Raw genomic sequence first — 57,671 nt, forward strand, 5'->3', positions numbered from 1 at the left:
GATCCACCAGGCCTTACCCGGCATATTTTCTACGGGGCGCAACACATCGTCAGTAATCTGACCGTAGGTGATGTTTTCACCCGTAATTAACGGTTCCCTTATTATTGATTCACTATGAGATGACATATATTTTGTTATCTGTATATAAAAAATTTAAGCCTCTAATTCTGATAAATTTCTAACCTTAACCTGGTAACCAATACCCGGTTGCACGTTTAACTCTTCAAGCACGTAGTAAGTTCTTTCGCTCTTTAATGCTTTTGAAACTTCAGAGTTAGGGTCATTTGCGTTACCGAAAACGATAGCGTTTGCAGAACAGGTTTGCTGACAGGCAACCTTGATCTCGCCATCTTTAAGCGGACGTTTTTCGATTTTGGCTTTTAACTTACCAGCCTGGATACGTTGAACGCACATCGAGCATTTTTCCATTACCCCACGGAAACGTGTAGTAACATCAGGGTTTAATACTAATTGTGTGTGCTCGTTGTTCAGGTAGTTATCAAAACGCGAGTCGTTCCAGTAGTTAAACCAGTTAAAGCGGCGTACTTTATAAGGGCAGTTATTTGCGCAATAACGTGTACCTATACAACGGTTGTAAGCCATTTGGTTTAAACCTTCTGATGAGTGAACGGTTGCTAATACCGGGCAAACTGTTTCGCAAGGTGCGTGATCGCAGTGCTGGCAAAGCATTGGCTGGTGAACAACCGATACATTATCAAAATTGGTAAGTTTGGCAATATCTTTTTCTTTGGTTATCGCTTCTTCGCTGTCGCCATGATCGTTAAAGCTGTAATAACGGTCAATACGGATCCAGTGCATTTCACGACGACGTTTTACCTCGTCTTTACCTACAACCGGGATGTTATTTTCGGCGCTACAAGCTACAACGCAAGCGCCGCAACCGGTACATGCATTAAGGTCGATAGCCATAACCCAGTTATAAACAGGGCGGTCATGATCATCCCAAAGCGATGTTTTGTTGTAATCTTTATGTTCGCCCTCGTTACCGCTACCGGCAGCTGGGTTCTTTTTGTATGCTGTAAATGAAGCTTCGCGGATAACGCTCCTGCCCTCGTATGAGTGGTGAGTTTGTGTTTGCGCAAGCGGCGATATAATACCTGTTTTTTTGAAATCGGTAATAACCGCAGTAGTTTGGAAGGTACCGTTACGATAGCTGTAGAAAGGGAAAGCGTTTTTACCAACGTTGTTACCTACAAGGCCTGCGCTAACGCGGCCGTAACCAACAGCAATTGATATAGTGCCCTGTGCCTGGCCTGGTTGTGCCAATACCGGAACTTCAACCGAGTAGCCGTTAGCTTCTACTTTAATTACATCACCTTCTTCGAAACCCAATTTCTGGATATCAGTCATCGACATGGCCGCGAAGTTATCCCAGGTAACTTTAGATACCGGGTCTGGCAACTCCTGTAACCATGGGTTATTGGCGCGTTTACCATCGCCCATCGCTACCGATTGATAAACCTGTAATTCAAATTTATCGCCCGATACCAGGCTGTTGCTATGATCAACAATAGTTTGTGCTACTGCATTTAAATCGTGGCTGAAAGTGTAGGCTCCGGCAGTTGCAGGGGCAGCTTTTATTAAACCTGCCTGCAATAAGCTCTCCCATCCTTTTTGGCCAGATAAACCACCCTTAGCTAATAAACCTTTATCCCAGGTGTTACGTACATAAGTGTAGTAATCTTTAACCGGATTTTCGGCCCAAACCAATAAGCTATGCTCGGCCTGGCGGGTATTGTAAACCGGGTTGATGGTTGGCTGTATTACGGTATAATAACCTTCAACAGCGTTTGCATCACCCCATGACTCTAAATAATGGTGGTTTGGCGCTACTACTTTTGATAGTAAAGCGGTTTCGTCGCCATGATCAGAGAATGATATAGTTAAACGTGCTTTTTTAAGCGCTTCTGTAAATTCTTTTGCTTTAAAATAATCGTATGCAGGGTTGGCATTCAGGAATAAAACCGCGCCAATTGAGCCGGCGGCTAATTCGGTTACAAAGCCAACAAAATCCTGATCGTTACCGGCGTATTGTTTTGATGGGTTATCCAAATCAATAGTGTTGCCGTAGCTGCCTAATAAGGAGTTGATGGCATTTACTAAAGTTTGTGTAGCAACATCATTTGAACCTGCAACTACCAGCGCTTTGCCTTTTGCAGCTAACAATTCTTTAGCAACTAAAGTGATAGCGGTATCGGCTGCCTTATTGCTTAATTTTTTTGCACCTGCCAGGCTTGTACCGGCAATGGCATTATATAAGCTTAATAAAGCGATACCTTCTTCAGATGGTTTAATAGGGAAACGGTTATCGGCATTGGTACCGGTTAAGCTCATTCCAGCTTCAAACTGAATATGACGAGACATTTTCTTTGCCTCAAGCGATTTGCTGTTACGGTTTGATACGTACTGGCGGGTAAACTCCTCAGGCGAGATCCATGAACCAAGGAAATCGGCGCCGAAGCTTACAATCACTTCTGCTTTATCAAAATTGTAATGTGGCAATACCGCTTTACCAAAGCTGTTTTGATTAGCCTGGATAATACCGGTGTATGATACCGCATCATAATTGATGTGTTTTGTAGTTGGGTATTTTGCAACAAAATCGGCAATAACACCTAAGGTAGATGGGCTGTGTACAGTTGATGTAACTATGCGGATGCCTTTACCTGATGCTGCAACAGCGGCAAGCTCACGTAATACATACGCGTCAACTTCGGGCCATGCTGCATCTGCGCCATTAATTTTAGGATCCTGGGTGCGGTTTGCATCGTACAGATCAAGCACCGAAGCCTGGCCCTGCGCGCTTAAACCACCTTTTGCAAAAATATCGTTAGGGTTACCTTCTACTTTAATAGGGCGGCCTTCACGGGTTTTTACCAAAATAGCCTGCCCTTCATATGATGAAGAGTAGTAGTTAGCCACACCAGGTGTAACTTCCTCAGGTTTTATAAGGTAAGGGATTGATTTGTGTACAGGCACTTTTTGACAAGCAGCCAGCGTAACAGCACCAACACCAAAGCCAAGCGCCTTTAAAAAGTCGCGGCGTGGGGTTTTAGCCGATAAACCAGATCCGCTCAGCACATCCTCAATAGGGATAGGCTCTGCAAACTCGTTTTTATTTTTCTCAACAAATTCTGGGGTTTTGTTTAGTTCTTCTAAACCTTTCCAGTATTTTTTATTGCTGTCCATTTAAGCTATATAAACTGTAATGCTAAATTCTTATTTATTAATAGTGGCACTTACCGCACTCGATACCACCTAAAACAGCGGCAGTAACTTTTTCGCCTTTTTTAATCTTATCATGTGCTGCAAGTATGCTGTCGTAATAAGCGTTGCCTTTGGCGTTAACCTCGGTGCGTTTGTGGCACTGGATACACCATTTCATGGTAAGCGGCGAGTATTGGTATACCTCTTTCATGGTTTCAACAGGACCGTGGCAAGCCTGGCATTTAATACCGGCAACCTTTACGTGTTGCGAGTGGTTAAAGTAAGCCAGATCGGGCAGGTTATGAACACGTATCCATTGGATTGGCTTGGCTGCTGTGCTATCGTATTTATCAGTTTTAGGATCGTAACCCAAAGCATCGTAGATTTTGTGAATCTCTGCCGATTCGGTTTTAACAACCTTGTGGCAGTTCATACACACATTTAGTGATGGGATAGAAGCATTTTTTGATTTGTAAGCACCGCCGTGGCAATACTGGCAATCAATTTTCATTTGACCGGCATGCAGCTCATGCGAGTATTTGATAGGCTGTACCGGCTGGTAACCTGTATGCACGTTGGTGTTCCACAAGGTAACCCAACCCCAGCTGCCCATGGCAATGGTACCGCAAACCAGTATAAAGAATACCAGTTTTTTGTTTTTAAGGATCTTTTTAAGCAGTACGTTTTTATCAGCTTCGGCAACAACCGCTTCATCTTCAACTACAATGTTTGGGTTGCTGGCTAACACGCGCTCTAATGAACCAGCAGCCTTGTTCAAAACAAGTATTAAAATGAAAGCAATAATAACAATGCCGACTAAACCCCAAACAACCAGTTCGCTCGGGCCTTTTGCCTCAACTGGACCGCCTACCGGACCTTTTGCTTTTTCGTCCTGAATTCTTTTCCAATCGGCACGGATGTAAGTAATTACATTACTTACGTCGGCATCTGAAAGATTGGTAAAAGTGGTCATTGCCTTACCATCAAACTCCTTAACAATTTTAAGAGCCTTAGGGTTACCGGCAGCAATTAAGGCCTGGTTATTCTGAATCCAACTGATAAGGTACTTATCATCGGTTTCAGAGGCAAGCTGCGGACCAAGTGCAGGGCCGGTCATTCGCTCTGCTATCTTGTGACAGGCCGTACAATTGGCTTTAAAAATGGTCTCGCCCTTAGCAGCGTCTGTTTGCGCGTAAGCAGCAGAAAAACCCCAGAAAGCAAACCCAACAATCAGTAAAACCGACCTTGAGAATTGTTTAAAAATCAATGAGAAACTTCTCATAAAGTGTATTTATGCTAAATAATTTTTATATTAATGTTTTATTCTGCTGTAAAGATGTGTAACCCATCTGCTTTTTACAGCCACAAAAGTAAAATTTATTACAGTATCGCTGACACATAAATGACAGTAACCTATAATTTATAATCGTTCTAAATAAACACAAAAATGTCATTTAAATACTCTTTAAAGCATATTAATGCCATTTTGAAAATTTATTAACGGTTTTACCATCAATATCGATTATAAACTTTTTATTGTTTTAATATCCAGGCAAATATAAGCGGGGCTACAATGGTGGCATCGCTCTCAACAATAAACTTAGGTGTATGAATGTCCAGCTTGCCCCAGGTTATCTTCTCATTCGGAACAGCACCCGAGTAAGAACCGTATGATGTTGTTGAATCAGATATCTGGCAAAAGTAACTCCAGAAAGGCACATCATGCATCTCCATATCCTGGTAAAGCATAGGCACCACACATATCGGAAAATCGCCTGCAATACCCCCACCTATCTGGAAAAAGCCTATGCCCTTGCCCGATGAGTTTTTGGTATACCAATCGGCAAGCCAGGCCATATATTCGATACCGCTTTTCATGGTTGAAGCTTTAAGCTCGCCTTTAATAATGTATGATGCAAATATGTTGCCCATAGTGCTATCTTCCCATCCTGGTACCACAATAGGCAGGTTTTTTTCGGCAGCGGCCAGCATCCATGAGTTTTTAGGATCTATCTCATAATACTGCTCCAGTTCGCCGCTTAGCAATATTTTATACATGTACTCATGCGGAAAATAACGTTCGCCGCTGTTATCAGCATCCTTCCATATTTTATGGATGTGTTTTTGCAGCCTGCGGAAAGCTTCCTCTTCGGGAATACAGGTATCGGTAACGCGGTTGTAGTGGTTTTCCAGCAGATCCCATTCTTCCTGCGGGCTTAAATCACGGTAGTTGGGCACCCTTTTGTAGTGCGAGTGCGCTACAAGGTTCATGATGTCTTCTTCAAGATTAGCCCCGGTACAGGAGATAATGGCAATTTTATCCTGGCGGATCATCTCGGCCAATGAAATTCCCAGTTCGGCGGTGCTCATTGCGCCGGCAAGGGTAACCATCATTTTACCGCCTTCATCAAGGTGGGTTTCATACCCCTTAGCGGCATCCATTAATGCTGCGGAGTTAAAATGCAGGTAGTTGCGTTCAATAAACTGCGAAATTGGTCCTCGTGTGATGCTCATAGTGTATCAATAAAAATTCAGGTGCAAAAGTAGGAATTTTGACGGATTATGATTTTTAAATGAAATTTTATTGCTGTTAAACATTGTTTATCATTTTAATAGGGAATAACAAAGGAAATTAACACCCGTATTACAATATCAATAAAAAAGGAAATTGAGATTGAGGGATAAAGAGTATTGCCGCAATAGGAAACCATCTTATGAGTACCCCGAAAAATCCTGAACAATTAGTATCAAACAGGCCTCAAAATGCAGGTAGTGCACAATTTCTCCCGCCGCATGAGTACAATCCCCTCCCGGTTAGTTCGACGGTCGGTTTAAATTAACGGATCTACTCATAGGGTAGCTTAATAACATTAAAAAGTTTTGCTATTCCGTTACTCCATTTCCTGCCTGAACCTGTTTAAAAGGTTTTTAACATCCATTTTAGCGTCAAGGTCCTCGGCGTCGGTTTTGTCGTCTTCGTCGGCATCGGTGTTAAATTCTTCGGGGTTATATTTAAAGATAGTCCAGTTACCATTTTGGTATTCAAGTGACGAAAGGCTTTCAACCCAATCGCCCGAGTTAAGGTATAATACAGAACCTGTTTTGTCGGTATTTTCAATCTCCCTGATCTCGGCGTGATGGATATGGCCGCAAATTACGTATTGGTAATTTTTATCAACAGCCAGGTCTGCAGCAGTTTGTTCAAACTGGTTAATGAATTTTACAGCTTCCTTAAACCTGGCTTTAACTTTTTGTGAAAAACTCATTTTTTGGCGACCCAAAGCGGTCAAAAACCAGTTAGTCATGCTGTTGATGAGTATAAGGGTATCGTAGCCTACCGCCCCCAGTTTGGCCAGCCATTTGGAGTGCTGCATGGTAACATCAAAAACATCTCCATGAAAAATCCAGGCCTTTTTGCCATCAATATTTAACACTACTTTATTGAGCAGTTTGAAGGAACCCAGGTCAAAATCGGCAAACTTGCGCAGCATCTCATCGTGGTTGCCGGTTAGGTAATATACCGGAATGCCCTCGGTAACAAATTTTAATATGCGCCTAATCACTTTCATATGCGCCTCAGGCCAGTATGATTTACTGAACTGCCAGATATCAATAATATCGCCGTTAAGGATAAGTATCTTAGGCTTAATGCTTTTTAAATATTTAAGCAATTCTTTTGAATGACATCCATAAGTACCAAGATGCACATCGGATATTACTACAATATCTACTTCACGTTTTGCCATTAAAATTAGGGGGTTAATTGCACAGGCGGCAGGTTTTGCCGGTTATTGAATTTTAAATAAATACTAAACAAACGATTATTCGTCGTCTTCGTCCTCATTAACAGTTAATTCATAAGGGCTGATATAGAAGATGCCTACCAACAGCAGCAAAGCTATAACAACCAAATAAGTGTATTCAAAATTCATCACAATGATTTTTACAAATATCCGAAACCTAACATTATCACACTGTTAAGACTCTGTTAAATGTAAAAGGTTTCAAGCCTGCGATAATTTATTTTTGATGCGTTCCAACTGTTTTAAATGATGCTCCAGGTGTATCCGGATAAACCTAAACCACTGCCTGGCGTTAAGCATACCCAGCCGCGGATGTTTATAACGGCTTGCAGCAGATGATGCATCAATAAGCGGCGCGGTAGCATCTACCCGCTTGCGGCATTTGATAATCAGGTTTTTGGCATCTTCCTTACTGATTTTACCGGCAACCATTTTATCTGCAACAGTATCCGGAATTTTAACTTTTACCGGCGGAAACACGCCCAGTAATAGCAACAGCCTGCCTGCCCAGGTCACACCATCTTTAGTTGGCGGGCAGCTGCCATGCGTACACCGCTCCAAAGCGATTGAAGAACCTAAAGTAGCCTGTAATATATGGCTGTAAACTTCGGCATATGACCATCCCCCGCCGGGCGGCGTTTCGGTAAACTGCTCATCAGGAATGGTATCCAGCATTTCGCGGTAGTTATCAAGGGCGGCGTTAATGTAGCGGCGTTCTTTTACGGTGCTCATGATGTTAAAGGTAGTGCTTTTAAATGATGTACCATAACAAACCCGGGCTATCTCATTTTTCAGTTATACGCAGGTATGCTTATATTTGGCTTGTCGCGTTTTAATCAAATCATCCAACCTAAGCATGAAATACATTTGCCTTTTCCTATGTTTTTTAATAACCCAGCAAATCCTGGCACAATCAAAATTGCCTGTTATAAAAGCTACATCTAAAAGTGTATCTATTAATGATGGTGGCTATTTCGATAAAAATGTATGGTCGCTTTCGCCAACAGCCAGGCCCGATATTTTTACTGCCGACAGAACCCGAAAAACAAAATGGGTTACATTTTATACCGATATTGATTCCATCAGGGTAAAAGTAAAACCGGGTACAAGGTTCAATTTTATCATCCTGCTAAATGGTACGGATTCCTGCTACACTCAAATTGCCAGCGCCATCCCACCCGGTGATAAAATAAAGAATACGGCAGTTACCCACGATACCATTCCGTTTACCCTAACCGGCTTTAATGCCATTAAGATAGTTGCCGTTATTAATAATACCGATACATTGAACCTGCACTTTGATATCAGCTCATTTGATTTTCATTTAACCAGGGATGCCATTTTGCACAAAACAAAATTATTATCAAACCAGCCCGATGCCATAGCCGGTAAAACCAGGCCCAATTACAACAAGCTTAACAAGGTTTTTAAGCTGCAAATGGGTAGCCTGGTGGTAAACAACCCCGAGGTGCTTACCACCAACATAACGGCACATGAAATGGATGGCCGTATTGGCTGGAACGTATTTGAAGGCAAACAGGCAGAGGTGGATTATGATCATAACCTGCTGATTATCCATTCTGAATTACCCCGCTATTTAAAAGGTTATATTAAATCAAAAATGATGTTCGCACGTTCGTTTCCGTACATTAAAGGCACCTTTGTAATAAACGGTAAAAAACATGCGGGTAATTTCAGTATGGATATAGGATCTGAACAAGCCATTATTTTAGATAGTACCTGGGCCGCGCGAGAAAAATTTGCCGCCAATTTAAAACTCGTCCGCACCGTTGTACTCCACGATCCGCGGGGAGCAGAATATCAAACAAAGACTGTATTATCGCCGGCCTTTAAATTGAACGGCTTTAACCTTACAAATATCCCTACCCTGATATTAGGCTCTAAAAATCCGCTTGGTTTTGAGATAAACTATTTGGGCAATGATTTGTTAAAACGTTTTAATATGATCCTTGATTTCAAAAACGATTACCTGTACCTAAAGCCAAATAAGTTAGCCAATATGAAGTACAGGGATAACTCCTGACGCCGTAAAATAATCATATGTCAATTTACTCAAAAGAACTTATGTATGGCCCAATGGCTGTTTTTACAATTAAATTGGATAATATTGTATTTATAGAAGTATTAGCACTTTAATATTGATGAAAAAAGCTTTAATAACGGGCATTACTGGTCAGGATGGCGCATACTTAGCTGAGTTTTTACTCAAGAAAGGTTACGAAGTACATGGCGTAAAAAGAAGATCGTCGTTATTGAATACGGACAGGATTGATCATTTATACACCGATCCGCATGAGGCTGATGTAAAGTTTAAACTTCATTACGGCGACCTTACCGATTCTACCAACCTGATCAGGCTGGTTCAGGAGGTACAACCCGATGAAATTTATAACCTGGCCGCCCAAAGCCATGTTAAGGTAAGCTTTGATACCCCCGAATATACCGCCAATGCTGATGGTATAGGTACACTTCGCATTTTAGAAGCGGTAAGGCTGCTTGATCTTACCAAAAAAACCAAAATATACCAGGCATCCACATCCGAGCTTTATGGGCTGGTGCAGGCCGTGCCGCAAAGCGAAACCACACCTTTTTATCCAAGATCGCCATATGCGGTGGCAAAAATGTATGCCTACTGGATAATAGTGAACTATCGCGAAGCTTATGGCATGTATGCCTGCAATGGTATTTTATTTAACCATGAAAGCCCTATACGGGGCGAAACATTTGTTACCCGCAAAATTACGCGGGCAGCTTCAAAAATTGCATTAGGCTTGCAGGATTGCCTGTATGTAGGCAATCTATCGGCCCAACGCGATTGGGGGCATGCCAAGGATTATATTGAGGCCATGTGGCTAATGCTGCAACAGGAGAAACCCGAAGATTTTGTAATAGCTACCGGTGTAACTACCACCGTACGCGATTTTATAAAAATGGCTTTTAACGAGTTAGGCGTCGAAGTTGAATTTAGCGGCCGGGACGAGCACGAACGCGGCGTGATTATTGATATTGATGAACAGCGGGCTTTTGAACTTGGTTTAAACCTCGATTTTTTACGGTTCGGGCAAACGGTTGTTAAGGTTGACCCCAGGTATTTTAGGCCTACAGAGGTTGACCTGTTAGTTGGCGATGCCACAAAGGCATTCGAAAAATTAGGCTGGAAACCTAAATATGATTTAAAGGCCCTGGTTACCGATATGATGCATTCTGACTTGCATTTGGTAAAAAAAGACGAGTATTTAAAAAAGGGTGGCTTCGCAACCCTAAATTATTTTGAATAACAAAAAATTGATTGATCAATTCTACATATGAAGAAAATATTTACCGCTATCATATTATTTGTTTTAACAGGCGGAATTGTAAAAGCCCAGTCTGATTATCAACCTTATTCGTACCAGTTTTACCAAAAACTTAACGAAGATGTGTACTCTACCAAAACCCGGGTGCATAGTTCTTTAAAACCTTTTTTGGACGATTCATTGCTGAAACATCACTATGATTCGCTGATGAACAGCGCCGGTGGTTTTAAAGGCCGCTTTTTTAGTGAGCATCAAATAGACGTTAAAAGCAATAAGGCCACATTTTATGCCGACCTGCTGCCCGATTTTAATCTGAGCCGCGACTTTTCGGGTAAAAAAAATACAAGTTTTGGCTCATTGGGCTTGCAGATTGGCGGTACTGTGGGGAGCCAGTTATCGTATAACATAACCGGTTACGAAAACCGGGCGCAGCTACCAGAATATCTTGCTACTTACACTAACCAGATAGGCATAGTACGCGGTCAGGCATATGGCAGCCTTTACGGCAGCGAGTATCGGTGGTCGTACATTACGGCATTGGTATCTTACACTCCAAATAAATATTTAAATGTAAGCGCCGGGCGCGATAAAACATTTATTGGTGATGGTTACCGGTCGGTACTTTTATCTGATTACGCATCGCCCTATCCGTTTTTTAAAGTAACGGCCACACTGGGCGATGTAAGGTACATGGCCATGTGGACTTATATGGACGATCCTTTATCGGCGCGGGTTGACAACAACGATCGTAAGAAATTTGCCGTATTCCACTATTTAGACTGGAACGTAAGCGACCGCCTGGCTTTAGGATTTTTTGATTCGGTTATATGGGGTGCCAAGGACGATGAAGGCCACCAACGTGGGTTTGATTTTACCTATATCAATCCGCTGATATTCCTGAGGCCTGTTGAGGCATCCAACGGATCGCCGGATAATGCCTTATTGGGTTTTACCGGCAGGTATAAAATTACCGACGGTATAACGGCTTATGGCCAGTTTGCATTGGATGAATTTGAAAGTAAAAACTTTTTCTCCAGTAACGGCAGCTCCCGTAACAAATATGCCTGGCAAATTGGTTTCAGGGGAGCAAACCTTTTTGCCGTTAAAGGCCTTAACTATTTAATTGAAACCAATAACGTTAAGCCATATACCTATTCGGAACGCAGCTCGGTACAAAACTATGCCGATAATGGCGAGCCGTTGGCACATCCCTGGGGAGCGAACCTGCGCGAGGTTGTGGGCTTGCTGAATTACTCGTACAAACGGTTTGACTTTAGCGGAGAGCTTGATTACGGGCATTATGGATTAGATATAAACGGCATGAATTACGGTAAGGATCTTTTTCAGTTATACGTCGACCCATCAAGGCAATATGGTAACTATACCGGCCAGGGCCTAACCACCAACATGGTTTTCCTGGAGGGGAAAATAGCTTATTTACTGAACCCCAAATATAACCTGCGTATCGAACTTGGCGGCCTTTACCGCACTGAAAAAAATGATCAGTTTCATGACAAAGCTGCTATGCTTAGTTTTGGTATCCGTAGTTCGTTCAGGAGCATGTATAATGATATTGCAAGTTATAAGGCGCATTAATGAGTTGGTTACGCAAGTCATGATTCCAAAAAAAACTACCTGCCGGAGAAAGACTTACGAAGTTTTAAAAACTTCGCAAGTCTGAATTTTTTCAACTTGCTGCGGGTATTTTCTTGTCTGGCGAAAACAATCAGCCTCCTACAAATGCCTCGATTGATACCCCCTCACCCAAAAACTAACCACCGCCAAAAATACGTTCAACCCCAAAATAACAGCCATATAAATGATGTGGCTATCGTGCGGTATGGCACCCAGGTAGTCAACAACGGGTATAGCCTGGGTAAGGGCGTAAGTGAGCAAAAAGAAAATGATCTCGAACAGTTTTTTACCCTTACTTATAATTCCTATGCAAACAGCTAATAAAACAATGCAAACAGCCCCGCTGATGATATTGAAGATGGCGTAGCCATTGCCGGCAATTACATAACGCAATATCAACGGAAATGCTAAAACGATACCTAATATCACCCCTGCCAGTATTTGGGCTGGCAGCATACGCTGTAACGGTTTGTAGGATGCGTAGGCAAAATAATGCAAGCGGTAAGTTTCTTCTTTGGTAGCCAGTTCAGACCATCGCGTTACCTGCAAAAACCAAAGTACAGGCAATATATACATGTGCGAAATACCTATCGGCGCAAACAGCATGCTTAGAGATACACCGGCAATAATGAGCCATAGCCATTTAGATCCTTTGCGCACCAGTAACAGTAATTCGGTTTTAACGAACGGTAATATGCTATAGTCGGTAACCAACGGCGGCATCAGCGCGCGGTTAATGCCGGTGGCTGCAAACGCAGGCGTTGCCGGCTTCTGCTCGTTAGCAACCACTTTTTTCTTTTTACTTACAGCTTGCTTAAAATCAAACCGGTGGAAAAAGAATGACGACAGGTAAACCAAACCCACTGATAGCATAAGCCATAATAAGCGGCTTACTAAAAACAGGCCGGTTATAGTTATACCGTTCCACTCAAATATCCGGAAGCCTCGTTTACTGTTGAAAGTGAAACCGAGGTTAACCGCTTCAATATGCTGATGATATTGAGTATTTACCTGGTTTTTGATGCTGGTTGTCATGGTGCGTACACCATACGGATCAATAATAACAGCAAGTGTTTCATTTTTTTGTCCATTTACATTGGCCATCAACGCGCCGAAAAAGAAAAAAAACGCGATATATTGCAGGATGCTTTTTCGGCCCAAAAACACTTCGGCTACTATCGCCAGCGACGATATAAAAACCATGGCAGGCACTACAAACAGCAAATAAGGAATAATGAAATTGCTGATAATAAAGGGCGAGCCACTGGTGCGCACAAAAAACATAATAATACTAACCACAAAAGTGCAGCCGGCAATGGTGAGCAGCACCAGTAAATTACTGAGCATTTTGCTAAGCAGGTAACCAAAATTGGAAATGGGCGTGGTAGCTATAATTAAGCCTACCTCGGTATCAATATCTTTTTTAATGCCGCCGTTTACCAAAAAGAAACCATAAAGCGACAGCATAATAGCGGTCATCATCCCCGAAACATAACCCACCCAGGCCGAGTTATAAACACCCTTAAAGCCAACAACGTTTAAGGTGGTATATGAAGCCGAAGGCGGCGGCACAAATGAATAGGCCGCGTAAAAAGTAATAGCCAGGGTAATCAGGAAAGCGTAGCTGCGCGTGCGCTGCAGGTAGTCGGCTTTAATAATGCTGTAAATGTATCTCACGGCGCTTAGTTGTTATTTTGTGTTAAAAACAAATAAGCATCTTCTAAACTGGCATTTACAGCTATTGCACCGGTTTCGGGTTGCCCGGTCCTGGTAATAAACCGAACCCTTATTTTATCCTTTTGCCGGCTTGTATCAATAACCTGGTGTTTGGCGCGGATGCCGGCAATTTCATCATTGCTTACTATTAATTCAAACACTTTACCATCAACCAGTTTTATAATATCCGGCTGGGCAGCCTTATTAAGCAGTATGCCATTTTTCATGACAGCAACTTCATCGGCTATAGTCTCAATGTCCGAAACGATGTGCGATGACAGGATGATGATACAATCGGTGGCCAGGTCAGAGATCAACTGCCGAAACCTTACCCGCTCCTCAGGGTCGAGGCCAACGGTGGGTTCGTCAAATATCAGTACTTTAGGGTCATTAAGCAGGGCCTGCGCTATGCCAATCCGTTGTTTCATTCCTCCCGAGTAGGTACCTATCGGGCGTTTGGCATCCGCGGTTAAATTAACTCCTTCTAACAGCAAATCTATCCGCTTGCGCAAGCCATTGCCACCTACCCCTTTCATCGCTGCTATATATTCTAAAAACTCGTAGGCGTTAAGGTTAGGATAAACCCCAAAATCCTGCGGCAGATAGCCCAATATTTTGCGGATTTTATCAGGATTGGCAACAATATCCTCGCCATCTAAAAATAAAGTACCCTTTGTAGGTTTGCTAATAGTGGCAATAATTTTCATCAGCGTTGATTTGCCTGCGCCATTGGGCCCAAGCAGGCCCAATACACCTTTTTCAATGGTGATGGAGTAATCGGTAAGGCCGCTTTTATGCTGGTTATATTGTTTGGTGAGATTTTTTATGACTAAGGACATGGGTATGTTTTTATGCCCAATAAGATGCCCGTTGCGGATTTAAGTTACATGCACCGGCGAATTTAAAATCCTGGTGCTTGTTCAGTTGAAGTATTCAAATTAAACTTTTTGACAACGCCTTTATGTCACAACAATCTTTAGCCATTTAAATATCCCTAAAACATTTCATTTTACTAAATTGCCCCTAATTCTATTTACATGAAAATATTGTTTGCCATACAGGGAACCGGCAATGGACATATAAGCCGGGCCCGCGAAATTGTGCCTTTATTACAGCAGTATGGCGAGGTTGACCTGCTGGTGAGCGGCACCGAGGCCGAGGTATCATTATCACAGCCTTTGAAGTACAGGTTTCACGGGGTTAGTTTTGTTTTTGGCACCAATGGCGGGGTTGACAACTGGGCAACCTGGAAAATTATGAACCTGCGCCAGTTTTGGCACGACTTGCGCCACCTCCCCCTAAAACAATACGATTTGGTAATTAATGATTTTGAACCCGTAAGCGCCTGGGCCTGTAAGTTTCAGCGTGTGCCCTCGGTATCGTTAAGCCATCAATGTTCATTTGTATCACCCAATACCCCCCGGCCCAAAAAAAAAGATCCTTTTGCGCAATGGCTGTTAAAAAATTATTCGCCCACCACCTATCATGTAGGCTTCCATTTTGAGCGATACGATACTTTTATAAATACGCCAGTAATCCGCAGCGAAATACGCCAGATGCAAACCAGCAACCTGGGCCATTACAGTGTTTACCTGCCCGCTTATGATGATAAAACATTATTAAAACATTTAGGCGCTGTAAAAGACGTAAAATGGCAGGTATTTTCAAAGCGGCAAAAAACGCCCATGCAAGCCGGCAACGTAGAGATATTCCCGGTAAATAATGAAGCCTTTAACAAAAGCCTGGCCAGTTGCGAAGGCCTGCTAACCGGTGGTGGGTTTGAAGGACCCGCCGAGGCATTATTCCTTGGAAAAAAGGTAATGATGATACCCATGAAAGGCCAATACGAGCAGCAGTGCAACGCCCTATCAGCCTCAAAGCTGGGCGTTCCCGTAGTTGCCGAAATCAACGATACCTTTGGGGGCCATTTAACTAAATGGATTAACGACGATAAAAAGATCATTGTTGATTTCCCGGATGAAACCGCGCAGATAGTTGATAAGCTGGTGAAGCAGTATGCGAGATAGTATTAGCCCGTTAATTGCCTCTTATGTAATTTGTTGTAATGCTAATTATTGATTTATCTATTGATTTGAAACAAATTCGATAGCTTTACATCTAAATACCATGGAAGGCAATAAAATAATCAATACAGTTACTAATTTATTTAAAGGTGCAGACGACCGGGACTGGGCGTTAATACAAAGCACACTGGCCCCTGTGGTTATGATCGATTATTCGTCAATGAGCGGTTTGGGCCCAATTGAACTTTCTCCTGCACAGGTAGTAGATAACTGGGCTTCGTTTTTGCCCGGTTTTGATAAAACCAACCACCAGCTTTCGGCATTCAGGGTGCAGCTTAACGGTAAGGCAGCCGATGTTTTTTACAGTACAGTAACCGATCATTTTCTTGACGATCAGGTTTGGACCGTTACTGCAACTTACCACACCAAGCTGGCAAAGCATGAAGATACCTGGTTAATTACCTATCATAAAATTAATTTTGAAAGCCATAGCGGCAATGTAAACCTGCCCAAACAGGCTCACCAGGTTATAGCCGATAGGAAAGCTGTGCAATAAATTTTGTAGTTGCCATCCCTTTAAATATTGCTGAGCGTTCAACCCTAAAAAGGCAATAATTTCAATTGTGTTTTGATATGCTTCAGGTTCTGCAAAAAAACAAATTAAAGCCTTCCGGAATCTGAAAAACTTTGCGCCGAAGGCACGCTTTTAAAAAAATTCAAAATTATTTCGCGCAAAGTCACTAACCCGTAAAGAAGAAATAGGCAAATCACCCTGCATCTTCGCGCGAACTAAACCTTATCAATTTTAAAAGGGGTTCTGCTCTTAAAACCCTTAATCCAAAAAACTTTTATCTTTGCTCCCCTAAATGAAATATCTAATAGTAGGACTTGGAAATATAGGCCCCGAATATGCTGATACCCGGCATAATATAGGCTTTATGGTTTTGGATGAACTGGCTAAACAGGAGGGCGCCAAATTTTATAATATGCGCCTGGCCTATTATACCGAGGTATCCTTCAAAGGCCGTACCCTTTGCCTCATTAAACCTACTACCTTCATGAACCTGAGCGGTAAAGCGCTTAACCATTGGATGAAGGAGTTAAAGATCCCGCTGGAAAATGTGCTGGTTATTGTTGATGATATTGCCTTGCCCCTGGGCACCCTGCGCTTAAAACCTAAAGGCAGCGCTGCGGGCCATAATGGCTTAAAGCATATTGAAGCAACACTTGGCCATAACAATTACGCGCGCCTGCGTTTTGGAGTAGGCGATAACTTCCCTAAAGGCAGGCAGGTTGATTATGTTTTGAGTGGTTTTGATGAGGATGAGAAACCCGAACTGCCTGCGCTGATCGACCGCTCGATAGAAATGGTGAAGAGTTTTTGTACCATCGGTACCGAATTAACCATGACCAGGTTTAACAAATAAAAAATTTACCGGCTGACAACTAACTAATTAGTTAAAAAGTGTTAAATAGTTGTCTCATGTTGCAACACATGGGTATCTTGCTGCGTCATATCACCTAAATTCCTTATGTATAAATTTGTACTAACAGTAATTTGCTGTTGTTTCTCTATACTTGCGATAGCGCAAAGCCCCTCCCCTTCCAATATTACCGTTAAAGGTACTGTTATTGATTCGGCGGCAAATAAGCCTTTGGGCTATGTTACCGTTGTTTTACAGGATGCTGGTACAAAAGCATCGGTAAAAAGTACCCTTACAAAAGAAGATGGCAGCTTTGAGCTTAAAGCACCCGAAGGCAAAACCTACCAGATGGCGGTGGCATTTATTGGCTTTGCTACTAAAACGTTTCCGATAAAACCTGCCGGTACAACGGTTGATGCAGGCAAAATATATATGTCGGCAGCCAGCAAGCAACTGGGCGAAGTGAGTATTACGGCCGTAAGGCCCGTAATGAAACAGGAGGTTGACCGGCTTACTTATGATGTACAGGCCGACCCGGAAAGTAAAGCGATATCTGCACTGGATATGATGCGTAAGGTACCTTTGCTATCGGTTGATGGAGACGACAAGATCAAGCTAAAAGGGAGCGGCAATTACAAGATATTGGTAAACGGAAAAGCATCAGCTCTGATGGCTAAAAATCCGTCGGATGTGTTAAAAGCGATGCCAGCTACCAACATTGAAAGGATAGAAGTGATTACCACACCACCGGCAAAATACGACGCGGAGGGTTTATCGGGCATCATCAATATCATCACCAAAAAAAATGCCGACCAAGGCTATAATGGCAGTATCAATTCGCGCTTTAACAGCATTTGGGGGCCGGGATATAACTTAAATGCTACAGTAAAGCAGGGCAAGTTCGGCTTGTCGGGCTATGCAGGTTTTGGTAATCAAAATCGGGTTAGCAATAGTACTCAAAGTTCGCAAACACAAAATCTTACGCAATCGGTATTGAATCAAAACGGCGATGGCTCGTTTGAAGGTAAATACAAATATGCCAATGCCGAATTAAGTTACGAGTTGGATAGTTTGAACCTGCTTACCGGTTCGTTTGAACTTTTTAGAGGGAATTTTAATCAGGCAGGCGATCAGACGTCTACACAAATAAAAAGCGATGGTAGTGTTGCCCAGGCTTACCGCAGCTTAAATGACGGGATAAACCATGATAAGGGGACAGACATTTCTGTTAATTACCAGTTAGGCTTCAAAAATAAAAAGGACGAGTTGTTTACCGCTTCCTATAAATACAGCTACTCGCCAAGTAATCAATACAATAGCAATAGCTTTAGCGAAAGGGTAAATTTTGATGTCATCAATAATCCAAATTTCAGGCAGTATAATAACGCTGGTAACAAAGAGCATACCTTTCAACTAGATTATGTTTACCCCTTTAAAAAGGTGAACCTGGAAGCCGGCGGTAAAGTTATCCTACGTAATAATTTTAGCGATTACAGGCGCGAGAACCAGGATGCCGGTAGCGGAGATTATGTTGTTGATGCCAATCAAACTAATACATTTGATTACCACCAGGATGTGTACAGCGCCTACAACTCGTACCAGGTAAAATTTACCAAATGGACCGCCAAGGGCGGTTTACGCCTGGAGCATACCCAGGTAAACGCCGATTTTACCGGTACGCCGCTGGACAGGGGATACAACAACCTCATCCCGTCAATATCCATACAACGCAGCTTTAAAACAAGCAGTTTCAATTTCGGATTTACCCAACGCATCCAGCGCCCGGGCATATACCAGTTAAACCCTTTCATTGACAACTCAAACCCTAAGTTTGTAACTACCGGTAACCCGCAGTTGCGGCCCGAACTTAACAATACGTTTGAGCTTACTTACAGTAATTTTTCAAAAGGATCAATCAACGCCGGGCTAAGCTACGCGTTCTCCAATAACTCTATCCAAAATGTGAGTACCCTGATTGATACAGTTACGTATACCACCTATCAAAATTTAGGCAGCAATCGTACCCTTGGCTTAAACCTGAATACCAATTTTAATATTACCAAAAAGTTTACAGTTAGTATCAATGGCGAAATTTCGCACATTTGGCTCAAGGGCACCTATAACGGCAGCTTTTATACCAATGACGGCTATACCGGCCGCGCTTTCGGAAACCTTGCCTATAAATTTGATGGCGGCTACCGGCTGGCGCTTGACGCAGGTTTCTTTAGCGGCGATGTAACGCTGCAAGGAAAATCCAGCAACTTTATATTTAACTCCTACGTAGCCTCGAAGGAATTTTTCAAGAAGACGTTTACCGTATCGCTGGTCGCTAATAATCCCTACAGTAAATACCGTACCTATCATGGCTACACCCGCTCCAATGATTTTTACAATACTTACAGCGGCACCAACCCTTACCGTAATTTTGCCATTAGGCTTAATTATAAATTTGGCAAGCTTAACGGCGATATTAAAAAGAACCAGCGTGGTATCAATAATGATGATACCAAGGGTGGCGGCAGTAAAAGTGGTGGCGGAAATCAATAGCTTTGCAGTATGAAAGTTTACGGAATTACCAATTGCAATACAGTAAAAAAAGCCCTCGACTGGCTTAAAGCAAACAAAGTAGATTACAATTTCCAGGATTTCAAAAAACTGGGGGTCAGTACCGAAAAGCTACAGGAGTGGGACACAAAAGCAGGATACGAAAAATTCATGAACAAGCAAGGCTTAACCTGGAAACAGCTTGACCCGGCGGTTAAAGAAAGCATAAAAACCAATACCGATGCCCTGCAACTACTACAACAAAAAACGAGCATGATTAAACGCCCCGTTATTGAAGATGGCGGTTTCTTGTTTTTCGGCTTTGATGAAAAGGTATATGCCGATCATTTTTTGAAGAAATAGGAGAAAAAGGAATTAAGGCTGTAAGTTTTTGTATTACCGGGTGCAAATAGTGAGGCAATGGTGCACGAAAGGTGCATCATCGGTAATATTCAAAAAATCAGGCAAAATTCTCATTCCTGGGTTTAATAAGGCAATTAAACCTACCTGACTGATAGCCTATTGCAAGGCAAATCAATAATTCACTAATTCAGTCATTCACTAATTAACAAACACGTAACAATCATTTTACGGGCGGTTTAAAAAAGCTTTTTTGTGTATACTTGCTTTGTATTCTCAAAATTGACTGAAATGAATTTAAAACTAATGGCCGGTTTAAGTACGGCCTTTATGATGGCTATTGCTGCCGTTAACGCGCAACAGGCACCAACCCCTCCTCCAGCAGCCGCACCTGCATCTGATTACAGTTATCATGAGGCTTTTGGCCCGCCATTTTATACTAAAAATGGCACCGAGTTTCGTGCGGCCGACGGACAACCGGGCGCAAAATACTGGCAAAACCGCGCCGACTATAGCCTGGCCGCAACCCTGGATGATAAAAGCAACCTGATTACCGGTTCGGAAGTTTTAACTTATACCAACAACAGTCCGCAAAACTTAAGCTTTTTATGGATGCAGCTGGATCAGAATTTGTTTAAATTAGATTCGCGCGGTACGGCAATTGTACCGCCAACCGGCAGCCGTAACTGGGGCCGTGGCGAAGCATTTGATGCGGGCTACAAAATAAAATCGGTAAAAGCTGTTGACGCAAAAGGCGGCACTACCGATGTTAAATTCCTGATTAGCGATACCCGCATGCAGGTATTTTTGCCAAAGCAGGTAACTGCTAATGGCGGTAACGTAAAGCTGAAAATAGAATATTCATTTGTATCGCCCAATTACGGATCAGACCGTATGGGATACCTGGACGATAAAAAATCAAAAAACGGGAAAATATATACCGTGGCCCAGTGGTACCCACGCATGTGCGTATATGACGATGTAATGGGATGGAATACCCAGCCGTATACCGGCCCGGGTGAGTTTTACCTGGAGTATGGTGATTTCGACCTGAGTATTACTGCTCCTGCAAACCACATTGTAGTGGCTTCTGGCGAATTATTGAATCCAACCGAAGTATATACCCCTGAGCAGCAAAAACGCTGGGCACAAGCTGCCACAAGCGAAAAAACAGTAGTTATCCGTTCGGCTGCCGAAGTTACCGATCCTAAATCCCGCCCGGCTGGTAAGGCTACACTTACCTGGCGCTTTAAAATAAAGAATGCGCGCGATGCTTCATGGGCTTCGTCTGCAGCGTTTATTATTGATGCCGCTAAAATGGATTTGCCAAGCGGTAAAAAATCTATCGCAATTTCGGCCTACCCGGTTGAAAGTGACGGACAGGATGCCTGGTCTCGCTCAACTGAGTATGTGAAAAAATCTATCGAGTACAACTCGGCAAAATGGTTTGAATTCCCTTACCCTGCTGCTACAGCCGTTGCCGGCATTGTGGGTGGTATGGAATATCCCGGCATTGTTTTCTGCGGGTACACTGCAAAAAAAGGCGGACTTTGGGGCGTGAATGACCATGAATTTGGCCACACCTGGTTCCCGATGATTGTAGGATCAAACGAGCGTTTATATGGCTGGATGGACGAAGGGTTTAATACGTTTATCAACACCTTATCAACCGCCGATTTTAATAATGGAGAATACAACCGCAAGGCCGGAGATATGCATAAAACAGCCCTGGTGTTAACAAGGCCGGAGTTGGAGCCCGTATTAAGTCAGCCTGCCAACCTTAAAGAAAAAAATACCGGTATCCTGTTATACTTTAAGCCTGGCGTTGGTCTTACTTTGCTGCGCGAGCAAATTTTAGGTCCCGAGCGTTTTGATTTTGCGTTTCAAACCTATATCAAACGCTGGGCATTTAAACACCCAACACCTGATGACTTTTTCCGCACTATGGAAAATGCATCCGGCGAAAGCCTGCAATGGTTCTGGAGAGGCTGGTTCCTGAATAACTGGCGTTTGGATGTTGCTGTAAGCGATGTAAAATATGTTGATAACGATGCTACTAAAGGCGCTATGATCACCATTGATAATCTTGGTAAGTTGGCCATGCCGGTTACCCTGGAAATAAAAACCAAAAGTGGTAAAGTGGACAGGCTGAAACTACCTGTTGAAGTTTGGGAACGCAATGCTACCTGGACGTTTAAATATCCATCAACAGAAGAAATTGAATCTGTTACTTACGACCCGGACAAAGTTTTACCGGATTACAACCCTGACAATAACGTTTGGACAAAGAAATAACACTAAAAAAAACCCGGTTAACGCCGGGTTTTTTGTTATAAACACGGCCACCTATTGGTATTTTAACTTTGGCATATGGAAGACAGACAGGTGCATATGCGTTGTTATATTTTCCAGGCAATATTACAGCCACCAGGCCGAAGCAGAAATGCCGCATATAAAGGCGACCGACGAGAGTTTGCCGGCGTTCCGAACGATGATTAAGCAAAACAAAACCCGCAGCTAAGTAATTAGAACGCCTGTCCCAATGCGGCGTAAAAGCCACTTTGCCTTTTTTCGCCAGGATTTTTCTGGCCCACCCCATAATCAGCGCGAATGCTGAGGCCCTTTTCAATGTCGAAAAAGTATCGTACACCACCCCCATAATTAGGTTTTAGTTGCGCCCAGCTGAAGCTTTTGTTGAATACCTCGCCCGTGCCTGCAAAACCTACGAGGCCAATACGCGGACTTAGCCGATAGCGTAGTTCAGTTTGGCCGGCAAGCAAATTCCGGTCGCGGTAACGGCCATTGTAATAGCCACGCATGAGTTCGTCATTCCCTAACGCCGGCAACCAGTAAAATGGCGAACTACGACCGGTAAGGCTCTGTTCCTGTATATCTACACCTAAAACCAGCTTTTTTGCCAAAGCGAAAAACTGTGAATACTCTATATTTAAAAAGCCTCCATTATAACCTTTATTGCCAAATCCCTTAATTATTTCAAAAGAGCTGGTAATTATCATACCTTTTGTAGTATAGGTGTTGTTATTGCGGCTGTCATATGTGATGCTTGGGCCAAGATATATATTACTGCCCCCGCCATGGTTTTCTACCCTCCGGTCGGTGTAAAAAATAGTATTCTTTGGTTCGGGAGGGATTCTGTATTGAATACCCCCCGCTACAATACCCGCATAAAGCCTGTCAGACAGTTTTTTTTCTACACTTAAGTATCCCTTAGTCCGTTTTTGACCAATACGCACCGCGTCGGCGCTGCGGGTATTATTACCAATACCATAAAAGTTGAAAGGAAAGTTCATGAAACTAATGCCAGCAGTATAATGGTAGCCATTATCGGGCGTCCAATAGCTAATATTTAAACTTAATCGGCTTTGGCCTTTGGTGGTTACGGTGCCATATCCAAAAACACTTGATACCCGGGTGTTGCTTTTTAATGAGTCGCTGTAAAAAGAATATAGGCCTGCACCGCCCACTTCGAGGCCCGTTTCGGGGGCCGAACTCACTGCCGGTAAAATTACGAAGCTGCTTTTTTTTGTGCTATCCTTGTTTAAATACATTTTACGCAAAAATTTTGGAAGAATTTGCGTTTGCGAAAAAACACTTTGCAGGCAAAATATCAGCAGCAATGAGATAACAAATGTTTTCATATAATCGCAGCTAATATAACCTCAATTTTTTTATAAGATTGCCATGGCTTTGGCATTTTAAACTAAAAAGCTGCACGTGTGGTATGCCCAGTTTCCTAAAACCCGGGTATCTGTATATAAACAGGTAAATATATTGATGGTATACCGAAGAAAAAGCCCAGACCTCCTGAATTCTGATAAGCTAATTATAGTTAGTTGTAGCGTACAGAATATTTTCCCTATACTCAGAAATTAGTTTTTCTTTCGCTCTTTACACTCGCCAGCTCAACTGCTCAGCGTTCGATTGCAGTTTTAAAGATCATGCCATGCCACCTTTTAGGGACTGGCCTAATTACATCTTCAACTTTTTACGACGCTATTGTATGTGCATTGCGCTGGGCACCTAAGCTTTTAACCTGCCTGGCAATTCCATCGGCATCAAAACCGCATTCGGCCCAAAGTTCGGGTTGTTCGCCATGCTCAACTATCCTGTCGGGTATACCTAAGCGTTTCACCTGGGTTTTCTGAGAACCGTTATCGGCCATGAATTCCAGTATCGCACTGCCCATCCCGCCTTCAAGGCATCCGTCTTCAACGGTAATCACCTTATCAAATTTCCTGAATACTTCGTGTAACAACGCTTCATCAAGTGGTTTCACAAAACGCATATCGTAATGAGCAGGATAGTAACCCTCGTTATTTAACGCAGCTATGGCTTTTACAGCCTCGTTCCCGATGGCCCCAATAGATAGTATCGCTACATCCTCGCCGTCGCAAATTTTCCGGCCTTTACCTACAGGTATCGCTTTGAAGGGGCGTTGCCAGTCAACCATCACACCATTACCGCGCGGGTACCTAATTACAAACGGGCCCATGTTTTCCTGCTGGGCTGTATACATCAGGTTACGTAGTTCTTCCTCGTTCATTGGTGCTGATACCGTCATGTTAGGAATACAACGCATATAGGCCAGGTCATAAGCGCCGTGGTGGGTTGGGCCATCGGCACCTGCAAAACCGGCGCGATCAAGGCAAAGCACCACATTTAGTTTTTGTATGGCCACATCGTGTATCACCTGGTCATACGCCCTTTGCATAAAGCTGGAGTAGATATTACAAAACGGAACCAGGCCCTGGGTTGCCAAACCTGCCGAAAAAGTTACGGCATGTTGCTCGGCAATACCCACATCAAAAGCCCGGTTAGGCATAGCCTTCATCATCAGGTTTAATGAACAGCCTGATGGCATTGCCGGCGTAATACCCATTATTTTAGGGTTTTGCTCAGCAAGTTCAATAATGCTATGGCCAAACACGTCCTGGTATTTAGGTGGCTGTGGTTTATCGTATTTAGCTTTCTTTATCTCACCGGTAATTTTATCAAACAAACCGGGGGCATGCCACTTGGTCTGGTCTTTTTCGGCCAGGGCGTAGCCCTTACCTTTGGTGGTAACGCAATGCAATATTTTGGGTCCCGGAATATCGCGCAGGTCTTTTAAAACTTTCACCAGGTGGTTTACATCGTGGCCGTCTATCGGTCCAAAATACCTGAACTTTAAAGCTTCAAAAAAGTTGCTTCGTTTAAGCAGGGTACCTTTTATGCTTTTTTCTAATTTCTGGGCAATTTTAAACGCATCGGGGCCAATTGCCGATAGCTTGGCCAGCACGTGCGCGATGTCGTCCCTGAAACGGTTGTAGGGCTTGGAAGTAGTAATATCCGTAAGGTATTCCTTCAAAGCGCCAACGTTAGGGTCGATAGACATGTTATTGTCGTTCAGGATCACCAGCAGGTTGGAATTTTCGATACCTGCATGGTTCAAAGCTTCAAAAGCCATACCTGCTGTCATGGCGCCGTCGCCAATAACAGCAACATGCTGCCTGTCGGTTTCGCCTTTATAATGCGATGCCACAGCCATTCCCAAAGCTACAGATATAGATGTTGATGAGTGGCCAACACCAAAAGTGTCATATTCGCTTTCAGATCGTTTAGGAAAACCGCTGATGCCTTTATAAATCCGGTTGGTGTGAAATGCATCCCGGCGTCCTGTGAGTATTTTATGGCCGTAAGCCTGATGCCCTACATCCCAAACTAATTGGTCATAAGGGGTGTTTAAAACGTATTGCAATGCAACAGTTAGCTCAACAACACCCAGGCTGGCGGCAAAGTGGCCACCATTTACCGATACTACATCGACGATATACTGGCGCAGTTCCTGGCAAACTTGTTCAAGTTGATCTTCGTTAAGTTGCTTTAAATCAGAAGGGTAATTTATTTTTGATAATAAATCGCCGGCCGGTACCTGCATTGACATTTGTAATCTGTATTTAACTTACAAAGTAAACTAATTATTTATAAATAAAGCATATCGATTTGTATTAAAAAAGCGTCAGGAATTAAGCATCAAGAGGCAAGGCAAAACAGCCTTTTGTTTATGTTACCTGTCTACTCAAAAAATCTTGCCTCCTGATTCTTCATTCTTGATTCTCCTTCCCTATTTTTACAGTCATGACCGACGACAGCTTTGCCATAAGATTACCCCAGTTTGAAGGCCCGTTTGATCTGTTGCTGTTTTTTATTGAGCGCGATGAACTGGACATCCATGATATCCCCATTGCCAAAATTGCCGACGATTTTTTGAACTACATTCACCAGATGACCAGCCTGAACATGGAGCTGGCCAGCGAGTTTATTTTTGTTGCCGCAACGCTAATGCGCATTAAAGCCAAAATGCTGTTGCCCCGTTACGAAGCCGAAAATGCCGCAGATGATACCGATACCAAGGAAAACCTGATCCGTAAGCTGATAGAATATAAAAAGTTTAAGGAACTGTGCGACGAACTGCGTCCTTACGAGGAGGAGCGTTTTAAACAGGAGAAACGCGGTAACATTAAGCACGACCTGGAGCAGGTAGAAAAAGTAGTACTTCCGGGCGAAGAGCTATCAGAAATAAGCCTATACAAGCTGATGATGGTGCACGAACGCCTGATGCGCAACTATCTTAACCGCAGCGAAGAGGTAAAGCATACCGTAGTTCAGTACCCTTACACAATCGAAAAACAAAAGCAAGCTGTTGCCGATCTGCTTAAGATCAACAAAATGCTCGATTTTAAGGCCTTAGCCAAAGAGTCGGAAAATAAGGTGCATTTTGTGTACAATTTTTTGGCTGTATTGGAGATGCTGCAACAGGAACTAATAGAAATACAAATAGGCTTGGGATATAATAACTTTTGGATATCGCCGAAACAGATATGAGATGTTAGATTTGAGACAAAATATAGTCGGCGAAACGAAGGCTTATTTAAGCCCGGGTTGCCGCTGTTATATTGAGGGCAGATCAGTTTTTAATGCTAAAAAGGTAACAGCAACCAATCTAATAACGACCTTTGCAGCGCGATGGGCAGTTGACTGGCGGATGTTGCTCTTTCGTATCGCAAATGCATAATATCCAAATGAAAAATCAATCAGAAACTCCCCCTCCGAAATCCGAAATCAAAAAGCATATCTTTTTCGATCTTGATCATACCATCTGGGATTTTGATAAAAATGCCGAGGAGGCTTTGCATGAACTTTATCACCTTCACCAGCTTGAGCGCGTCGGCCTTACTTCCGCAGGCCTGTTTATTGAAACTTATACGCGCAATAACCACCAGCTTTGGGCACAATACCATACCGGACAAATTACTAAAGATGAGCTGCGCGATGCACGTTTTAAACGCACCTTTACCGATCTTGGCCTGCACCCCGACCTGATGCCTGTTGATTTTGAAGACGCTTATGTGCAATTGTGCCCCACAAAAACAAACCTGTTTCCGCACGCCCATGAAACGCTCACTTACCTGCAATCAAAATATACGCTACACTTGATTTCCAACGGGTTTAAAGACTCTACCCGGATAAAAATTGCAGGCAGCAACCTGGCAGGCTATTTTAAAAATATCATCATCTCTGAGGATGTGGGGGTCAACAAACCCGATAAGGCTATCTTTCAACACGCGGTAGACCTTGCGGGTGCAACCAAGCATGAAAGCGTAATGATTGGCGATAGCCTGGAAGCCGATGTTTATGGCGCTTTGAACTTTGGTATGGACGCTATTTATTTTAACCCCTTTAATGTGCCAAAGCCCGACGATGTACCCGTACAGATAGGGCATTTGAAAGAGTTGGTGGGAATGTTTTAGGCTTTGGTATGCCGACAGTCAACGTAGAGCTTCAACTTTAAGCAAAATAGGACGGACCCGTTTACAATACTATTTTACAATGTTGGTGTTAACTTTTGCACGTCAAAAAACACTCCGTTTAAATGGTCAAAATCTCCATCGGTGGTAACTAGTTGTAACCCAAGCAACGCAGCTAATGAAGCGATCCATAAATCATTTTTGCCCATGTTCCGATGGGTAGAGAAAGGATAATCAACAAAAGCAGGATTTCGACATTGAGAATAACTGTCGATCTCCGTGTATGTATTGACAAACATTTGGCTGATCTCAACGATATTAACGTTATCTAAAAACAAATTAAGTTTATTACGCCGGTTGATACCCCAGTTATTTTGTATTGCTATTGATTTGATCTCTGCTTCTGAAACTACAGAAATATAAATAGGAACACTATCAGGATTTAGTAAGCCAATGATATCATCGTAATTATTTGAGCGGATTAGAATTAAAATGATGTTGGTATCAAATAATAAATTCACTACTTAGAATCTTTTAGATGCTGCATGGTTTGATCCCATTCTTGTTGGGTGAAGGGTTCAGCCGGGGGGGCATTTTTCAGAGCCTTAATTAAACTTTTATTGTTTTTGCCTGATTTTTTACCGAAGGCAGTTGCCCCGCCTGCAGCAAGTATTTCTTCGGGCGAATATGCCTTATGGGTTTTGAACAACCCGTTAGGTGGCAGCGTAATTTCAGGTTTCATTAAGACCTCCGTTTTAGTATCAAACAAATTTACAGAATATTTTGTGCAAAAGCCATAAGTCGCTTAAAACACATTATAGGTTTTTAAACAGAAGACATAGGCAAAGTGCAATTAAATCAACCTCAGCGCCTTAAAAGCAGCAAAGCAGTTTAACCCCAGACAGTAGCTCCCTTTACCTTCCGGCCACCTCATTTTCCAATTCCTGGTACCAATCTGCACCATATTTGCGGATTAACGGGCCTTTTAAGAATTCGTGAACACGTACCTTTAGTTCATCGCCAAATGTGCAGGCGGGGCTGCAAATGCTCCAGCGGTCGTAATTTAACACATCAAACTCCGGGTACGCTGTGATGCGGATGGGATATAAATGGCAGGAGATGGGTTTTTTCCAGGTAACAGCGCCTTCTTCATAAGCTTTTTCGATGCCACATTTAGTGATTCCGTTTTCCCAAATTACATAAGCGCACTCCTTGTTGGTGTCTACACAGGGGGTGGTGTAGTCGCCTTCAAAATCTTTCACATAAGTACCCACCTTTTCGATGGTTTTGATACCCTTGGCGGTTAGGTAAGGCTTTACTTTTGGATATATTTCTTTTAAAATATCAAGTTCGTCGGCATTCAGGGGAGCGCCCGAGTCGCCTTCCAGGCAACACGCGCCTTTGCATTTGTTTAAATTGCAAACAAAGTTTTCCTTTATCACATCCTCGTGCACCAACACGTTACCTACCTCTATCATATTTTAATTTAATTCATTACGGGGTTTAACGGATACTTCAATCCGCTTGCCGATTGAAGCTCCATTGTTATACTGCCTAAAATAACTTCAACATGTGCCTTTACAGGTATCCTGTTGCCATCATTAGTTATCCAAAGGTACAACTTACTATCCTTACGAAAAATACGGCCAGGGATAATTGTGGGGTTAAATTTCAAACAGTTAAAAGTACCCATATCACATTTAATAGTTTCTGTACCTACGTAAGTGATATTCATTTTATGAAAGCCATCCTCTAAAAAATATTGCAGGTCAAATGTCTCCCCTTTTTTAAGTTTGGATACATCTATAGTACGGGCAAAATAATAAGCCGATACAAAATCATATGAATCGCCCTTATATGAAAATTCGCCTTTATTAGCGGTTACTTTATTGTCTTTTTGATCAAAGGTAGCCTTGTCGGTATGCTTCCATTTACCTTCGTGCCGGTCTTCACTGTAAAAGTAAGGCAACAATGTATTTTGATCTACATAAGAATCGTAGCGGTTGCGCACCTTGTAAAATATATCAAAGGTACCTGCTGTTTTTCCTTCGGCAATCAAATGGAAGGCGTTGCCCGGTAATTTTTTGTCACTGGCTTCAATCCTTATATTGGCTTCGGCTGCCTTAAAAAAACCGTATTGCATTTTGTAGCTTAGTTTTTCGCCTACTTTAAACACAGGCCCGGTAACTTTTGCAAGTTCCTGCGCAAAGCCCGAAGCGTAAAACAATACAAAGAACAAGGAGCACGAGAATATTTTTTTCATTAATATTTGCTTTTTAACTGAGCCAATTTGTGTTTATAACCAGCACATGAATATGACAATCGATACTATAAATGGTTTAAACCCATTTTTATTGCCTGAGCCGGAAACTATTGATCAGGGGGATTCAATCAAAAAGCAAATAGTTAATATTAATCTTTACGCTTATAAATTGGCACTGTCGAGCATGGTTCGCCAAACATAATGCTTTTTACTATCGGGGTTAATTTTTTGGTAAGCTCCACATAGGCCGAAACGGGTACTGCTATATCTCCACATCCTTTTAATACAATACGCTGGCCAGCGTATTGCTCCAGATCGGCTTTCGCTATCTCCTTTTCAAACAAAACCGTTTCTAATACATCCGCGTTCCCAAAAACAACCTCACGGGCATAAGGGGCCATCCGGTTTGCCAGCAGCATGTAGGCCCAGGTTGGTACAATAGCGTCAGCGCTGCAGGTAATACCTACGTTTTTGTCCTGGTATTGGGTAAAATCGTGTTCCTTTATAAAATCGCGCAAATCTTTCTCACGCAGCATCAGGCCATGGAACAGGTTATCTTTAATGTCGTAAATAACACGTTCGCCTGCGGGATAAAACGATGCGGGATCTAAAGTAACCAAACCACTTTGGGCTACTTTGTTTACGATGTTTTCCTGTATATCCATAAGTTTAAATTCTAAATCCTAATTGCACTAAATTCTAAATCCTAAATCCTAATTTTAAAACTCTAAAATGTAGATTGAGTTTAATTTTGCCTTGCAAATCGTGTACCTATGATCTATCAGCTGTGCATGACCGATAGCAAAGTTCGCAAATAGATCCTTCGTACCTCAGGATGACAGTTTTTTATTTTTAACAACTCTTAAAACCCCGGGGCAAAAAAAATCCGGGAGACAGTTTTAACGCTGCTCCCGGATGTAAAATTACTTTAATTTATATTATAACAGTTTAGCCCTGTTATCTTTTACATTAGCATTATCTTTCAACGCATCCAATACCTGTCCGTCTGCACGTTGTATTAAGGTTTGCGCTATTTGCTGTTTTTGCCTTAAGTTGTTTGTTAGTGGCGCCGGATTGGTAAAGCCATCAACAATATAAACAAATACGCCTTGTTGCCCGTTAACCGGTTTTGAAAGCGCACCCGGTTTCGAACCGAAGATAGAGCCCACAACTTTGTATTCTGCCCCTTGCTGGCCCGGAATAATTGGGTTAGCAAAAACAATATTTTGAACCGGAACTGCTTTGGTGCCCGCTTTTTGAGCTACCTGGTCAATTGATGATGATGCGTTCAGGGCAGCCGCAAATTTTTCGTTCAGTTGTTTTGCTTTTACTTCGTTACGTACAGCAGGCTCAATTTGCTTTTTAACAACATCAAGCGGTAAGATACCCTTTGGCTTAATTTGAGTTAAACGAGGGATGATATATTGATCGCCAACCGTAAATACTTTATCGGCAAGATCGCCTTTGTCGGCTTTAAAGGCCCATCTTACAACTTCACGGGCGTTATCCAAGCCCGGCAGGCCTGCAGCGGTGCCGGTAACATCATCAGCCGTAAGTTTTTTAACACCTTCTTTTTTAGCTTCGGCGTCAAAATTATCTTTTGTTAATGCAGCTAAAAATCCCTGGGCCTTACTGTAAGCTACAGTTTGCGTTTTACTGCTGGCAACAATCGGTTTATCAACAACAGCAACTTTAATTACTTTTACCGATCCTTTTTGATCCTCAACCTGGATAAGGTGAACACCAAACTGCGAAGTAACCACAATCAGACTGCCCTTGCTTGCTTTAAAAGCCGCATTTGCATATTCAGCGGTTATCTGGCCCTGACCACCGGCCATTAAGCCATTAACATCAAATGAAGGTATTTCGCCACCCTTAACAGCGCTGCCTTTATCTGTCGAGAAAGTGGCTACAAAATCAGTAAACGGCCTGCCGCCTTCAATTAGCTTTTTAAGTGAATCGGCTTTCGTCCTTGCTTTTTCGATGCCGCCTTCAGCCTGAGGGTTAATCAAAATATGCCTTGTCCTAACAGAATCAAAAGTGGTTTTAACATCGCTTAATTTGGCAATTTTATAGCTTCCGTTTGATACGTAAGGACCATAAACAAAGCCTTTGGCAGCGTTAAACATTAAAGTATCTAATTTAGGCTCAAAAGAACCTTTTTTCTGGAATACAAGCGGTGTTTTTGTTTCAGAGTTAATTTGTACAAAAAGCGAATCGTTGGTGCTTACTTTAATGCTGTCAACCAGTTTGTTCACGTCGGCTTTAATAGCAGCGCTATCCTCTTTAGAAGGTGATCCATTAAAAGCAACGTAATCAAATGATCTTGTTTCCTGCTGATTTTTAAATTCAGCTTTGTGGGCATCATAGTAGGCACTGTAATCGGCGTCAGTTAACGTAACCTTAGCATCGGGGATTGATGCGTAATCAAGTGTAGCATATTTAAAGCTAACCAACTTGTTTTTTGCCTGGTAATCATCGTTGGCTTCCAACGAGTTTACGTACAAGCCATTGGTAACAATAGCCATGTACTTTGTTTTTTGTTTGGCCTCAAATACCTGCTTCAGGAATTCCCCCCACTGGCGTTTTGAAGCAGTATCGGCTTTTGATGATGATATAAAGCTTAAATACTGGTTTAGTTTATTTTTATCAAACTGCCCGGTTTGCTGATCGGCAAATTGGGGTACGCGGGTTATCTGCTGGTCGGGGTTATTACCGGTTACCATAGCTGCAGCTTCATCGTCGCCAACTGTTAAGCCCAATTTTTCAATCTCTTTATTAAGCAACAGTTCGCTTATCACCTGGTTCCAGGTAGTTTCCTGAACATAGTTTAATATCTGGGGCGAAAGACTCTGCCCTGATTGTTGCCTAAACTGATTTGTGTTTTGGTCGAGCCTTTTATTAAACTCATCTAATTGAACCTTTTCGCCGTTTACTTCGGCAAGTTCGTTGCGGTCGTCTCTAAAAAAAGACCCACCTGATCTTACTACCTCGCTCACGATGAATGCAAAAAGTGCAACCCCAATAAAGATTGCCAGGATTTTTCCCATCCGTTCGCGCAAGAAACCCATTATACCCATATACTTCTGTAATTATTATATTCTTTTAAAAGAGGGCGCAAGATACAATTTTTAGTAAAATTCTATAACACAAAATTTTCCTGAAAAAAACAACATTATTGTGTCACTTTTTCGTCCACATGAAATATGCCTTTGCTATTTTGTAAGGTTGGATGCAGGAAAGCGTCGTCGCTTTCAAAACTATCACCGTTCATTACGTTGCCGCCGTTCATAGTTACCTCGACAGGTTTGTGCGAATAAACTTTTTTTGTAGTCTGGTCCCAGTAAAGCTCGTCAGATTTATAGGTTTCGCCCTTGGCATTGGTTGCCACCACATTTTTATGAAACTCTATCAGCTTTTTGCTATCGCGGGAAATGCCTGTATCTGCAACAATATTGCCCGATTCCTGCTGGGTTTGCTTATCGTAAAGTATAACCTTTACACCTTTGGGCATTACCTTATAAGGATCTTTTGTTTGGTACTGCAACATAAGCGGGGCTAACAAGTGCAGCTTTACTTTTGCCGAGTCGCTCATAATCAAATCAACCCCGGTTGTTGGTTCAACTACTATCCCTACTTCGTTAGATGCAATCTCTTTAACCTTGTTCAGGTCATTTTCGCAGGATGATATGGAAAAAGCAAGCAGGGGCAATAACAGCAGGCCTAAGCCTTTTACATATTTTGCCCCGTGGTACATCATGTTATTAATCAAATTTATATTTGGTAAACCACCTGTCGTTAAGCGTAAAGCCTAAGTGCAGGTTAACATAGTTTTCTTTAACCAGGCCATTAGCCAGCGTACCTCTTTTACCAACCTCGGCCGAGAAGTTGATTTTGTAAAAACTACCGTTGTTAGGGCGTAATGGCAAGCCAAAACCGGCGGTAACAGCCACCCTTTTAATACGGGTATTATTTACAACCATGTAGGTTTCATCATAAATACCCCCAATACGGTAATCAACAGTGGCCAGGTAGTTGCGGATGGTACCAATGTTTGGGGTAATTTGCGCGCCAACATTAATGGTGCGACTGTTTACCAAACCCTGGTTTTGACCATCAATGCTGTAGTTTGACCACTGCCCCATTGAATAATCGGCGCCAACTAAAAACTTGCCATCATTTTGGAACGATATCCCGAACCTGTTTATTTGAGGAAGTTTCAGCTTTACTGATGAGCCTTGTTTGTTTATAACGCTATCAACCGCAATGTTAGGGTTGCCATTGGCATCATTGGTGTAATGGCTTACAATAAAGCTGGACTGTGAATTAAGCTTTGACCCTGCCGATGCCGAGTAACCCAAAATAACGTGCTTTGTTTGGGAAAGATCAATGGAATATTGCAGGCCGTAATCGTAATTTAAACCGCCGATAGCATTGGTTTGTTCAATTTTGGTATTTAAAAAGCCGGCCAGGTCGGGTGTTTCGGTGGTGGTATTATCTTTAAGATTACCAAATATATAAGACACATTACCACCTATTAATAAGTGCTTGGCTACTGTAAAGCCGTAGCCGATGTATGCTTTTGATAAGCCGCCATCGCCATTATAGGCATAGTTGGTAGTATTGGTATCTGCCGGCGAAGATGTACCAAGGCTGCTAACCGACTTTTTATAGTTGTAGCCACGTTCGCTGTAAGGCAACAAGCCAAAACTCAATGCCGAATGCTTACTAACAGGAATACCGAAAGCGATGTGGCTTAACCTGAAATTTTTATTGCTCTGGCTGGTTTGCCCGGTTTGGCTCAGGGAAGAAAAGTTACTGTAGATACCAATATCAATAGTAGTTAAATTAATAGCCGCGTATGATGCCGGGTTAAGGAAGTTGATGTTATTAAACAAGCTAATCCTGTTGGTTGCAACGCCAATACCACCTGTACCAAGGCTTTGGGCTGTTGACTGTGGGCTAATATCGCCCAAACCGAACCTTGAATATGGAGAGCTGGTGGTAGATTGCGCGTTTGCTGCAAATACAATTACTGCAGAAAATAGAAGTGTTAAAAGAAACCTGGTATATTTAATCATTATGCTTTTGTATAGCTGCGTTTAATCCTTTTAAAACCAAATAAGGTTCAATTTTTATGTAGGGGGCAAAGATGCTGTTTTTTAACAGCGTATCAAAAAAAATACTGTCGCCCCCACTTAGCACAATATTTAGTTGGTTATCAATGGCTTTATAGCTTTCAATAAACCCTGTTAACTCATATTTTATACCGTTTTGCACCCCCGAACGTATGGCGGTTTCGGTATTGTTTCCGTAGCCTGGCGTAAACCCTGCATCGGCATTTATTAGCGGCAAACCGGCGGTATAATAGTTTACTGCCTTATAACGCATATTTAAACCCGGTGATATGCTGCCTCCAAAATAATTCCGGTTGGCATCAACATAGTCGTAGGTTATGCAGGTGCCGCCTGCTATTACCAGGCTATTTTGCCCGGGGTATATATGGCTTGCCCCTATAACGGCAGCCATTCTATCAGTACCAAGTGTTTCGGGGGTTAGGTAGTGGTTTTGTATTCCACTGGTCATGGTGTTGTTAAATGTAACCAACGGTATTTTCGATGTTAAGCTTTTTTGCCAGGGCTCTACATTTTTTTTTACCGACGATACAATTCCCATGTCAACTTTATACTCACTGATCAGTTCATCCGGCCTGGTCATGGGCACATCTTCAAATTGTTCAACCGCAAGCAACTCGTCCAGCTCAAATACGGCAATCTTTGTAAATGTGTTACCAATATCGATAACCAGGCTGGTCATCAGGCCCTAACTACTGATAGTATTGATTCGAAAATAGCCAGTCCGTCTTCGTTAGCCAACAACGCGTCAGCAGCCCGTTCAGGGTGAGGCATTAAACCAAATACGTTGCGGGCAGCATTGGTGATACCGGCAATATTTTCCAATGATCCGTTAGGGTTGGCGTCAGCCGTAATATTACCGGCTTCATCGCAATAACGGAACATTACCTGGTCGTTATCATTTAAGCGTTTTATCACGTCGGCACTGGCAAAAAAGTTACCCTCGCCGTGGGCAATAGGAATTTTGTATGCCTGGTTCTGCTCTAAACCAACAGTAAGCAACGATTGGGTTGTTTGCGGTTTAAGATAAATGTTGCGGCAAATGAATTTACGATTTTCGTTATGCAGCAAAGCGCCATCCAGCAAACCGGCTTCGGCTAATATCTGGAAACCGTTACAAATACCCATTACGTAACCGCCTTTTGCAGCAAACTGGATAACTTCCTGCATAATTGGCGAAAAACGGGAGATAGCACCTGAACGAAGATAATCGCCAAAGGAGAAACCGCCGGGTAAAACAACAAAGTCTACACCTTGCAGGTCATGGTCTTTGTGCCATAACCTTACAACCTGCTGGCCCATTATTTTTTCTAATACATATATAATGTCTTCATCACAGTTAGAGCCCGGGAATATAACTACGCCAAATTTCATCTGATTTGTTTTTTTGTGTAAGTTTTTATGATACTACAATCGCCTGGTTGTTTGTTTAAACAGCAGCCAATAATAGTTTCACGCTACAAAACTAATATAACCGCTGAAATTTGGACGAATGTAAAAGTTAAAATTTGTTAAACTGAAAGTAGATAATGCTGATTAACAGCAATAAAAACAAGCTTTCGTAAAACCATTTTTTGGTTGCGTATAAAAAATAATAGGCAAAAAACACTGCGGCGGGTGCTATACACAACAAAAAATGATTAATGTGAAAAGAAGCACTTACATAAAATGAAAATCCTGCAATCAAAAAAATAAAAAATAACAGCTGGAAAGATTTACGGGTTTGCACGTAACTTTTAAAGAAATTTTGCTGCAATTTAAAAATGCAAAGTACCAATATCATCAAAACGGGTATCAGCAGCAGGTAATTATAGGAGTTGATGCTGATATGATCAGGAAATTTTTTACCCAGTGGCAACCAGATATTATAAAAAACAGTAATCTTATCATTCAGATAGTAAAACACCGCTAAAAAGAAAAAGATGGTGACATACCCTAAAATGCCCGATACCCAATCGCGCCAGTTAAAGGGTTTAAATAATATGAGCGCTATCCAAATAGCCAAAAACAAATAAATAAACGGGAAGTAAATAAGCGAGCCAAGGGCAACTATCATACCTGCATCATAGGATATTGATTTGGCATTATCTCCTTTGTACAGGCTAAATAGCTTAAATAGCATCCATATCAGCAAAAAATTACATATCAGCGGCGCGCTTAATATTAAAAAAGGCGAAAACAGGCCCGAAAGCGTTACATACATCAATGCAGGCAAAAAAGAGGGCTTGCTTAATAAATTATAGTGGTTTATTAAATAGTTAAGCAGCATTGCCTGTATCAGTATCAACACGCCGGCAATCAATATATTCAACCCGGGCGATAGTGCATATTCGTAAGCAACAGGTACCAGCAGGCGTGCAAACGGCTCAACAAATACAAATTCCAGTTTGTCGGGTACATGAATGATATAGCCAAGCCGGGTGATAAACAGCACAACCACCAGCCACAAAACATTCAAAGGATTAAAAGACCGGAAAACCTGGATCATAGCGGGCGATAATTTGCAGCGGCAAAATTAGTACAAAAAGCGAAAAGGACGACAAGAGATTTAAGCGCGAACAACTTACTCCGTTTCTTTAGATGCCTCCAATTGCTTATTTATAGCCTGCAATTTTTCGATAGCGCCGCTCATTTCGGCCTGTTGTTTTTTAAACTGCCTTCGGCCTAAATAAAAATAAGCAAAGGCCATCCAGCCAAAAGAGCATAAAAAAGTAATACTTGCCCATAAAACGCTCATCCTATCTTCAAACTCCATCATGTACAAAAACAGGCCAAAGCTCAAAAACACAAAGTATAAGCTCATTACTTTGGTTTGGATGAACTGCTGTTTTTTTTGTATCGAAATCAATTCGTTCAGGTAAGTAAAAGTATCAGCTTCGGGATGGCTTTTAAACAGCCCCATATGCAAACCGCTGCTTACCGCCACAAAAGCAACTATCGAACATACAATCAGGATAATACCTGCGGTGGTTGTAAATACCCGCGTACTCAAATTGGCCCATATTACAATTACAAAAATGGCAGTTGCCATTAATACCAGGTTGGCCCATATTAACTTGTTTTTTGTTTTACGTTTTAAATCAATCGCTTTTTTTATCACCGCGTTAATATCGGGCTTATTGCCGGCGGGCTGCTGTTGCCAAAGGGCTTTAAAATCAATACTGCGGCTCATATTTTTTAAATTTTTGAGATAGTTTTTCTTTAATCCTGTAAACCTTTACCCTGATGTTGGTTTCAGAGAGTCCTGTAATACAGGCTATTTCGGCTTGCTTTACTTCTTCCAGTTCCAGCGAAATGATGATGCGGTCAATCTCGGGCAGTTGGGCTATGCATTTATACAGCAGCTGCACCTGGCCTTCGGTATCGGGTGGCGCTTTATCTTCCAGTTCGGCCGGCATCTCGCCTGGTGGCATCCGATTTTGTTTTTCCAGCTGCCGCAGGCAATGGTTGGATGCGATACGGAAAATCCACGTACCTATGGCCGATTCGTTACGAAACTGATCGAGCTTTTGCCAAACGGTAATAAATGTATCCTGCGTAACATCGCGGGCACGGTCGTGATCATTCATATACCCCATGCATACACGGAAGATTTTGCTGTAATAGGTATCGTAAATTTCTTCGAACGACATGCACTTGTTTTGTTTCGATTATTTAGATACTGGATTTTTTAAAATGCTACATTTATTTTTCGATTGCAAATTTGGCGTATCTTGAACCGGTAATTGAAATATATAAATATTTTTCGGACCGTTGTCCTATCCGGCAAAACCTGATCGTCTTATAGCTTTAATCACCAAAATTTAAATCATCATGAACGAATTTTTATTGATCTTCAGACAAGTTGAGGAAAACGCTACAGAGTCACGGTCGCCAGAGCAAATGCAGGCAACCATGAAATTATGGATGGACTGGCTGGGCGGTGTTGCCGCACAAAACAAGCTGGTTACCAATGGCAACCGCCTGTATAACGGCACAGGATCTGTAATAAGGCCAGATGGGATAGTTACCAACGGCCCTTATGTTGAAATTAAAGAATTAATAGGCGGCTACTCCATCATCAAGTGCGATACTTTGGAAGAGGCTACCGAAATTTCAAAAGGCTGCCCAATTTTGCTGGTTGGTGGTAATGTTGAGGTGCGCCAGATTGTACCCATGAATATGTAATTTTATGCTGCCACCTCCTGCATGCGGGAGGTGGCATTATGCTTGCCATGAACAATACCGAACTGCTGCCGCATTTATTCCGTACCGAGTACCGTAAAATAGTATCGGTGCTATACAAGCACTTTGGTTTTGAGCATCCCGAAATTGCCGAAGATATAGCCAGTGAAACTTTTTTAAGCGCCGCCGAAACCTGGGGGCTTAAGGGCCTGCCCGAAAATCCGGTAGCCTGGCTTTACGCTGTTGCCCGCAACAGGGCCAAAGATTATTTAAAGCGCAATAAGATCTTCGACCAAAAAGTCACCCCCATCCTGCAGTCGGCACAGCCGGATTATGCTGAGTTTGAAATAGACCTGTCGGACAAACACATTAATGACAGCCAGCTACAGCTGATGTTTGCCATTTGCCAGCCGGTATTACCTGCCGAGGCACAGGTGAGCCTGGCATTAAGAATTCTTTGCGGGTTTGGGATTGATGAAATTGCCGACGCTTTTTTATCCAACAAAGCCACCATCAATAAACGCCTGTTCAGGGCGAAGGAAAAATTACGGGAAGAAAAAGTGAAGATTGAATTCCCGGCCACTTCCCAAATAAGCAAAAGGCTGCAGGCGGTTTTAACTACCCTGTATTTATTGTTTAACGAAGGCTATTACTCTACCAGCCAGGATGCACCTTTACGCAAAGACCTTTGTTTAGAGGCCATGCGCCTCACCTACCTGCTTATTGAAAATGAACTAACCAACCTGCCCGAAACTTATGCCCTGATGGCGCTGATGTGTTTCCATTCCTCGCGTTTTGATGCCCGTACCGATGAACATGGCGAAATGGTGCGGTATGACGATCAGGATACCCGCCTTTGGGTTGATGAGCTGATAGATAAAGGAAAATACTACCTGGAACTGGCCTCCAAAGGCAGCCAGGTAAACAAATACCACCTGGAAGCTGCCATTGCCTACTGGCATACCGTAAAGGAGGATACTATAGATAAATGGGAAAGCATCCTGCAGTTATACAACCGCCTGCTGCAAATTGCCTATTCGCCCGCTGCCGCGCTCAACCGCACCTATGCCCTGTACAAAGCCCGTGGCAAACAGGATGCCATTATTGAAGCCGAAAAATTAAAGCTGAACGATAACCACCTGTACCACGTGTTATTGGGCCATTTGTATAAAGATGCAGATAACACATCTGCCATAGCTCATTTACAAACCGCGTTAAACCTGGCCAAAACTGTAAGTGAGAAAAACCGGATTAAAAAAGATTTGGCGCAATTGAAAGTAACCTGATTTTCGTTAATTTCATAAAATTATCTAATAACACCTATTACTTTATTAATCATGCAATTACGATAGTTTTAGTCGAAAGTCTTAAGCTCTCAGCAAAAAAGAATAAATTGACTTTTAACTCAAGACTTAGTACTATTAACTTAACACCACATGGCTTACGACGAACAATTAACCAACCGCGTGCGCGAAGCGCTAAGCGAACAGCCTAAAATTGACGAGATAAAAATGTTCCAGGGATTGTGCTTTATGGTTGATGACAAGATGTGCGTTTGTGTACGCGATAACGGCCTGCTTTTCCGCATTGGCCAAAACCAGGCAGCTGTTGAACTGGAAAATGGCGATTGCCGCCAGATGATAAACGGCGGCCGGGTAATGAAGGATTATGTTTGGGTTGATGGAGACGACATTGGCTCCAATAAAAAATTTGACTATTGGATAGGTTTGGCTTTGGAGTTTAATAAGGTAGCTAAGGCATCGAAGAAGCGGGGAGGAAAGGGGAAAGGCTAAAGGTAATGGGCAAAAGGTCAAAATGTTTTCCCGAAAACTGTGTCCTCACAGGCATCTTCCCAATATATAGTCCGGTTGCCCAGTCCGAACAAACTGCCATTGGAATAGTGGTTTGTAAGGACACAAACCGATGGAAAGGGATACAAACCGGAGGAAAACTTTTACAACTGAACATTGCCCTTTATTCTTCCGAACTAACCTGTATAGCCGAGGGAACTTCATATCTGTTGAGCGATTTTTGCAATAATATCTTCATCTGTTTAACCAAAATCCTGGGTCCTAATACCTTTATTTTGGGGCCGAAACCCAGCAGTTCGCGTTCCAGCTCAAAATTCATGATTACGCGGATAGTAAAAACTTTGCCGCCGTTCTCTTCGCTCACTACTTTTTGAGTATGGTGCAGGGGCTTGGTAATCACGTAGGGTGCGTTGGCATCATCAATCCAGAACACAACCTGTGTATCGCGCTGTCCCGGCGATTTGGTTACACCGATAACATCACTATAATAAGTGCCAAAATCTATCGATTTATTTTCGCGGTACTCATCGGAATGCTCTTCTATGGTTTGAATCCTATCGAGTGCCAGGTTTAACATTTGGGCATTTCTTTTATGTGGCATGCCCAATACAAACCAGCGGTTGCGGTACTCTTTTAATAGGTACCCGCTAAAGCAAAAGGTGTTAGCCTCGCGCGCTTTGAACGATTGGTAGGTAATGCACATGGTTTTTTTAGCTACGATGGCCTTACGGATAACCTCGATATACTCCAGCCCCTTCAGGTTGTCGTTTTTTTCAAAATCGATAACCGGTGTGCTGTGTGTTTTTTGCGAATAGATTTTATCCTCCAGCTTGCTCACCATTTCGTTCAGATCGGTAAAGTGGTTAAAGCCTTTAAATTGTTTTAGCAGGCTTGATACCTCACTCAAAACTTTTAAATCCTGCTGGTTAATGGGGCTGTTGGTAATGCTGTAGTTTTTATCGGCATAGGTGTAGTACTTTTTATCAACTACAATAATTGGTGCCTCATAGCCCAGCTTATTGCTGCGCATCATCTCGATATCAGCCTGTACTGATCGGCGGCTTACGCCTTTATCAATGCCTTCAAATTCGTATAAGGCATCCGAGCAGGCATCAATTAAATCGTCAAGCGTCCATTTTTTATAGCGGTTTTGCAGGCAATTGTCAATAGTACGGTAGCGGATAAGGGCATTGCGGTTTACAGGCATACTATTTAGTTTGGCGTGTTAAACTGCATTTTCATAATGAATTCAACATTTAAAGATCCCTTGTGCAAGGGAACAGGTATGGCTAATACCACCTCCCACCCTATTGACGACATGTAGTTTAAGGCATCTACCAGGGTGTAGTATTCTGTCACTTTTAATGTAGCTTGTATTATGGCATCGTTTTCCTTAAAAACGGGATTATCTTTTAATCCGAAATCAATCACTACATCTTGTTCGCTACTGTAAAACAACTTATTCTCAATTCTTAATTTACAAAATTGTACCGTGGTAACTGGGGGTGTTGTAGGTTGATCCATTGCGATAAGTTTATTTAGACCGTTAAAATAATAAATTATTTTTACTGCGCAAAAAGACTGCGCAGTGGCTGTTTTATTTTGTATCATCAACAAGATAACAATGATCATGGAAAAAGAAAAGATCAGCAACAACAACTTAAAGGACCTCGGTATTAACGACGTGGATATATTGGTAAGCTTTGGCCGTGTGGCATCGGGCTTATTGAAAAACGAGGTAATGAGCAAATCGGATATACTGGCCAACCTGGAAGCTTTAATTAACGACCCGGCACCCTACCTGTTTAACAACGATGGCAAGTTTAAAAACCTTGCCGAAAATGTTATCGCTTTACGTAAAGAGGGCCGTTTTTTAAAACAGCTACAAGACGAGTTTAAGCTAAAAAAGGAAATTACCGATTTCCCGGTTTGGGGAGCAGAGCATATTCATGCAGGCGCGATGGCCCAAATGCGTTCGGCTGTGCAGTTGCCGGTTGCTGTTGCAGGCGCTTTAATGCCCGATGCCCATCAGGGCTATGGCCTGCCTATTGGCGGTGTACTGGCTACAACAGCCAATACCATTATACCCTTCGCGGTGGGTGTGGATATTGCCTGCCGGATGTGCCTGAGCATTTTTGATTTGCCCGCGCAAATGATAGATACCGAAACGGATAAACTGAAAACCATGCTGGGCGACCATACTTTTTTTGGTATGGGATGTACTACAAAATCGCATTTTGATAGCTCATTATTCGATAGCAATACCTGGGGCGAAACCAGGGTGATCCGTTCGTTAAAAAACAAGGCTTACGCGCAGTTGGGTACCAGCGGAACAGGTAATCATTTTGTGGAGTGGGGCGAACTAAGCATTGCCGATGGTGTTTTGGACGGGATACCTGCCGGTAATTACCTGGCTTTGTTGTCGCACTCCGGTTCGCGGGGCTTTGGGGGTAGCGTGGCCAATCATTACTCTAAAATAGCCATGAACAAAACCAGGCTGCCGGCCGAAGCCAAACACCTGGCCTGGCTGGACCTGGATAAGGATGAGGGGCAGGAGTACTGGATTGCCATGAACCTGGCCGGCGAGTATGCCAGCGCCAATCACCACGAGATACATAACAAAATAGCCCGCGCGCTTAACCGGCAACCCGTTATGATAATTGAAAACCACCATAATTTTGCCTGGAAAGAACAGCTGGCCGATGGCACCGAAGTAATGGTTCACCGTAAAGGGGCAACCCCGGCAGGCGAAGGTGTGTTGGGTATCATTCCCGGATCTATGAGTACGCCAGGCTTTGTGGTACGTGGCAAAGGCGATGCGGCCAGCATCAACTCGGCATCGCACGGTGCGGGCCGGTTAATGAGCCGGAGCGCCGCTTTTAAAACGCTTGATAAAGCAGCCATTGCCGCCAACCTAATTGATAAACGCATCACCCTGATGGGGAGCGATATGGACGAAGCTCCGATGGCCTACAAGGATATCCACACCGTAATGGCCGCCCAAAGCGACCTGGTTGAAGTACTGGCCAAGTTTGAGCCAAGGATTGTGAGGATGGCAGATGCAAGGGAGAAGCCGGAGGATTGATGCATATCCTGTACAATTATTAATAAATTAATTCCTAAACCTGCGTTGGTTCGTTTCACGGGCCAGCGCTAATTTTATTTATGATGAAACCTATCCCATCAACTACCGAAATATTGGCTTATAAAGTTCTAAACAGAAATATTGACGAAATCTGGATCAGATGGGCAGTTGATATGTTAATGGCGGGGTTTGATACAGAACACCTGGTGGAACTGGCCGGTGCAAGCGTTCATGATAGTCATTTTGAATTGCAGCTCTTAACTACTAAAGCTTTAGATGAATTAAACCTTGATTATACAGACAAGCACCAAATAATCAGGAATTATGTAAGCTATTTAATCTTGCTATCATTAGATGGGATTATGCCACCGATAAAGGTGTTAAAGATTTTGTATGATATCTATTTCGAACTCGACGAGGGATCATATCTTGAGCACTTTACTCATCTTTATTACGCTAAGGAGGAGGAGCTACTTAATGATGGCGTTCAATGGTATTTTACATCTACTGGCACCAGCGATATCGATTCTATCATTAACGATTACTTTCTTCAATGGCTGTTGGAAAACCCTGTTAAGTGAGTACTGTCTGTTTATTGTGGATTGGAGTCTCTCCTCCCGCAAGCCATATTATTTAATACTATTTTTTCTACCTAACCCTATTGTAAATGAGCAATTTTCTGCTTAACTTGGTACTACCAATTTCAAATAAACCAAAATATCAGGAGAAGTCGTCATGAAGAAAAATGTTACTGTAGTTAATCAGCCAGAGAAAGCTGAAGCTACAAAATCTGAATCAGTACCCTGCCAAAGTCTTAACCCCAAAATGTACCGCGATCACACGCGTTGCGACCATTCGTATGGGCGGGTTAATAAGTTCCCGTTCGGCAGCAGCCACGGGCCGTTCTCATTTTAAGAAGAACTTTATAACGACCTCTTTGCGCAGGCAGATCATCCCTTGGTCTGTGTGTTTAAGGGTGCACACTTATGTGCTTAGCAAGTATGCGCCCTTAAATTTTTAGTCTTAAGTCTAAAGCCTTAAGTTCTAAGTCAAAAAGAATTAGCTTAATTTTTGATTATACATTTAATACTATTAGACAGACCTCCTTTCGTCGAAATCCTCAAGTTCTACATCAAAAAAGAATAAATTGACTTTCGACTTAGAACTTAAGACTTAGCCCTAATTCCCCCCAACCGGATCGGGCTTAGCCGGATTGGCCGGATCATAAACCGCTACCCCTACCCTCGAATCGGCGCAGCCGTAGTACAGATACCATTTCTTTTTAAAGTAAACCATCCCCTCAATAAACACTGTTCCGTTAACGTATTGCCCGCTTTTTTCAAATGGCTCCATCGGCCGCAAAAAAGGCAGATCAAGCCTGGTAATATTTTTAGCCGGGTCTTTACTATCAAACAAAGCCTGCCCCGCGCAGTACGAATTGGGGTTAAACCTGGTATCCCTGCCTTCTGCTGGTTTGTTTTTGCCGTTATAAAACAATATGATTCCCTTATCGGTCATCAACGCGGGCGGGCCGCACTCGGTAAGATCGCTGTCAAAATAGCCGGGGCGTGGCGATATCAGTTGTTTCAATTCCATGTTCTTATCCACCACCGGCGCCCAGTCAACCAAATTGGTTGATGTTGCGGCGTACACATGCTGCTCGCCCCAATACAGCCAGTATTTCCCATTGATTTTAATGATCACCTGTTTGCCATTCACCACCTTGGTGAGTATTGATGCCGATTTACTGGCGATGTTAAAAAATTGGCCACGATAAGCCTGTTCGAAAATAGGCCCGTGCTTTTTCCAGTGAATCAGGTCGGTTGAGGTAGCTACGCCCAGGCGGGGCAGTTTACGGTTCCATTCGGTATAAAACACAACGTATGTACCACCGGCAGTAACGGCCACCCGCGGGTCTTCACAGCCCCCGGGCCATTCGTAGGGTTTGGCAGCGTCGTTAGCAGGGTAAAGCACGGGGGCTTTTCGCCTTGTAAAATGCAAGCCGTCGCTGCTTTCGGCATAACCCAGCCGCGATGTGCGGAAACCAATGCCAATACCAAACTTGTCTTCGGCCCGGTATAAAACTACCACCTTGCCATTTTTAACGGCTGCACCAGGGTTAAAAGTATCGTTAGCCTCCCAGGCCACCGGCTTTTTACTCATCGGGTCAATAAACGTGAGGCTGGTATCGGGCGATATAATAGGGTTCAACTTTGCCGGGCGTGCAAAACCGCCAAAAGCCCAGTCGGGCAGTACATTGGTGGTAGCCTGCCCAAAACATGCCTGGCTTAACAGCAACAACACAAAAGCCCTGGCTATTTTAAAAATTGGTTTCATAAACGGGTTATATTGGTTTACAATAGTACGTGGTATTATGGGGGAATAAAAATTAAATGTTTGAGGAGGGGGAGCGATGAGGTTAATCTTTATATGTATCGTTTTACTGTGGCATCGGCTTCGAATGCCGGCTAAAACTTACCCCGGCAGGCAACCCGGCATAACAACCCGGAACTATTTGGAATGTTATTAATTGCCAATTACCACATCCCGCAAATCATTCAATATTAAGCCATTCAAAACTTGCCTGGCTTAATATCTACACTATCCTTCAAAGCCCATTTTTCCAGCTTATTCACCAAATCATCCAGTTTAAATGGCTTGCTTATATAGTCGTCCATACCGGCGTCTATACAAATTTGCAGGTCGGTTTGCAGCGCGTTGGCTGTCATCGCGATAATAAAAGGACGTTCGGGGAAACGTTTTTTTATTATTCGCGTGGCTTCCAGGCCATCCATTTTGGGCATTTGTACGTCCATCAAAATCACATCGAATGTTTTCTTATTAACCAAATCGAGGGCTTCCAGGCCATCGGCCGCCAAATCGGCTTCATATCCCAGTTTACTCAAAACCTTCATAATTAATTTCTGATTCATCTGGTTGTCTTCGGCAACCAAAATATGCAATGGGTACCTTTCCGAGAAATTATCTGACAGTTTATGTTTGGCGATATCGGCCGGCAGTGGTTCGTTACTGGTTGAATTTACATGCCTGGCAAGCTCTTTTATGATGTGTTTATATAAATTGTTTTGCTTGGCGGGTTTAGTTAATATGGAACAAAAAAGACCCGGATTATCCTTATGGAAAATATAACTTATCGAACTTAAAAGCATTATTGGTAAATCTGGAAATTTGGCCCTTATTAAATTGGCCAACTCAATTCCGTCCATAAACGGCATTTGCATATCGGTAATAACCAGCTTAAAATTATGGGGACGCGACAAGATGTCAAGCGCCTGCTCGCCTGAATTTGCTACTACAGGGCTTAGCTGCCACTGCTCCAGCTGGCCTTTTAAAATCCGGCAATTGGTATCGTTATCGTCAACAATCAAAATCTCGCTTTTTTCAAAACCATTCATACTATGGTTTATTTGCACGGCATCTTGCAGTAAACTCCTTTGCGTATGAATATTAAACCTGAAAGTACTCCCTTTATCAATTTCACTCTCCACACTAATTTTACCGCCCATTAACTTCACCAGCTGCTCACTTATAACCAGCCCAAGGCCGGTACCTCCGTACTGACGGGTGGTTGAAGAATCAACCTGGGAAAACGCTTTAAATAACCGGTGAAGCTTATCGGCAGAAATACCAATGCCGGTATCTTTTATCTCAAAACTTAATTCGATATCATTATCTTCTGAAGTACCAAGCAAATGTACAGCAACATAAATTTCGCCCTTTTTGGTAAACTTGATAGCGTTACTTATCAGGTTAATCAGGATTTGCCGAAGCCTTAAACTATCGCCAATAATTTGAGCCGGTACATCATAGTCAATCTGGTAAACCAGGTCGAGCTTTAAGTGGGCGGCCTTTAAAGCAAAAACGTCAAAAACTTCCTCAATACAGGTACGCAGGCTAAAATCTTTTTCCTCAAGCTCCATATTACCCGATTCTATTTTAGAAAAATCTAAAATATCGTTGATAACCGCCAGCAAATCTTCGCCACAGGTTTGTATCGATTCGGTAAAAGTCCGCTGCTCGTCGTCCAAAGGTGTTTCGGCAAGTAAGGAAGCCATCCCGATCACCCCGTTCATAGGCGTCCGGATTTCGTGACTCATGGTAGCCAAAAATATACTTTTAGCCTTATTGGCCTCCTCGGCTTCAAGGGCCGATTTTTTCTCCACCTCTATTGCCCGCGCCAGCTGCTCGGTACGTTCTTTTACCTGGCGCTCAAGCTCGGCCTTTTGATTTAATATAGAACGGGTTCGAATTATATAAAATGCTGGTCCGCTAATAATAAAAGCTAAAGCCACAATTAACTTAAACCACCAGGTGAGCCAAAAAGGAGGCGCAATATAAATAGTAATGGCTGTGCCTTTGTTATTCCATTTTCCGTCGTTGTTTGATGCCTTAACCCTGAATGTATATGTACCCGGATCAAGGTTTGTATAAGTGGCTGTCCGCTTAGTGCCAACGTAGTTCCAGTCCTTATCAAAGTTATCCAGCTTATAAGCATATTGATTTTTTTCGGGAATGGTATAATTCAGCGCCGCAAATTCAAATGTAAGTACCGAGTGTTTATAGGAAAGGTTTATAGCGCTTGTCTCACTGATATCTTTTTGAAGCGGTGAGTTTTTATCGCCAGGGATAACAGGTTTGTTAAAAATCTGCAGCCCGGTTATATAAACAGGAGGAATAAAGTCATTATCTTTTAAACTATCAGGATAAAAAGTGCTGAATCCGTTTACGCCACCAAAAAAAAACTCTCCGTCTGCAGTTTGAAAAGCAGAGTGGCTTTTAAACTCATCTCCCTGCAACCCGTCAGAAATGCCATAGTTTCTGACGACTTTAGTTTTTGGATTAAACCTGGCAATCCCTTTGTTGGTGCTTAGCCAAAAGTTTCCCTTATGATCTTTCAAAATAGTGTAAATCACATTATTCGGCAAGCCCTCCCTTTCGGTATATATCGTAAATGTTTGGCTACGCTTGTTAAAAAGGTTAAGCCCGCCGCCGTTTGTACCTATCCACATATCACCGTCAGCAGTCTGGGTAATCGACTCGACAGTGTTGTTTGATAAGCTGTGTTTCTTTCCCTCATCGTGCCTGTAATGTGTAAAACGGCCGGTTTTAGGGTTTAATATATCCAGGCCATTATCGGTACCTATCCACATATTGCCCTGTTTATCCTGGTATACGGTAGTAACAATATCGCTGCCTACGCTGTTATCATCAAGCGGATTGTTCCTATATCGGGTAAAGAGGCCGGTTTTTACATTAAAATAATTAAGCCCCCCTTTCCAGGTACCTAACCATATGTTGCCATCATGGTCTTTATACATATTGTTAATATCTGAAAGGGAAAGGCTGCGCATATTATTTGCCTGGGGCATATGATGTATAAAAGTCCCCTTTTTTTTATCAAACAAGTCGAGCCCGCCAATATGGTAACCAATGGCAATAAGATTTTTATCTAACGGCACTATAGCCATTGGATAATTATTGCTTATAGTGTTGGTATTATTATCATTATGCAGGTAATGAACAAAGGTCTTTTTCCTCCGGTTAAATAAATTCAGGCCACCTCCATCGGTGCCAATCCAAATATTTTCGTCGGTATCATCGCCGGATATGGCCAGCACATTATTGTTGCTTAAACTATTTGGGTTGTTTGGGTTTTGGCTGTATGAATTGAATTTGTTGCCCAACCCCGGTAAAAAATCAACTCCGCCCGAATAAGTGCCTATCCAGGTGTTTCCCGCATCATCCTTATATAAACAGTAAACAGAGTTACTGCTAAGGCTGTAATGATCATTTGCATCAAATTTGTAACAAACAAACTTGTTGGCCGGATAATCGAGCACGCTTATGCCTCCATTTTCGGTTCCTATCCACAATTTCCCATCGCTTTCCAGCATCGAAAGAATATCATTATGGCAAATACTGTTACTATTATTAGGGTCGTGTTTAAAATTTATAAACGAATCGTTTTTATTATTATACAATGCCAGCCCGCCGCCATGAGTACCCACCCAAATATTACCCTTGCTATCTTTATATACTGCTTTTATCCAACTGGCGCCAATACTGTTGTTGTTTGCAGCATCATGAACATAACGGATAAACTCACCGTTTTGGGGATTAAAATGACACAGGCCATCATCAGTTCCTATCCATAACCAGCCATTATTATCTTCGGTAACCTGGTATATAAACCCGTTAATTAAACCGCTTGTATTTTTGCCTGTGTACGTAATTTTTTTAAATGAACCATTTGCAGCATTAAATAAATATAAACCCTTACTGGTACCCAGCCATATCCTCTTTTTGCTATCCAAAAAAACAGACCTTACGGAGAAAGTTGAATGATCGGAATAATGAATAAACGTGTTTGTAGCGCGGTCAAATCTTTCAAGCCCGCTTTCGGTCCCAATCCATAAATTATGGGAACCGTCTTCCATTATAGATAGTACATAATTGTCAATGATGGTTGCTTTGTTATTCTGGTCGTGCTTATAATGGGTAAATTTATAACCATCGTATTTATTAAGGCCATCTTCGGTCCCGAACCACATAAAGCCACGGCTATCTTTAATGATGGTTACTACATGGCTTTGGGAAAGGCCTTCGTTTGTACTAAGTTGTTTAAATTTAAGATCGCGTGTTTGCGAATAACACAATCCGGGAAAAAGCTGGCATAAACACGAAATAAAAAGAAAAATTCGCCTCATTTTGTTGTGTTGATACTTTTACTGCAGATCATTTTTTATTAATATCGTAAACCTTATAAGTCAAAACAAAAGCGCTGCTTCAGTAAAATAATACTTTTGATTGTGGTTGGATTATTAATTCGGTTCGGAAATTTAATCTCAGCAATTCTACCGTCTGGTATGCTATCATTTGTTATTGATCACCCCCATCGTTTAATATTTATCATCAATCCCAAATGGCCCAAAGGATTATTTTAAGATTGTTTTGTTTCTGTTTATACGCTTTTCATGCCAAATGGTTTCATATAACATTAAAAGCATGCCTTTATTTAACTTGCTAATTATTTAATTTACAAGCAGTTTAAACATAGTCGCGCTAAATTTCGGCAAAAGAAATTGCAAGGCGATATATTTAGTACTGCAAAAGCTATCATATCCCTATTTAACTGCTAAAAAACCATGATAACTATGGTTGATACCCAAGGCAGTTCCCCTAATGCTATTAAGCCCGGCAAAACAGGTGTACACATAATATCAGATAATGCGCGGCACCGGGGATATGGCTTCACGCTTATAAATTAGACATTGTAACCCTGGTATTTAATTGTGCCTAATTATTTAACCAAAACTACGGCCGGTTCCTGGTGCTGTCGTCTAATTCGGAAAAAGGCGATTAAATTTGGCAATGTGGGTTATTGCTGCTTAATGATATTGCCCATGCTGATGACCACATCAACACAGGCAATTATTAAATTAAACATAAGTTATTTAGCAGGCGCGTAAGCGCCTGTTGTAAGCCATGTTATCCACGCTTTTTTGAATGCAGCATGACTCATAGGTGGCAGCGTACGGCCTTCGCCAGGGTTCCAGCCAGATAGTACTAAGCCATCATCAGCATGGGCAATCAGTTTTTTCAGGTCTTTATGGCCGTTTTGCCTGGGGTTTATAAGTTGTTTAGCCAGTTGGCGCGGCGTTCTGCCCTGGAAAACCATCATCATATCTGCAGGTGGTAAATGCCAGTTGGGATTGCCCGGCGGCGTATGCAGCCCGGGTGTATTGGTTGGCTGATGACAATTGGAACATTTCATGGCATAAACGCCCTTACCATCAACTCCCCTTTGGGGCGACATGGTGTGCAGATGATTATCATCGCCCTGTAGCGGAATGTTTCCCGAGGGATGGCAATTCATGCAGCGAGCGCTTATTAATACGGTATATACCTGCTTAAAGGCTTTAACAGAGGCAATGCTATCTTTGATAACCACCGGCTCGCTGACCGGTTTAGCATCATCGGCCTTAAAGGATAATACTATTGAGCCTGCGATAAATAAAGTAATGCTGATGAAAATTAGTTTTTTCATGCCTGAGTTAATTTATGGTTCATGATAGGCAAATTATATATCCGTTTACCGGTAGCAGCAAAAATAGCATTGACAATAGCGGGCGCCGTTGGCGGCACTGCGCACTCGCCGGCACCTCCCATTTTCTCATTACTGTCTGCAATAAACACGTTAATCTCCGGCGACTCGTTCATCCGGGCAATGCGGTAGTCATAAAAATTACTTTGCTGTACTTTGCCGTTTTCCAGCGTTATTTCGCCATATAAGGCCATGGTGAGGCCAAAGATGATACCACTCTCCATCTGCGCTTTCACGCCATCGGGGTTAACGGCCAAACCACAATCTATAGCGCAATCAATTTTATGCACACGCACCTGGCCATTATTAATACTAACCTCGGCAATAATGGCTACATAGCTGCCAAAAGCTTCGTGTACGGCAACGCCTTTATGCCGTCCCTGGGGTGCCGGTTTTTCCCAGCCGCCTTTATCGGCAACCAAATTGAGCGCCGCCAGGTGGCGTGGATGATCTTTAAGCAGCGCCCGGCGGTAATCTACCGCGTCGCGGCCAGCAGCATGTGCCAGTTCGTCAAGCATGGCTTCCATTACGTAGCCGGTGTGGGTATTTCCTACAGAACGGAACCACAGGATAGGCACTACCTCTTTGGTGGTATGCAGCCCTATAAAATGATCAGGTACAGTAGTAAGATAAGGCGAACCTTTTACGCCCTCTACAGAGGTATCATCAACAGCCGGAGGGGGGCCAAACATTGGAGCACCAGCCATAATAGATTGCCCTGCTATATTATGCTTCCAGGCTACAGGCAGCCCCTGCTCATTCAATCCCACCGAAACATCGTGCACACAAGCCCCGCGGTAATAGCCGCCTTTCATATCATCTTCACGTGTCCACACCATTTTTACTGGCTTACCGCTGGCTTTGGCAATATGAACAGCTTCAGAAACAAAGTCGGAAGTTGGCGTAGCCCGGCGGCCAAAGCCGCCACCCAGGAAAGCAACACTCATTGTTACCTGTTCGGGCTTCATCCCCAGTATTTTGGCAGCTGCTAACTGGTCAACACCCGGTAACTGCGTGCCGGTCCATATTTCACAGCTATCTTTTTGCAGGTTTACGGTGCAATTCATGGGTTCCATAGGAGCATGCGCCAGGTACGGAAACACGTATTGTGCCGAAATTACTTTACTTGCTTTGGTTAAGCCAGCCGCGGCATCTCCTTTTTGTTGGGCCGCCAACCCGTTGGTAGCAGCCAGCTTTTTGTATGCTTCTGTTTGTTTGGTTGTAAATAAATCTGCACCGGCTCCATTATCCCAGGTTACCTGCAAAGCTTTGCGCCCCTGCTGCGCCGCCCAAAAATGATTGGCAACTACGGCAACGCCTGTTGGAATTTGTACTACCTGTACTACGCCGGGTATCGCCATCGCTTTGCCGGCATCAAACGATTTCACTTTACCGCCAAAAACCGGCGCGTGTGCCACAACCGCGGTTAATAAGCCCGGGAACTGGATATCAAGGCCAAATTTGGCTTCACCATTAGTTTTTACAATGGCATCCATACGGCCGGCACCTTTGCCTATGTATTTCCAGTCTTTTTTAGGCCGTAAGGGTACCTGCTGGGGTGCCTTCAAAAGTGCGGCTTCTGCCGCCAGTTCGCCGTAGGTATATTTTTTGCCGGCAGCAATAACATGTCCATTTTCGGTTTTACAGTTTTCAACCGCAACGCCAGATCGTTTGGCGGCCGCTTGTGTTAACAACACCCGGGCGGTTGCGCCTGCATTGCGGTACCTGTCAAACTCCGACCAGGTAGAGCTTGAGCCACCGGTTATCTGGATACCATATACGGTATGATTATATGCCTTGCCAACGCCACTGTGTTTAACAGTTACCTGCCCCAGGTCTACATCCAGTTCGTCGGCCAGTAACATTGGTAGCGTTGTCCATATACCCTGGCCCATTTCCACATGGCTTAGGTATACGGTTATAGTGTTATCTGTTGCAATATTTAAAAAAGCATTGGGTGCAAAACCCGCGTCGGCCGTTGTTTTTACCATCGCTGCCAGCTTATTGGCTTGTGGTATGGTAAAAGAAATAAGCAATCCTCCGCCCAGAATAGTACCCGATTGTAAAAATGCGCGACGGTTCATGATTTTACTCCTTCCCGCTGCATTTGAGCAGCTTTATGTATGGCGGCCCTAATACGCGGATAGGTACCACAGCGGCAGATATTGCCCGACATAGCGTCATCGATGTCCTGATCGGTCGGGTTAGTGTTTTCTCTCAGCAATACCGCTGCCGACATTAATTGCCCCGATTGGCAGTAACCGCATTGCGGTACATCCAGTTGGGCCCATGCTATTTGCAAAGGGTGGCCGTTGCCCTTCGAAAGTCCCTCGATGGTGGTTATCTGCTGGCCTGCCGCACGGCTCACTTTGGTTACACAGGAACGTACGGCTTCACCATTCAGGTGAACAGTACACGCGCCGCATTGTGCTACGCCACAGCCAAATTTGGTACCGGTGAGCCCTAACAGATCACGAATGACCCAGAGCAGGGGCATGTTAGGATCGGCATTCACCTGTTGCTGCTTTCCGTTAATAGTAATAGTTAAACTATCCATAATTGGTTAATTTGGAAGTAAGTTGAAATATACTATAAAGCTAAGCAATTGAACACGTTAGGGGTTACAATATTCAAACCAAAAGTTACAATATTCAAACAATCGCCCATGAATGGGCTAAGCGGGGATTATGTTATGATAGAAAAACCGACCTAAATAAATTGCAGTTTTTCTTCTTCCAGGTCAAGGTACAAGAGGTGCCGCCGGATAATCTCTTCGTCAATATTCACATCTTCCTTGTTCTTGTTTATCAGCCATTTCCTTTGCAGGTCCAGCACATCGCGGTAAACGGATTTAGATTCTTCGGTCATCAATAAACCATCGGCTAATTGATCGTTATTTTGCCACTTAAGCGCCATTTGCTGAAGCATTGGCTGCCTGCTCACTTGCTCGCAGCAGTTTGAATTTAAGTACAGCAGCGCATGCTGGTTTAGCTGTTTCCTGATATCGTTATAAACTTCCTCATCGGGCGCCACTTCATCGGGATCGGTTAAATTCAGTTTCCTGATCAGGTAAGGCAACGTTAGGCCCTGCAGCAATAAGGTGGTTAAGATGACTACAAATGTGATGAACAAAATAAGGTTCCGCTGCGGAAAAGCCGATCCGTTGGCCATGTAAACCGGTATCGATAAAGCGGATGCCAATGACACCACGCCCCGCATGCCCGACCAGCCAATCAAAAAAGGAAGTTTAAAACCAGGATTTCTCGGATCGGCAACCGTAATAAAATTCCGGGCTACCAGGGTAACCAGCACTGCGGAAAAGGCTGATAAAATGCGACCGGCAATTAAAACCCCGGTTACCAATAAACCGTAACCAATAGCTGTAGCAATAGACACACTTTCGAGCCCGGCCGTAATTTGGGGCAGATCGAGCCCTATGATCATAAACACCAAACCGTTGAGCACAAAGCTAAGGCTGTCCCAAACGTTTAAACCACCCAGCCTTGAACTGCTGCTCAGGTAACGTAGCCGGTAGTTGGATAGCAGCAGGCCGCCACTCACCACAGCCAGCACGCCCGAACTATGCACGGCCTCGGCAGCTATATACATGATGTAAGGCGTTAACAGCGATAATGCGATATCTGTATTGGTATCAGTTGGCAGGTATTTATGCGTTTTCATAAATGCGTAGCCAACAATAAGGCCGATGCCTATACCGCCCGCCAGCATCCACACAAAGCTTAAAGCAGCCTGGTGCCAAACAAAACTGCCCGTTGCTACCGCTATCAGTGCGAAGCGGAAAATAATGAGCGAGGACGCATCATTTAAAAGGCTTTCGCCCTCCAAAACATAAGATAGCCGTTTGGGTACTTTTACAAATTTTAAAATAGCCCCTACGCTTACCGCGTCCGGCGGCGACACTATTGCGCCTAATAAAAAACCCAGGGCCAGTGTAAAGCCGGGAATAAAATGATTAACAACCAACGCAACCGCCAATGCCGTAAAAAACACAACCAGGAAGGCAAAACTTCCGATGATCCGTCGCCAGTGCCAAAGCTCTTTCCATGAAATATGCCATGCCGCGTCATATAACAGCGGAGGTAAAAACAAAATAAAGATCAGTTCCGATTCGATATGCAATGTAGGCAGGCCCGGGATAAAACTAATCCCTAATCCGGCTAATACCAGCAAAACAGGATAGGCAACTTTTATTTTCCTGCTCAGCATGATCAATAATAATATCACAATTACCAGGCATAAATAAAACGGAAAATCGTCCAGCATTTGTACAATATTTAAACTACAGACTAATTTATAAAAAATGCGGATGTAATTTATGGAGATTAGCCCATCTGGTAAAAAATTAAAAATCCGATATCGAAAATCCAAATTTCGAAATCCGCCTACACCTTCTCGCCAAATGCCAAATCGCCCGCATCGCCAAGGCCGGGCACAATATAGGCTTTGCTGGTCATTTCCTCGTCAATAGCACACACCCATAGTTTGGCTTTAGGCAGGTTGGCGCGTACATGAGCTATGCCTACGGTGCTGGCAATTACGGCGGCTATGTGCAGCTCTTTAATGTTATATTGTGCCATCAGCTCCTTGCAAACAGATACCAGGCTTTGGCCGGTAGCCAGCATGGTATCGCACAGGATCAGGATTTTGTCGTCAAGGTTCGGGGTCGAGATATGGTCTACCTGGATCAGGAACGAGCCTCCCCTTTTTACCTTGCGGTAAGCGGTTATAAATGCCGACTCGGATTGGTCAAAGTAATGCATAAAACCTTGATGAAATGGCAGCCCGGCCCTCAGGATGGTACCCAACACGGGCTGGTCGGCAGGGGTATTGATGTTGGCTATGCCTAAGGGTGTTTGTACCTCCTTAGTTTGATAATGCAGGGTTTTGCTGATTTCATAAGCTAAAATTTGACCAAGTTTTTCCTGGTTACGCCTAAAGCGGGCTTTGTCCTGCTGTATTTCGGCATCGCGCAATTCGGCCAAAAACTGGTTGGCAATAGTGTTGGTTTTATTGAGGACGAAAATCATGTTTAAAATTAAGCTATTTTGGATGAAAACCGGGTGATTTATTTCGGAATAACCACTTAGCGGGCGCCTTGTTTAAATCAAAAATTGGTTGTTGTATTAAACCAGCCAGTATTTAGTTTTTGTAACCATTAGCCCGGCAAAACCCAATCACAACATAAAACGTTTAAATCCCGTAAAAAGC

General features: G+C 42.9%; 49 protein-coding genes (1 of these 49 cut by a window edge). 17 read left to right on the forward strand and 32 right to left on the reverse strand.

Annotated elements, in window-relative coordinates; all coding sequences use genetic code 11:
- The 6 genes from nrfD to ACFGVS_RS15755 form a co-directional block, all read right to left on the reverse strand.
- Nucleotides 1-126, reverse strand: partial view of an NrfD/PsrC family molybdoenzyme membrane anchor subunit gene (nrfD, locus tag ACFGVS_RS15730; protein WP_090642368.1) — the 5' end (the start) only. It extends 1,347 nt beyond the left edge of the window; only the first 126 of its 1,473 coding nucleotides appear in the window; it begins with the start codon at nt 124-126; its stop codon lies off the left edge, out of view.
- A 27-nt stretch (nt 127-153) separates the two neighbouring features.
- A complete protein-coding gene (locus ACFGVS_RS15735) occupies nt 154-3,210 on the reverse strand; it encodes a TAT-variant-translocated molybdopterin oxidoreductase (RefSeq protein ID WP_274211556.1) in 3,057 nt (1,018 codons plus the stop codon).
- Nucleotides 3,211-3,247: 37 nt separating this feature from the next.
- On the reverse strand, nt 3,248-4,510 hold the full coding sequence (locus ACFGVS_RS15740; protein WP_274211555.1) for a cytochrome c3 family protein: 1,263 nt from the start codon (nt 4,508-4,510) through the stop codon (nt 3,248-3,250).
- 251 nt (nt 4,511-4,761) lie between these two features.
- On the reverse strand, nt 4,762-5,742 hold the full coding sequence (locus ACFGVS_RS15745; RefSeq protein ID WP_090642359.1) for a deoxyhypusine synthase family protein: 981 nt from the start codon (nt 5,740-5,742) through the stop codon (nt 4,762-4,764).
- Between the two features lie 377 nt (nt 5,743-6,119).
- Complete coding sequence (locus ACFGVS_RS15750) at nt 6,120-6,974, reverse strand: UDP-2,3-diacylglucosamine diphosphatase (RefSeq protein WP_090642356.1); 855 nt, start codon at nt 6,972-6,974, stop codon at nt 6,120-6,122.
- Nucleotides 6,975-7,232: 258 nt separating this feature from the next.
- Entirely contained in the window at nt 7,233-7,763 is a 531-nt protein-coding gene (locus ACFGVS_RS15755; RefSeq protein WP_439694667.1) for a DinB family protein, read from the reverse strand.
- 124 nt (nt 7,764-7,887) lie between these two features.
- Here ACFGVS_RS15755 and ACFGVS_RS15760 point away from each other — a divergent pair, with 124 nt between their 5' ends.
- The 3 genes from ACFGVS_RS15760 (at nt 7,888) to ACFGVS_RS15770 (ending at nt 11,944) form a co-directional block, all read left to right on the forward strand.
- Nucleotides 7,888-9,075 (forward strand): hypothetical protein, encoded by a 1,188-nt coding sequence (locus ACFGVS_RS15760; protein ID WP_439694668.1) that lies wholly within the window; start codon nt 7,888-7,890, stop codon nt 9,073-9,075.
- A 118-nt stretch (nt 9,076-9,193) separates the two neighbouring features.
- Nucleotides 9,194-10,330, forward strand: coding sequence for a GDP-mannose 4,6-dehydratase (gene gmd, locus ACFGVS_RS15765; RefSeq protein ID WP_090642347.1), 1,137 nt, complete (start codon nt 9,194-9,196; stop codon nt 10,328-10,330).
- Nucleotides 10,331-10,357: 27 nt separating this feature from the next.
- A complete protein-coding gene (locus ACFGVS_RS15770; protein ID WP_439694669.1) occupies nt 10,358-11,944 on the forward strand; it encodes a gliding motility protein RemB in 1,587 nt (528 codons plus the stop codon).
- 138 nt (nt 11,945-12,082) lie between these two features.
- Here the strand turns inward: ACFGVS_RS15770 and ACFGVS_RS15775 are convergent, their stop codons facing one another.
- Both ACFGVS_RS15775 and ACFGVS_RS15780 read right to left on the reverse strand, forming a co-directional pair.
- Entirely contained in the window at nt 12,083-13,660 is a 1,578-nt protein-coding gene (locus ACFGVS_RS15775; RefSeq protein ID WP_439694670.1) for a hypothetical protein, read from the reverse strand.
- 5 nt (nt 13,661-13,665) lie between these two features.
- Nucleotides 13,666-14,538 (reverse strand): ABC transporter ATP-binding protein, encoded by an 873-nt coding sequence (locus ACFGVS_RS15780; RefSeq protein ID WP_439694671.1) that lies wholly within the window; start codon nt 14,536-14,538, stop codon nt 13,666-13,668.
- 198 nt (nt 14,539-14,736) lie between these two features.
- Between ACFGVS_RS15780 and ACFGVS_RS15785 the strand changes: the two genes are divergently transcribed.
- The 7 genes from ACFGVS_RS15785 (at nt 14,737) to ACFGVS_RS15815 (ending at nt 22,550) form a co-directional block, all read left to right on the forward strand.
- Entirely contained in the window at nt 14,737-15,726 is a 990-nt protein-coding gene (locus ACFGVS_RS15785) for a glycosyltransferase family protein (RefSeq protein ID WP_439694672.1), read from the forward strand.
- A 100-nt stretch (nt 15,727-15,826) separates the two neighbouring features.
- Nucleotides 15,827-16,279, forward strand: coding sequence for a nuclear transport factor 2 family protein (locus tag ACFGVS_RS15790; RefSeq protein WP_439694673.1), 453 nt, complete (start codon nt 15,827-15,829; stop codon nt 16,277-16,279).
- Nucleotides 16,280-16,589: 310 nt separating this feature from the next.
- Nucleotides 16,590-17,150, forward strand: coding sequence for an aminoacyl-tRNA hydrolase (pth, locus tag ACFGVS_RS15795; protein ID WP_439694674.1), 561 nt, complete (start codon nt 16,590-16,592; stop codon nt 17,148-17,150).
- 105 nt (nt 17,151-17,255) lie between these two features.
- The gene (locus ACFGVS_RS15800) at nt 17,256-19,694 is read left to right on the forward strand and encodes a TonB-dependent receptor domain-containing protein (RefSeq protein ID WP_439694675.1); all 2,439 of its coding nucleotides are present in this window, start codon (nt 17,256-17,258) and stop codon (nt 19,692-19,694) included.
- Nucleotides 19,695-19,703: 9 nt separating this feature from the next.
- Complete coding sequence (locus ACFGVS_RS15805) at nt 19,704-20,054, forward strand: Spx/MgsR family RNA polymerase-binding regulatory protein (RefSeq protein ID WP_439694676.1); 351 nt, start codon at nt 19,704-19,706, stop codon at nt 20,052-20,054.
- Nucleotides 20,055-20,342: 288 nt separating this feature from the next.
- The gene (locus ACFGVS_RS15810) at nt 20,343-22,346 is read left to right on the forward strand and encodes a M1 family metallopeptidase (protein ID WP_439694677.1); all 2,004 of its coding nucleotides are present in this window, start codon (nt 20,343-20,345) and stop codon (nt 22,344-22,346) included.
- A 75-nt stretch (nt 22,347-22,421) separates the two neighbouring features.
- Nucleotides 22,422-22,550: a hypothetical protein gene (locus ACFGVS_RS15815; protein ID WP_439694678.1), complete on the forward strand. Its 129-nt coding sequence runs from the start codon at nt 22,422-22,424 to the stop codon at nt 22,548-22,550.
- A 26-nt stretch (nt 22,551-22,576) separates the two neighbouring features.
- On the opposite strand, the gene ACFGVS_RS15820 is transcribed toward ACFGVS_RS15815, so the two are convergent.
- Together ACFGVS_RS15820 and dxs are read right to left on the reverse strand one after the other, a co-directional pair.
- Nucleotides 22,577-23,710 carry a BamA/TamA family outer membrane protein gene (locus tag ACFGVS_RS15820; RefSeq protein ID WP_439694679.1) on the reverse strand — a complete coding sequence of 378 codons (1,134 nt, stop codon included), beginning with the start codon at nt 23,708-23,710 and terminating at the stop codon, nt 22,577-22,579.
- Between the two features lie 347 nt (nt 23,711-24,057).
- Nucleotides 24,058-25,989, reverse strand: a complete 1,932-nt coding sequence (gene dxs, locus ACFGVS_RS15825; RefSeq protein WP_439699251.1) for a 1-deoxy-D-xylulose-5-phosphate synthase — start codon at nt 25,987-25,989, stop codon at nt 24,058-24,060.
- Between the two features lie 200 nt (nt 25,990-26,189).
- Between dxs and ACFGVS_RS15830 the strand changes: the two genes are divergently transcribed.
- Entirely contained in the window at nt 26,190-26,936 is a 747-nt protein-coding gene (locus ACFGVS_RS15830) for a segregation and condensation protein A (RefSeq protein WP_090642309.1), read from the forward strand.
- 197 nt (nt 26,937-27,133) lie between these two features.
- Nucleotides 27,134-27,862, forward strand: coding sequence for a YjjG family noncanonical pyrimidine nucleotidase (locus ACFGVS_RS15835; protein WP_274211542.1), 729 nt, complete (start codon nt 27,134-27,136; stop codon nt 27,860-27,862).
- 74 nt (nt 27,863-27,936) lie between these two features.
- Here the strand turns inward: ACFGVS_RS15835 and ACFGVS_RS15840 are convergent, their stop codons facing one another.
- The 13 genes from ACFGVS_RS15840 to ACFGVS_RS15900 all read right to left on the reverse strand — a co-directional run bounded on the left by ACFGVS_RS15840 (nt 27,937) and on the right by ACFGVS_RS15900 (nt 38,889).
- A complete protein-coding gene (locus ACFGVS_RS15840; protein WP_274211541.1) occupies nt 27,937-28,380 on the reverse strand; it encodes a type II toxin-antitoxin system VapC family toxin in 444 nt (147 codons plus the stop codon).
- Entirely contained in the window at nt 28,380-28,628 is a 249-nt protein-coding gene (locus ACFGVS_RS15845) for a hypothetical protein (protein ID WP_274211540.1), read from the reverse strand. Before ACFGVS_RS15845 ends, ACFGVS_RS15840 begins: the two co-directional genes overlap by 1 nt.
- Before the next feature lie 145 nt (nt 28,629-28,773).
- A complete protein-coding gene (locus ACFGVS_RS15850; protein WP_090642297.1) occupies nt 28,774-29,337 on the reverse strand; it encodes a DUF3109 family protein in 564 nt (187 codons plus the stop codon).
- A gap of 8 nt (nt 29,338-29,345) precedes the next feature.
- On the reverse strand, nt 29,346-30,122 hold the full coding sequence (locus tag ACFGVS_RS15855) for a DUF3108 domain-containing protein (protein WP_274211539.1): 777 nt from the start codon (nt 30,120-30,122) through the stop codon (nt 29,346-29,348).
- A 149-nt stretch (nt 30,123-30,271) separates the two neighbouring features.
- Nucleotides 30,272-30,787, reverse strand: coding sequence for a DUF2480 family protein (locus tag ACFGVS_RS15860; RefSeq protein WP_090642291.1), 516 nt, complete (start codon nt 30,785-30,787; stop codon nt 30,272-30,274).
- 273 nt (nt 30,788-31,060) lie between these two features.
- Nucleotides 31,061-33,202: a SurA N-terminal domain-containing protein gene (locus tag ACFGVS_RS15865; protein ID WP_439694680.1), complete on the reverse strand. Its 2,142-nt coding sequence runs from the start codon at nt 33,200-33,202 to the stop codon at nt 31,061-31,063.
- Between the two features lie 95 nt (nt 33,203-33,297).
- The gene (lptC, locus tag ACFGVS_RS15870) at nt 33,298-33,882 is read right to left on the reverse strand and encodes an LPS export ABC transporter periplasmic protein LptC (RefSeq protein WP_439694681.1); all 585 of its coding nucleotides are present in this window, start codon (nt 33,880-33,882) and stop codon (nt 33,298-33,300) included.
- 4 nt (nt 33,883-33,886) lie between these two features.
- Nucleotides 33,887-35,203 carry a hypothetical protein gene (locus ACFGVS_RS15875; RefSeq protein ID WP_439694682.1) on the reverse strand — a complete coding sequence of 439 codons (1,317 nt, stop codon included), beginning with the start codon at nt 35,201-35,203 and terminating at the stop codon, nt 33,887-33,889.
- Complete coding sequence (locus ACFGVS_RS15880) at nt 35,196-35,939, reverse strand: type III pantothenate kinase (protein ID WP_439694683.1); 744 nt, start codon at nt 35,937-35,939, stop codon at nt 35,196-35,198. The genes ACFGVS_RS15875 and ACFGVS_RS15880 overlap by 8 nt, the downstream gene beginning before the upstream one ends.
- Complete coding sequence (gene purQ, locus ACFGVS_RS15885; protein WP_274211534.1) at nt 35,939-36,631, reverse strand: phosphoribosylformylglycinamidine synthase subunit PurQ; 693 nt, start codon at nt 36,629-36,631, stop codon at nt 35,939-35,941. The genes ACFGVS_RS15880 and purQ overlap by 1 nt, the downstream gene beginning before the upstream one ends.
- A gap of 127 nt (nt 36,632-36,758) precedes the next feature.
- Nucleotides 36,759-37,745, reverse strand: coding sequence for a DUF6427 family protein (locus ACFGVS_RS15890; RefSeq protein WP_274211533.1), 987 nt, complete (start codon nt 37,743-37,745; stop codon nt 36,759-36,761).
- Between the two features lie 75 nt (nt 37,746-37,820).
- Nucleotides 37,821-38,429 (reverse strand): hypothetical protein, encoded by a 609-nt coding sequence (locus ACFGVS_RS15895; protein ID WP_439694684.1) that lies wholly within the window; start codon nt 38,427-38,429, stop codon nt 37,821-37,823.
- On the reverse strand, nt 38,413-38,889 hold the full coding sequence (locus ACFGVS_RS15900; protein ID WP_439694685.1) for an RNA polymerase sigma factor: 477 nt from the start codon (nt 38,887-38,889) through the stop codon (nt 38,413-38,415). Before ACFGVS_RS15900 ends, ACFGVS_RS15895 begins: the two co-directional genes overlap by 17 nt.
- A 181-nt stretch (nt 38,890-39,070) precedes the next feature.
- On the opposite strand from ACFGVS_RS15900, the gene ACFGVS_RS15905 reads away from it, so the two are divergent.
- From ACFGVS_RS15905 to ACFGVS_RS15915, 3 genes are all read left to right on the forward strand, one after another.
- Nucleotides 39,071-39,424 carry a YciI family protein gene (locus ACFGVS_RS15905; protein WP_090642264.1) on the forward strand — a complete coding sequence of 118 codons (354 nt, stop codon included), beginning with the start codon at nt 39,071-39,073 and terminating at the stop codon, nt 39,422-39,424.
- A gap of 47 nt (nt 39,425-39,471) precedes the next feature.
- Nucleotides 39,472-40,707: an RNA polymerase sigma factor gene (locus ACFGVS_RS15910; RefSeq protein WP_439694686.1), complete on the forward strand. Its 1,236-nt coding sequence runs from the start codon at nt 39,472-39,474 to the stop codon at nt 40,705-40,707.
- A gap of 150 nt (nt 40,708-40,857) precedes the next feature.
- Nucleotides 40,858-41,214, forward strand: coding sequence for a TfoX/Sxy family protein (locus tag ACFGVS_RS15915; RefSeq protein ID WP_274211529.1), 357 nt, complete (start codon nt 40,858-40,860; stop codon nt 41,212-41,214).
- Nucleotides 41,215-41,395: 181 nt separating this feature from the next.
- Here the strand turns inward: ACFGVS_RS15915 and ACFGVS_RS15920 are convergent, their stop codons facing one another.
- Nucleotides 41,396-42,439 (reverse strand): helix-turn-helix transcriptional regulator, encoded by a 1,044-nt coding sequence (locus ACFGVS_RS15920; protein WP_274211528.1) that lies wholly within the window; start codon nt 42,437-42,439, stop codon nt 41,396-41,398.
- Between the two features lie 5 nt (nt 42,440-42,444).
- The gene (locus ACFGVS_RS15925; protein ID WP_274211527.1) at nt 42,445-42,756 is read right to left on the reverse strand and encodes a hypothetical protein; all 312 of its coding nucleotides are present in this window, start codon (nt 42,754-42,756) and stop codon (nt 42,445-42,447) included.
- 106 nt (nt 42,757-42,862) lie between these two features.
- On the opposite strand from ACFGVS_RS15925, the gene ACFGVS_RS15930 reads away from it, so the two are divergent.
- Entirely contained in the window at nt 42,863-44,317 is a 1,455-nt protein-coding gene (locus tag ACFGVS_RS15930) for an RtcB family protein (protein WP_439694687.1), read from the forward strand.
- An 80-nt stretch (nt 44,318-44,397) separates the two neighbouring features.
- Entirely contained in the window at nt 44,398-44,898 is a 501-nt protein-coding gene (locus ACFGVS_RS15935) for a hypothetical protein (RefSeq protein WP_439694688.1), read from the forward strand.
- A gap of 598 nt (nt 44,899-45,496) precedes the next feature.
- Here ACFGVS_RS15935 and ACFGVS_RS15940 read toward each other — a convergent pair.
- The 7 genes from ACFGVS_RS15940 to upp form a co-directional block, all read right to left on the reverse strand.
- On the reverse strand, nt 45,497-46,654 hold the full coding sequence (locus ACFGVS_RS15940; protein ID WP_439694689.1) for a glycoside hydrolase family 130 protein: 1,158 nt from the start codon (nt 46,652-46,654) through the stop codon (nt 45,497-45,499).
- Nucleotides 46,655-46,890: 236 nt separating this feature from the next.
- Nucleotides 46,891-51,045 (reverse strand): two-component regulator propeller domain-containing protein, encoded by a 4,155-nt coding sequence (locus tag ACFGVS_RS15945; protein WP_439694690.1) that lies wholly within the window; start codon nt 51,043-51,045, stop codon nt 46,891-46,893.
- Between the two features lie 743 nt (nt 51,046-51,788).
- Nucleotides 51,789-52,385: a hypothetical protein gene (locus ACFGVS_RS15950; RefSeq protein ID WP_439694691.1), complete on the reverse strand. Its 597-nt coding sequence runs from the start codon at nt 52,383-52,385 to the stop codon at nt 51,789-51,791.
- A complete protein-coding gene (locus ACFGVS_RS15955) occupies nt 52,382-54,526 on the reverse strand; it encodes a molybdopterin cofactor-binding domain-containing protein (RefSeq protein ID WP_439694692.1) in 2,145 nt (714 codons plus the stop codon). Before ACFGVS_RS15955 ends, ACFGVS_RS15950 begins: the two co-directional genes overlap by 4 nt.
- Nucleotides 54,523-54,999, reverse strand: coding sequence for a (2Fe-2S)-binding protein (locus tag ACFGVS_RS15960; RefSeq protein WP_439694693.1), 477 nt, complete (start codon nt 54,997-54,999; stop codon nt 54,523-54,525). Before ACFGVS_RS15960 ends, ACFGVS_RS15955 begins: the two co-directional genes overlap by 4 nt.
- Before the next feature lie 152 nt (nt 55,000-55,151).
- Entirely contained in the window at nt 55,152-56,726 is a 1,575-nt protein-coding gene (locus tag ACFGVS_RS15965) for a Na+/H+ antiporter (protein WP_439694694.1), read from the reverse strand.
- 119 nt (nt 56,727-56,845) lie between these two features.
- The gene (gene upp / locus ACFGVS_RS15970) at nt 56,846-57,490 is read right to left on the reverse strand and encodes a uracil phosphoribosyltransferase (protein ID WP_439694695.1); all 645 of its coding nucleotides are present in this window, start codon (nt 57,488-57,490) and stop codon (nt 56,846-56,848) included.
- Nucleotides 57,491-57,671: the final 181 nt, after the last annotated feature.

The organism is Mucilaginibacter sediminis (assembly GCF_051903035.1).
Taxonomy (GTDB): Bacteria; Bacteroidota; Bacteroidia; order Sphingobacteriales; family Sphingobacteriaceae; genus Mucilaginibacter.

Bases quoted from the DNA above. Each gene is read 5' to 3' on its own strand.
- ACFGVS_RS15735 (WP_274211556.1), bottom strand. From the start codon at position 3,210: ATGGACAGCAATAAAAAATACTGGAAAGGTTTAGAAGAACTAAACAAA.
- ACFGVS_RS15740 (WP_274211555.1), bottom strand. From the start codon at position 4,510: ATGAGAAGTTTCTCATTGATTTTTAAACAATTCTCAAGGTCGGTTTTA.
- ACFGVS_RS15745 (WP_090642359.1), bottom strand. From the start codon at position 5,742: ATGAGCATCACACGAGGACCAATTTCGCAGTTTATTGAACGCAACTAC.
- ACFGVS_RS15750 (WP_090642356.1), bottom strand. From the start codon at position 6,974: ATGGCAAAACGTGAAGTAGATATTGTAGTAATATCCGATGTGCATCTT.
- ACFGVS_RS15755 (WP_439694667.1), bottom strand. From the start codon at position 7,763: ATGAGCACCGTAAAAGAACGCCGCTACATTAACGCCGCCCTTGATAAC.
- ACFGVS_RS15760 (WP_439694668.1), top strand. From the start codon at position 7,888: ATGAAATACATTTGCCTTTTCCTATGTTTTTTAATAACCCAGCAAATC.
- gmd (WP_090642347.1), top strand. From the start codon at position 9,194: ATGAAAAAAGCTTTAATAACGGGCATTACTGGTCAGGATGGCGCATAC.
- ACFGVS_RS15770 (WP_439694669.1), top strand. From the start codon at position 10,358: ATGAAGAAAATATTTACCGCTATCATATTATTTGTTTTAACAGGCGGA.
- ACFGVS_RS15780 (WP_439694671.1), bottom strand. From the start codon at position 14,538: ATGTCCTTAGTCATAAAAAATCTCACCAAACAATATAACCAGCATAAA.
- ACFGVS_RS15785 (WP_439694672.1), top strand. From the start codon at position 14,737: ATGAAAATATTGTTTGCCATACAGGGAACCGGCAATGGACATATAAGC.
- ACFGVS_RS15790 (WP_439694673.1), top strand. From the start codon at position 15,827: ATGGAAGGCAATAAAATAATCAATACAGTTACTAATTTATTTAAAGGT.
- pth (WP_439694674.1), top strand. From the start codon at position 16,590: ATGAAATATCTAATAGTAGGACTTGGAAATATAGGCCCCGAATATGCT.
- ACFGVS_RS15800 (WP_439694675.1), top strand. From the start codon at position 17,256: ATGTATAAATTTGTACTAACAGTAATTTGCTGTTGTTTCTCTATACTT.
- ACFGVS_RS15805 (WP_439694676.1), top strand. From the start codon at position 19,704: ATGAAAGTTTACGGAATTACCAATTGCAATACAGTAAAAAAAGCCCTC.
- ACFGVS_RS15810 (WP_439694677.1), top strand. From the start codon at position 20,343: ATGAATTTAAAACTAATGGCCGGTTTAAGTACGGCCTTTATGATGGCT.
- ACFGVS_RS15815 (WP_439694678.1), top strand. From the start codon at position 22,422: ATGGAAGACAGACAGGTGCATATGCGTTGTTATATTTTCCAGGCAATA.
- ACFGVS_RS15820 (WP_439694679.1), bottom strand. From the start codon at position 23,710: ATGAAAACATTTGTTATCTCATTGCTGCTGATATTTTGCCTGCAAAGT.
- dxs (WP_439699251.1), bottom strand. From the start codon at position 25,989: ATGCAGGTACCGGCCGGCGATTTATTATCAAAAATAAATTACCCTTCT.
- ACFGVS_RS15830 (WP_090642309.1), top strand. From the start codon at position 26,190: ATGACCGACGACAGCTTTGCCATAAGATTACCCCAGTTTGAAGGCCCG.
- ACFGVS_RS15835 (WP_274211542.1), top strand. From the start codon at position 27,134: ATGAAAAATCAATCAGAAACTCCCCCTCCGAAATCCGAAATCAAAAAG.
- ACFGVS_RS15850 (WP_090642297.1), bottom strand. From the start codon at position 29,337: ATGATAGAGGTAGGTAACGTGTTGGTGCACGAGGATGTGATAAAGGAA.
- ACFGVS_RS15855 (WP_274211539.1), bottom strand. From the start codon at position 30,122: ATGAAAAAAATATTCTCGTGCTCCTTGTTCTTTGTATTGTTTTACGCT.
- ACFGVS_RS15860 (WP_090642291.1), bottom strand. From the start codon at position 30,787: ATGGATATACAGGAAAACATCGTAAACAAAGTAGCCCAAAGTGGTTTG.
- ACFGVS_RS15865 (WP_439694680.1), bottom strand. From the start codon at position 33,202: ATGGGTATAATGGGTTTCTTGCGCGAACGGATGGGAAAAATCCTGGCA.
- lptC (WP_439694681.1), bottom strand. From the start codon at position 33,882: ATGATGTACCACGGGGCAAAATATGTAAAAGGCTTAGGCCTGCTGTTA.
- ACFGVS_RS15875 (WP_439694682.1), bottom strand. From the start codon at position 35,203: ATGATTAAATATACCAGGTTTCTTTTAACACTTCTATTTTCTGCAGTA.
- ACFGVS_RS15880 (WP_439694683.1), bottom strand. From the start codon at position 35,939: ATGACCAGCCTGGTTATCGATATTGGTAACACATTTACAAAGATTGCC.
- purQ (WP_274211534.1), bottom strand. From the start codon at position 36,631: ATGAAATTTGGCGTAGTTATATTCCCGGGCTCTAACTGTGATGAAGAC.
- ACFGVS_RS15890 (WP_274211533.1), bottom strand. From the start codon at position 37,745: ATGATCCAGGTTTTCCGGTCTTTTAATCCTTTGAATGTTTTGTGGCTG.
- ACFGVS_RS15895 (WP_439694684.1), bottom strand. From the start codon at position 38,429: ATGAGCCGCAGTATTGATTTTAAAGCCCTTTGGCAACAGCAGCCCGCC.
- ACFGVS_RS15900 (WP_439694685.1), bottom strand. From the start codon at position 38,889: ATGTCGTTCGAAGAAATTTACGATACCTATTACAGCAAAATCTTCCGT.
- ACFGVS_RS15905 (WP_090642264.1), top strand. From the start codon at position 39,071: ATGAACGAATTTTTATTGATCTTCAGACAAGTTGAGGAAAACGCTACA.
- ACFGVS_RS15910 (WP_439694686.1), top strand. From the start codon at position 39,472: ATGAACAATACCGAACTGCTGCCGCATTTATTCCGTACCGAGTACCGT.
- ACFGVS_RS15915 (WP_274211529.1), top strand. From the start codon at position 40,858: ATGGCTTACGACGAACAATTAACCAACCGCGTGCGCGAAGCGCTAAGC.
- ACFGVS_RS15920 (WP_274211528.1), bottom strand. From the start codon at position 42,439: ATGCCTGTAAACCGCAATGCCCTTATCCGCTACCGTACTATTGACAAT.
- ACFGVS_RS15925 (WP_274211527.1), bottom strand. From the start codon at position 42,756: ATGGATCAACCTACAACACCCCCAGTTACCACGGTACAATTTTGTAAA.
- ACFGVS_RS15930 (WP_439694687.1), top strand. From the start codon at position 42,863: ATGGAAAAAGAAAAGATCAGCAACAACAACTTAAAGGACCTCGGTATT.
- ACFGVS_RS15935 (WP_439694688.1), top strand. From the start codon at position 44,398: ATGATGAAACCTATCCCATCAACTACCGAAATATTGGCTTATAAAGTT.
- ACFGVS_RS15940 (WP_439694689.1), bottom strand. From the start codon at position 46,654: ATGAAACCAATTTTTAAAATAGCCAGGGCTTTTGTGTTGTTGCTGTTA.
- ACFGVS_RS15945 (WP_439694690.1), bottom strand. From the start codon at position 51,045: ATGAGGCGAATTTTTCTTTTTATTTCGTGTTTATGCCAGCTTTTTCCC.
- ACFGVS_RS15950 (WP_439694691.1), bottom strand. From the start codon at position 52,385: ATGAAAAAACTAATTTTCATCAGCATTACTTTATTTATCGCAGGCTCA.
- ACFGVS_RS15955 (WP_439694692.1), bottom strand. From the start codon at position 54,526: ATGAACCGTCGCGCATTTTTACAATCGGGTACTATTCTGGGCGGAGGA.
- ACFGVS_RS15960 (WP_439694693.1), bottom strand. From the start codon at position 54,999: ATGGATAGTTTAACTATTACTATTAACGGAAAGCAGCAACAGGTGAAT.
- ACFGVS_RS15965 (WP_439694694.1), bottom strand. From the start codon at position 56,726: ATGCTGGACGATTTTCCGTTTTATTTATGCCTGGTAATTGTGATATTA.
- upp (WP_439694695.1), bottom strand. From the start codon at position 57,490: ATGATTTTCGTCCTCAATAAAACCAACACTATTGCCAACCAGTTTTTG.